54 protein-coding genes (2 of these 54 running past the window's edge) are annotated in these 57,247 nt (G+C 61.2%); 27 read left to right on the forward strand and 27 right to left on the reverse strand.

Annotated elements, in window-relative coordinates:
• From ACO08A_RS09790 to ACO08A_RS09815, 6 genes are all read right to left on the reverse strand, one after another.
• A protein-coding gene (locus ACO08A_RS09790; protein ID WP_422040908.1) for a dihydropteroate synthase crosses the window boundary here: on the reverse strand, positions 1–471 show its 5' portion. The gene continues 414 nt to the left of window position 1, outside the view; only the first 471 of its 885 coding nucleotides appear in the window; it begins with the start codon at positions 469–471; its stop codon lies off the left edge, out of view.
• An 80-nt stretch (positions 472–551) separates the two neighbouring features.
• Complete coding sequence (locus ACO08A_RS09795; RefSeq protein WP_421980644.1) at positions 552–953, reverse strand: dihydroneopterin aldolase; 402 nt, start codon at positions 951–953, stop codon at positions 552–554.
• A 97-nt stretch (positions 954–1,050) separates the two neighbouring features.
• Entirely contained in the window at positions 1,051–2,217 is a 1,167-nt protein-coding gene (gene uxuA / locus ACO08A_RS09800) for a mannonate dehydratase (protein WP_422040909.1), read from the reverse strand.
• A gap of 28 nt (positions 2,218–2,245) precedes the next feature.
• Positions 2,246–2,986 carry an FCD domain-containing protein gene (locus tag ACO08A_RS09805; RefSeq protein ID WP_422040910.1) on the reverse strand — a complete coding sequence of 247 codons (741 nt, stop codon included), beginning with the start codon at positions 2,984–2,986 and terminating at the stop codon, positions 2,246–2,248.
• On the reverse strand, positions 2,983–4,800 hold the full coding sequence (locus tag ACO08A_RS09810; RefSeq protein ID WP_422040911.1) for a glycoside hydrolase family 2 protein: 1,818 nt from the start codon (positions 4,798–4,800) through the stop codon (positions 2,983–2,985). The genes ACO08A_RS09805 and ACO08A_RS09810 overlap by 4 nt, the downstream gene beginning before the upstream one ends.
• Positions 4,801–4,827: 27 nt before the next feature.
• A complete protein-coding gene (locus tag ACO08A_RS09815; protein ID WP_422040912.1) occupies positions 4,828–5,811 on the reverse strand; it encodes a TRAP transporter substrate-binding protein in 984 nt (327 codons plus the stop codon).
• A gap of 234 nt (positions 5,812–6,045) precedes the next feature.
• On the opposite strand from ACO08A_RS09815, the gene ACO08A_RS09820 reads away from it, so the two are divergent.
• The 14 genes from ACO08A_RS09820 (at position 6,046) to ACO08A_RS09885 (ending at position 23,097) form a co-directional block, all read left to right on the forward strand.
• Complete coding sequence (locus ACO08A_RS09820) at positions 6,046–6,570, forward strand: TRAP transporter small permease (RefSeq protein ID WP_422040913.1); 525 nt, start codon at positions 6,046–6,048, stop codon at positions 6,568–6,570.
• Positions 6,571–6,595: 25 nt separating this feature from the next.
• Positions 6,596–7,897, forward strand: a complete 1,302-nt coding sequence (locus ACO08A_RS09825) for a TRAP transporter large permease (RefSeq protein ID WP_422040914.1) — start codon at positions 6,596–6,598, stop codon at positions 7,895–7,897.
• 3 nt (positions 7,898–7,900) lie between these two features.
• Positions 7,901–10,288 carry a TIM-barrel domain-containing protein gene (locus ACO08A_RS09830; protein ID WP_422040915.1) on the forward strand — a complete coding sequence of 796 codons (2,388 nt, stop codon included), beginning with the start codon at positions 7,901–7,903 and terminating at the stop codon, positions 10,286–10,288.
• A gap of 3 nt (positions 10,289–10,291) precedes the next feature.
• Positions 10,292–11,734, forward strand: a complete 1,443-nt coding sequence (locus ACO08A_RS09835; protein ID WP_422040916.1) for a mannitol dehydrogenase family protein — start codon at positions 10,292–10,294, stop codon at positions 11,732–11,734.
• Positions 11,735–11,750: 16 nt separating this feature from the next.
• Complete coding sequence (gene uxaC, locus ACO08A_RS09840; RefSeq protein WP_422040917.1) at positions 11,751–13,157, forward strand: glucuronate isomerase; 1,407 nt, start codon at positions 11,751–11,753, stop codon at positions 13,155–13,157.
• Between the two features lie 138 nt (positions 13,158–13,295).
• Positions 13,296–14,546, forward strand: a complete 1,251-nt coding sequence (locus tag ACO08A_RS09845) for an MHYT domain-containing protein (RefSeq protein WP_422040918.1) — start codon at positions 13,296–13,298, stop codon at positions 14,544–14,546.
• A gap of 707 nt (positions 14,547–15,253) precedes the next feature.
• Positions 15,254–16,120, forward strand: coding sequence for an FAD binding domain-containing protein (locus ACO08A_RS09850; protein ID WP_421980633.1), 867 nt, complete (start codon positions 15,254–15,256; stop codon positions 16,118–16,120).
• A 22-nt stretch (positions 16,121–16,142) separates the two neighbouring features.
• The gene (locus ACO08A_RS09855) at positions 16,143–16,652 is read left to right on the forward strand and encodes a (2Fe-2S)-binding protein (protein ID WP_422040919.1); all 510 of its coding nucleotides are present in this window, start codon (positions 16,143–16,145) and stop codon (positions 16,650–16,652) included.
• On the forward strand, positions 16,649–19,069 hold the full coding sequence (locus tag ACO08A_RS09860; protein WP_422040920.1) for an aerobic carbon-monoxide dehydrogenase large subunit: 2,421 nt from the start codon (positions 16,649–16,651) through the stop codon (positions 19,067–19,069). The genes ACO08A_RS09855 and ACO08A_RS09860 overlap by 4 nt, the downstream gene beginning before the upstream one ends.
• Before the next feature lie 208 nt (positions 19,070–19,277).
• Positions 19,278–20,159: an AAA family ATPase gene (locus ACO08A_RS09865; RefSeq protein WP_422040921.1), complete on the forward strand. Its 882-nt coding sequence runs from the start codon at positions 19,278–19,280 to the stop codon at positions 20,157–20,159.
• Positions 20,160–20,163: 4 nt separating this feature from the next.
• Positions 20,164–21,363, forward strand: a complete 1,200-nt coding sequence (locus ACO08A_RS09870) for a vWA domain-containing protein (RefSeq protein ID WP_422040922.1) — start codon at positions 20,164–20,166, stop codon at positions 21,361–21,363.
• 19 nt (positions 21,364–21,382) lie between these two features.
• The gene (locus ACO08A_RS09875) at positions 21,383–22,258 is read left to right on the forward strand and encodes an XdhC family protein (RefSeq protein WP_422040923.1); all 876 of its coding nucleotides are present in this window, start codon (positions 21,383–21,385) and stop codon (positions 22,256–22,258) included.
• A gap of 22 nt (positions 22,259–22,280) precedes the next feature.
• On the forward strand, positions 22,281–22,850 hold the full coding sequence (locus tag ACO08A_RS09880) for an SRPBCC family protein (protein WP_422040924.1): 570 nt from the start codon (positions 22,281–22,283) through the stop codon (positions 22,848–22,850).
• A gap of 58 nt (positions 22,851–22,908) precedes the next feature.
• Positions 22,909–23,097, forward strand: a complete 189-nt coding sequence (locus tag ACO08A_RS09885; RefSeq protein ID WP_422040925.1) for a hypothetical protein — start codon at positions 22,909–22,911, stop codon at positions 23,095–23,097.
• A 219-nt stretch (positions 23,098–23,316) separates the two neighbouring features.
• Here ACO08A_RS09885 and ACO08A_RS09890 read toward each other — a convergent pair whose 3' ends face one another.
• The 7 genes from ACO08A_RS09890 to ACO08A_RS09920 all read right to left on the reverse strand — a co-directional run bounded on the left by ACO08A_RS09890 (position 23,317) and on the right by ACO08A_RS09920 (position 29,763).
• Positions 23,317–23,967, reverse strand: a complete 651-nt coding sequence (locus ACO08A_RS09890; RefSeq protein ID WP_422040926.1) for a peroxiredoxin — start codon at positions 23,965–23,967, stop codon at positions 23,317–23,319.
• Between the two features lie 197 nt (positions 23,968–24,164).
• Entirely contained in the window at positions 24,165–25,190 is a 1,026-nt protein-coding gene (locus ACO08A_RS09895; protein WP_422040927.1) for a trans-3-hydroxy-L-proline dehydratase, read from the reverse strand.
• A 10-nt stretch (positions 25,191–25,200) separates the two neighbouring features.
• Entirely contained in the window at positions 25,201–26,304 is a 1,104-nt protein-coding gene (locus ACO08A_RS09900; RefSeq protein WP_422040928.1) for a cis-3-hydroxy-L-proline dehydratase, read from the reverse strand.
• 11 nt (positions 26,305–26,315) lie between these two features.
• Positions 26,316–27,563: an NAD(P)/FAD-dependent oxidoreductase gene (locus ACO08A_RS09905; RefSeq protein ID WP_422040929.1), complete on the reverse strand. Its 1,248-nt coding sequence runs from the start codon at positions 27,561–27,563 to the stop codon at positions 26,316–26,318.
• A gap of 39 nt (positions 27,564–27,602) precedes the next feature.
• Complete coding sequence (locus tag ACO08A_RS09910) at positions 27,603–28,535, reverse strand: proline racemase family protein (RefSeq protein WP_422040930.1); 933 nt, start codon at positions 28,533–28,535, stop codon at positions 27,603–27,605.
• On the reverse strand, positions 28,526–29,485 hold the full coding sequence (locus ACO08A_RS09915; RefSeq protein WP_422040931.1) for a dihydrodipicolinate synthase family protein: 960 nt from the start codon (positions 29,483–29,485) through the stop codon (positions 28,526–28,528). Before ACO08A_RS09915 ends, ACO08A_RS09910 begins: the two co-directional genes overlap by 10 nt.
• Before the next feature lie 59 nt (positions 29,486–29,544).
• Positions 29,545–29,763, reverse strand: coding sequence for a hypothetical protein (locus ACO08A_RS09920; RefSeq protein ID WP_422040932.1), 219 nt, complete (start codon positions 29,761–29,763; stop codon positions 29,545–29,547).
• Here ACO08A_RS09920 and ACO08A_RS09925 point away from each other — a divergent pair.
• From ACO08A_RS09925 to ACO08A_RS09940, 4 genes are all read left to right on the forward strand, one after another.
• The gene (locus ACO08A_RS09925) at positions 29,741–30,400 is read left to right on the forward strand and encodes a GntR family transcriptional regulator (protein ID WP_422040933.1); all 660 of its coding nucleotides are present in this window, start codon (positions 29,741–29,743) and stop codon (positions 30,398–30,400) included. The genes ACO08A_RS09920 and ACO08A_RS09925 overlap by 23 nt on opposite strands.
• 80 nt (positions 30,401–30,480) lie before the next feature.
• On the forward strand, positions 30,481–30,807 hold the full coding sequence (locus ACO08A_RS09930; RefSeq protein WP_422040934.1) for an ArsR/SmtB family transcription factor: 327 nt from the start codon (positions 30,481–30,483) through the stop codon (positions 30,805–30,807).
• Positions 30,804–31,262 carry an SRPBCC family protein gene (locus ACO08A_RS09935; protein ID WP_422040935.1) on the forward strand — a complete coding sequence of 153 codons (459 nt, stop codon included), beginning with the start codon at positions 30,804–30,806 and terminating at the stop codon, positions 31,260–31,262. Before ACO08A_RS09930 ends, ACO08A_RS09935 begins: the two co-directional genes overlap by 4 nt.
• Complete coding sequence (locus tag ACO08A_RS09940; RefSeq protein ID WP_422040936.1) at positions 31,259–31,837, forward strand: dihydrofolate reductase family protein; 579 nt, start codon at positions 31,259–31,261, stop codon at positions 31,835–31,837. Before ACO08A_RS09935 ends, ACO08A_RS09940 begins: the two co-directional genes overlap by 4 nt.
• Here the strand turns inward: ACO08A_RS09940 and ACO08A_RS09945 are convergent.
• Both ACO08A_RS09945 and ACO08A_RS09950 read right to left on the reverse strand, forming a co-directional pair.
• On the reverse strand, positions 31,830–33,035 hold the full coding sequence (locus ACO08A_RS09945; RefSeq protein WP_422040937.1) for an oxidoreductase: 1,206 nt from the start codon (positions 33,033–33,035) through the stop codon (positions 31,830–31,832). The genes ACO08A_RS09940 and ACO08A_RS09945 overlap by 8 nt on opposite strands.
• Before the next feature lie 71 nt (positions 33,036–33,106).
• Positions 33,107–33,415 carry an ArsR/SmtB family transcription factor gene (locus ACO08A_RS09950; protein WP_422040938.1) on the reverse strand — a complete coding sequence of 103 codons (309 nt, stop codon included), beginning with the start codon at positions 33,413–33,415 and terminating at the stop codon, positions 33,107–33,109.
• Positions 33,416–33,653: 238 nt separating this feature from the next.
• On the opposite strand from ACO08A_RS09950, the gene ACO08A_RS09955 reads away from it, so the two are divergent.
• The gene (locus tag ACO08A_RS09955; RefSeq protein WP_422040939.1) at positions 33,654–35,609 is read left to right on the forward strand and encodes an adenylate/guanylate cyclase domain-containing protein; all 1,956 of its coding nucleotides are present in this window, start codon (positions 33,654–33,656) and stop codon (positions 35,607–35,609) included.
• 5 nt (positions 35,610–35,614) lie between these two features.
• On the opposite strand, the gene ACO08A_RS09960 is transcribed toward ACO08A_RS09955, so the two are convergent.
• Both ACO08A_RS09960 and ACO08A_RS09965 read right to left on the reverse strand, forming a co-directional pair.
• Positions 35,615–36,388 (reverse strand): substrate-binding periplasmic protein, encoded by a 774-nt coding sequence (locus ACO08A_RS09960; RefSeq protein ID WP_422040940.1) that lies wholly within the window; start codon positions 36,386–36,388, stop codon positions 35,615–35,617.
• A gap of 284 nt (positions 36,389–36,672) precedes the next feature.
• Positions 36,673–37,539, reverse strand: a complete 867-nt coding sequence (locus ACO08A_RS09965) for a LysR family transcriptional regulator (protein WP_422040941.1) — start codon at positions 37,537–37,539, stop codon at positions 36,673–36,675.
• Positions 37,540–37,651: 112 nt separating this feature from the next.
• Between ACO08A_RS09965 and ACO08A_RS09970 the strand changes: the two genes are divergently transcribed.
• The 3 genes from ACO08A_RS09970 (at position 37,652) to ACO08A_RS09980 (ending at position 39,688) form a co-directional block, all read left to right on the forward strand.
• A complete protein-coding gene (locus ACO08A_RS09970) occupies positions 37,652–38,017 on the forward strand; it encodes a DoxX family protein (RefSeq protein WP_422040942.1) in 366 nt (121 codons plus the stop codon).
• A gap of 110 nt (positions 38,018–38,127) precedes the next feature.
• Complete coding sequence (maiA, locus tag ACO08A_RS09975; RefSeq protein ID WP_422040943.1) at positions 38,128–38,775, forward strand: maleylacetoacetate isomerase; 648 nt, start codon at positions 38,128–38,130, stop codon at positions 38,773–38,775.
• Positions 38,776–38,896: 121 nt separating this feature from the next.
• Positions 38,897–39,688 (forward strand): 3-keto-5-aminohexanoate cleavage protein, encoded by a 792-nt coding sequence (locus ACO08A_RS09980; RefSeq protein WP_422040944.1) that lies wholly within the window; start codon positions 38,897–38,899, stop codon positions 39,686–39,688.
• A gap of 24 nt (positions 39,689–39,712) precedes the next feature.
• Here ACO08A_RS09980 and ACO08A_RS09985 read toward each other — a convergent pair whose 3' ends face one another.
• The 9 genes from ACO08A_RS09985 to ACO08A_RS10025 form a co-directional block, all read right to left on the reverse strand.
• Complete coding sequence (locus ACO08A_RS09985) at positions 39,713–40,351, reverse strand: glutathione S-transferase family protein (RefSeq protein ID WP_422041737.1); 639 nt, start codon at positions 40,349–40,351, stop codon at positions 39,713–39,715.
• Positions 40,352–40,465: 114 nt separating this feature from the next.
• Positions 40,466–41,098, reverse strand: a complete 633-nt coding sequence (locus ACO08A_RS09990; protein ID WP_422040945.1) for a glutathione S-transferase family protein — start codon at positions 41,096–41,098, stop codon at positions 40,466–40,468.
• Between the two features lie 186 nt (positions 41,099–41,284).
• Positions 41,285–42,025 carry an SDR family oxidoreductase gene (locus ACO08A_RS09995; protein ID WP_422040946.1) on the reverse strand — a complete coding sequence of 247 codons (741 nt, stop codon included), beginning with the start codon at positions 42,023–42,025 and terminating at the stop codon, positions 41,285–41,287.
• A 42-nt stretch (positions 42,026–42,067) separates the two neighbouring features.
• Positions 42,068–43,522, reverse strand: coding sequence for an aldehyde dehydrogenase family protein (locus ACO08A_RS10000; RefSeq protein ID WP_422040947.1), 1,455 nt, complete (start codon positions 43,520–43,522; stop codon positions 42,068–42,070).
• Between the two features lie 10 nt (positions 43,523–43,532).
• Positions 43,533–45,122: an ABC transporter ATP-binding protein gene (locus ACO08A_RS10005; RefSeq protein ID WP_422040948.1), complete on the reverse strand. Its 1,590-nt coding sequence runs from the start codon at positions 45,120–45,122 to the stop codon at positions 43,533–43,535.
• On the reverse strand, positions 45,119–45,949 hold the full coding sequence (locus ACO08A_RS10010; RefSeq protein ID WP_422040949.1) for an ABC transporter permease: 831 nt from the start codon (positions 45,947–45,949) through the stop codon (positions 45,119–45,121). The genes ACO08A_RS10005 and ACO08A_RS10010 overlap by 4 nt, the downstream gene beginning before the upstream one ends.
• Entirely contained in the window at positions 45,946–46,893 is a 948-nt protein-coding gene (locus ACO08A_RS10015; protein ID WP_422040950.1) for an ABC transporter permease, read from the reverse strand. The genes ACO08A_RS10010 and ACO08A_RS10015 overlap by 4 nt, the downstream gene beginning before the upstream one ends.
• 99 nt (positions 46,894–46,992) lie before the next feature.
• Positions 46,993–48,477, reverse strand: a complete 1,485-nt coding sequence (locus ACO08A_RS10020; protein WP_422040951.1) for an ABC transporter substrate-binding protein — start codon at positions 48,475–48,477, stop codon at positions 46,993–46,995.
• On the reverse strand, positions 48,467–48,721 hold the full coding sequence (locus ACO08A_RS10025; RefSeq protein ID WP_422040952.1) for a hypothetical protein: 255 nt from the start codon (positions 48,719–48,721) through the stop codon (positions 48,467–48,469). Before ACO08A_RS10025 ends, ACO08A_RS10020 begins: the two co-directional genes overlap by 11 nt.
• A gap of 447 nt (positions 48,722–49,168) precedes the next feature.
• On the opposite strand from ACO08A_RS10025, the gene ACO08A_RS10030 reads away from it, so the two are divergent.
• The 3 genes from ACO08A_RS10030 to ACO08A_RS10040 are packed head-to-tail and all read left to right on the forward strand — an operon-like array spanning position 49,169 to position 53,947.
• On the forward strand, positions 49,169–51,103 hold the full coding sequence (locus ACO08A_RS10030; RefSeq protein ID WP_422040953.1) for a PrkA family serine protein kinase: 1,935 nt from the start codon (positions 49,169–49,171) through the stop codon (positions 51,101–51,103).
• A 20-nt stretch (positions 51,104–51,123) separates the two neighbouring features.
• Complete coding sequence (locus ACO08A_RS10035; RefSeq protein ID WP_422040954.1) at positions 51,124–52,446, forward strand: YeaH/YhbH family protein; 1,323 nt, start codon at positions 51,124–51,126, stop codon at positions 52,444–52,446.
• Positions 52,439–53,947 (forward strand): SpoVR family protein, encoded by a 1,509-nt coding sequence (locus ACO08A_RS10040; protein ID WP_422040955.1) that lies wholly within the window; start codon positions 52,439–52,441, stop codon positions 53,945–53,947. The genes ACO08A_RS10035 and ACO08A_RS10040 overlap by 8 nt, the downstream gene beginning before the upstream one ends.
• Positions 53,948–53,958: 11 nt before the next feature.
• Here the strand turns inward: ACO08A_RS10040 and ACO08A_RS10045 are convergent, their stop codons facing one another.
• Positions 53,959–54,903, reverse strand: a complete 945-nt coding sequence (locus ACO08A_RS10045; protein ID WP_422040956.1) for a LysR family transcriptional regulator — start codon at positions 54,901–54,903, stop codon at positions 53,959–53,961.
• A 79-nt stretch (positions 54,904–54,982) separates the two neighbouring features.
• Between ACO08A_RS10045 and tcuA the strand changes: the two genes are divergently transcribed.
• Together tcuA and tcuB are read left to right on the forward strand one after the other, a co-directional pair.
• The gene (gene tcuA / locus ACO08A_RS10050; RefSeq protein ID WP_422040957.1) at positions 54,983–56,368 is read left to right on the forward strand and encodes an FAD-dependent tricarballylate dehydrogenase TcuA; all 1,386 of its coding nucleotides are present in this window, start codon (positions 54,983–54,985) and stop codon (positions 56,366–56,368) included.
• On the forward strand, positions 56,358–57,247 hold the 5' portion of the coding sequence (gene tcuB, locus ACO08A_RS10055; RefSeq protein ID WP_422040958.1) for a tricarballylate utilization 4Fe-4S protein TcuB. The gene runs 178 nt beyond the window's last position; the window shows 890 of its 1,068 coding nt (coding positions 1–890); the start codon lies at positions 56,358–56,360; its stop codon lies off the right edge, out of view. The genes tcuA and tcuB overlap by 11 nt, the downstream gene beginning before the upstream one ends.

The raw sequence follows: 57,247 nt of genomic DNA on the forward strand, positions 1-57,247 counted from the left end.
GCCGGCCTGATGCGATGCGATGGCCTCGTAAAAGGCGCTGTCATCGACACGCCCGGTCAGGTTGATCACGCCGGCACCGGCTTCCAGCAGCGCGACGCCGACTTCCGGGTGATAGGTCTCGACCGAGACCAGGATGTTTTCCTCCGCGAGCGCTTTGACAACCGGCCGCATGCGGTCGATCTGGCGCTCGATGGAGACGATGTCCGCCGTGTCTCCGGTCGATTCCGCGCCGATATCGACCATGGCCGCCCCTTCGAGCGTCATCCGCCTGCCGCGGTAAAGCGCGGCCTCGAACGTGTGGCAGACGGTTTCCCTGTAGGTGCTGTCCGGTGACAGGTTGAGGACGCCCATCTGGTAGGTCCTGTCCTCGAAGCTGCGGCCGAACTTCGGAAATGCGAATGTCCTGACCGGGGTCTCAAGGGCCTCCCTGTATTTCAGCCACAGCGGCAGGATGCGATCAGCGGAAATCATTGGACGGGCTCCGGGTCTTCGGGGAATTGAGAATAAAGACTGTGCGCGGCCGCATGCGGGCGGCCGGAGAATGTGGGGGTTCAGGCACGCTTGCGCGTGATGCGGATGCCGACGGCGCCGGCCTCGTCAAAGATGTCGGGTTTCGTCACCTTCACCGTAACCCGGGACGCGAGCGGATTGGTCAGGACGAACTCAGCGATCGCCTCCGCCCAGTCTTCGACGAGATCGACGTGACCGCCGGCGCTCGCCTTTTCCTGAATGAAGAAGACGGTGTCCGCATAGGACACGAAGGTGCCGGTTTTTCGGACCGTTTCGCGATATCCGGGCACCGTTTCGATCTCGACGCTGAAACAGACGGACTGGCGCCGTCCCTTCTCGCTGTCGAGGATGCCGATTTCGGCCGGCAGCAGCAGATTTTCGATCAGGATCGTGTCAGGGCCGTCTTCTACCAGAGTGCGCGCAGCGTCCGTCGTTTCGCTCATCAAACATTTCGCTCTTCAGATTCTGTTTCAGGACATGGATGTAGCCGGAAGCCGCAAGAGGTCAAGAGAGGAGACGGCTCTGAAGCAGCGGGGGCACTCAGGCGCCTTCGAAATAGTCGACGGCCTTGAGCACGCCGCGCAGTTCCGAAAGACCCCTCAGGCGTCCGATGGCCGGATATCCGGGCGTGGACGTACCGGTCAGATCGTTGAGGATGCGGTGCCCGTGATCGGGGCGCATCGGGATCTGTTTTCCCGAGCCGGTTTCCATGCGGTGCAATTCCCGGACAATCGACACGATGTCGATGTCGCCGGCCAGGTGGGCGTCTTCAAAAAAGCTTCGCGGGTCATCCTCGCGCCGAGTGGCCCGCAGATGGGCAAAATGGATACGGTCGCCAAGCGCGCGCGCGATGGCAGGCAGATCATTGTCCGGATGCACGCCGAGCGATCCTGTGCAAAGCGTGAAACCATTCGCACGGGAGGCGTTCATGGCAGCGATCTGCTCCAGATCCGCCAGCGTGCTCGCGATCCGCGGCAACCCGAACAGGGACCGGGGCGGATCGTCCGGATGGATCGCCAGGACCGCGCCTGCTTCCTCGACCACCGGGAGAACGATATCAAGGAAATTGCGGAGGTTCTGAAACAGTTCCTGGCGGCCGACATCACGATAGGCCGCAAGCCGCTCCCGAAACGTCTCGAGCGTGTAGCTTTCCTCCGAGCCCGGCAAGCCCGCGATGATGTTGGCCGTCAGCCGGTCGCGATCCTGTTTCGACGCGGCGGCGAGAAACGCCTCCGCTGCCGCGATATCACCCGCGCTGTAGTCGGCCTCCGCGCCCTCCCTTTCAAGAATGAAGAGGTCGAAGGCTGCGTAGGCGGCGAATTCAAACCGGAGCGCAGTCGCGCCGTCCGGAAGTTCAAAGTCCAGATCGGTCCGCGTCCAGTCCAGAACCGGCATGAAATTGTAGCAGATGGTCGTCACGCCCTGATGCGCGAGCGCACGGGCCGTCTCCGCCCAGTTCCGGGCCCACTTTTCCCAGCCGGCGGCTCCGGTCTTGATGTCCTCGTGAACGGGAATGCTTTCCGCGACGACCCAGCTCAGGCCGGCCGCCTCGATCAACTGCCGCCGCGCGGCAATCTCCTCTTCCGGCCAGAATGTCCCGTTCGGAATCTCATGGAGCGCGGTCACTATCCCGCTGGCGCCTGTCTGGCGGACATCGTTCAGCGATACCGGATCCTGCGGCCCGAACCAACGCCAGCTTTCGATCATCGCCCTGCCTTTTCTTTTGTTATCGTTCTCAAGGAGACGCCACCGCGGGCGTATAGAGGTAACCGTCGAATTCCGGGTCTCCGACATCGGAGAGTTCGAGCAGCGTCAGGCGCACATTTTCGAGATGCTGCCACATGGCGCTTCTGGCCTGCTCGGCGTTGCGGTGCCGCAGCGCCTCCAGGATCACGGCATGATCGTCAAGCCACCTGGTCCGGTAGCTGATGTCGAAAATCCGGTCGTGCAGCCGCGCCCACATGGAACTGTTTTCCCGCTTGGTCCACAAGTCGGCGACCTGGTCGACAAGAACACTGTTCTGGGTGGCTTCGGCAATGAGCAGGTGAAACTGCTTGTCGGCGAAGTAATCCTCGACGCCGTTCTCGATGGCCTTGCGCTCAAGTTCGAGGGTTTCGCGCAGCTTTATGATGTCGTGCTTGGTAATCGTCGATGCCGCAAAACCCGCGATGCTGCTTTCCAGGAGCTGGCGGGCCTGCAGCAGTTCAAACGGACCGAAATCCGGCTTGTGCACGTTGAGGGAAATCTTCTCGCCGGACGCCACGTAGCTGCCGGATCCCTTGCGGACATCCAGGTAGCCCTCGATTTCCAGCACGATGAAGGCCTCGCGCACGAGCGACCTGCTGATCCCCAACTCGAGTGAAATCTGGCGCTCGGTCGGAAACTTGTCTCCCGGCCGATAGCCCTCATCGGTGATCCTTCGTGCGAGCAGCTCGGCTATTTCCTGGTAGCGACGTTTTCCACCCTCGCCGGTCATGAAGCCATCCCTGCGTTCTTCTCTGCGGCGGCGATCTCCCGATAGTAGTCCGCCAGAATATGGAACGCTTTTTTCTTGGTTTTCTTGTCTGCGGCAATCAGCCCCTTATGGTTATAGCCATTCTGGAAGATGTTTTGCCGGCGTTCAACGCGAAAATCATAAAGGATCCACGGGGACATGCCCTTCACGTAGTCCAGTTCCCGCAAAACCGCGATCTGACGGCGATAGACCTCGGCCATGTAGTCTTCGCTGAAGAGCCCATGCGGCGGCCCGTTTTCGCCGATGACGCCATCGGCGCCGGTCTCCGAGATGACAACCGGCTTGCCCGGGTCGGAGTTCCGGCCGATTGCGGCCAGATCGTCGAAATTCTCCTCGTACCAGCCGTAATACTCGTTCAGACCGATGATATCGATGTGGTCCGCGAGCCTGTCCTCGATCCGGTTGGCGGCATGGTTGACGAGACAGGCGGCGGAGGTCAGCCGGGTCGGATCGAGTTTCCTGGCGGTCTCGGCAAGTCCGCGCATGAATTCGAGCCTTGCGTCCGTGTCCGGATTTTCGTTGCCGACGGACCAGATGATCACACTAGCCCGGTTCCGGTCGCGCTTGATCAGCTCGGCAAGCTGGTTCTCCGCGTCGAGGTAAGTGGCCGGATTGGCAAAGTCGATCGCCCAGTAGACCGGAATTTCCTCCCAAAGGAGAAAACCCAGCTCATCGGCCAGGCGCGCCGCCAGATCATCATGGGGGTAGTGCGCCAAGCGCAGATAATTGCAGCCGAGGTCGCGCGCATGTTCAAACCGGCGCCGCAGGTCGGCTTCGTTCGTTACCTTGCCCAGTTCGGCATCATCCTCGTGAACCGAAATCCCGCGCAGGAACAAAGGTTCGCCGTTGAGCACGATATCCGTGCCGGCGCGCTCGATCTGGCGGAAGCCGACCCGGTCCGAGACACGGTCCGCGCCGAAGGCAAGCTCCACATCGTAAAGGACGGGGTTGTCCGGGCTCCAAAGCTCCGGCTGCACCGATAGCGTCACCCGGCCCTTGCCGTTGCTGACGGGTATGCTCACTTCGACCGAGAGGCCCGGAATGGACAACGTTGCCTCACCCGACGAGGCTCCGCAGATTTCGATCTCCGCGCAGATTTGAGAGAAGGTGCCGTCGGGAAGAAGATAAAGAAAGACATCCTTGATCAGGGCGCGCGGGGTCTCGAAGAGGCTTACATCGCGGTAGAGGCCGCCATAGTTGAACCAGTCGGTGTTACGCATCGGGACCCGATCGCGGGTGCGGGTGTTGTTGACACAGGCCATGAGCCAGTTCCGGCCCGGTTGCAAAAGACCGGTCAGTTCCACGCAAAACGGCGTCGATGCGCCATAGTGGTTGCCGAGAAACTGCCCATTCAGAAAAATCTTGCAGTCATAGCCGGCGGCGCCGAAATGCAAGAACCGGCGCTTTTCGTCATCAACGTTGCCGACATCGAGCGGCCGCGTGTACCAGGCACTGCCTTCAAAAAAATACCACTTTTCCTTCAGCATCGCCCAGTTCGACGGGACCGGAACCGTCTCGCCCATGTAGGGATCGTAGTCCCAGGGCTCCTTGCGGTCCTCCGGTGCCTCCGGCAGCAGGGCGAACCATTTCTGCCGGAGACCGGTGTCCAGGAGATCGACACAGAAGTTCCAGTCGCCGTTGAGACTTTCAGATGCCCGCCCGCCCATGAAAATCAGGCCATTGTGGTTCAGGGACTGCGTGTTGAACGGACGATCATAGTCTTCGTCATGCAGCGCCTGAAGCGCATTTTCGGCGAGTTTCGAGCGTTCGAGCATCTTTACGGTCTCCGGTCGGGCCTTGGCTTACTGCGGAGCGATCGCCTTGATGCGGCCGATCAGGTCGGCGACGACCGGCGATTTTTCAGCCGCTTCCTCGTGCATCGGCAGGACCGCCTCGATGAACGGGCCCTTCTCGACCTCGATGAACTTGACACCGAGTTCGCTCTTGGCCGTTTCGACGGCTGCCGCGCTCATGGCATCCCACTGCTCGCGATGGAAGTCCATCGATTCGCGCGCCGCCCTGGTCAGGGCGGCCTTGTGGTCGTCCGAAAGTTCGTTCCAGCTCTTGGAGGAGATCATGACCACGGACGGGATCATGGTGTGACCGTCATCGGAATAGACCTTGGAAACCTCGCCGTGGCGCGCGGATGTCAGGGCCATCGGATTGTTCTCCGCGCCATCGACGACGCCCTGCTGCAGGGCGCTGTAGAGTTCACCCCAGGCGATCGGAGTGGGGTTGCCGCCGAGCAGTTCCACCATGCGGATCGCGGACGGGCTCGGCTGCACGCGGATTTTCATGCCTTCCAGGTCGGCGGGAGAGCGGATTTCCTTGTTGGCATAGAACGAACGCGCGCCTTCGATATAGAATGCAAGCCCGATGAAGCCCTTGTCTTCGGACGCGGCGAGAATGTCCGAGCCGATGTCGCCGCTCAGAACGTCATAATAATGGTCGGCATCGACAAAGATGTAAGGCAGGTTGAGCGCACCGTAGGATTCCTCGAAGGCTTCGAGTTCGGACGCGTTCGAGCGGGCCATGTCCAGGGAGCCGTTCTGCATCAGCTCCATGGATTCGCGCTGTGTGCCCAGCTGCGCATTGGCATAGATGCGGATCTTCAGATCGCCGCCCGTCGCCTCTTCAAGACGCTCGGCCATGAACTCCATGGACTTGTGCAGCGGGTGGTCTTCCGGGTTGTTGTGATTGAGACGAAGGGTCTTTGCATTGGCGGCGGTTCCAATTGCAACAACGCCTGCGGCCAGCACGGCCGCGAGCTTCGCGAACTTCTTCATGATTTCCTCCCAAATGCAGGCCGTGCGAAAAAATCCCTCAACGAGGGCCGCGCCGGCCGCGGTTTCGCAGCACGGATCGCTGCGGATGGCGAATTGTTCGTCCAATTTTCAAAATCAGTCAACCTTTTTTGCAAAATTGGTTGACCAATTTAGATTCTTGACGCATGTCTTACATGGGCACGCGCCGCTGATGTTGCGTGAAAACGCAGCACGGACCGGTCTGGGAGGACAATCGTGACACGCATTACAAGAGGTGTGGACCTTGTCCTGCGCCTCGTCATCATCCTGGCATTCGCCGTTCTTGTTGCCTGCGTCATCTGGCAGGTGTTCTCGCGCTACGTGCTGGAAAGCCCAAGTACGGTCACCGACGAGATGGCGCGGTTCCTGTTCATCTGGGTCGCGCTTCTGGGTGGCGCCTATACGCTCGGGCAGCGCCGGCACCTGGCCATCGACCTGCTGCCGCAGATCACGCATGGCAACCTCAGGCTCATGGTCAATGCGGGTATCATCATCGCCATCGCGACCTTCGCGGCGCTGGTCATGATTTATGGCGGCCTGGACCTGGTGAACCGGACGCTGGCAACCGGACAGGTCTCGCCGGCACTCAGACTGCCCATGGGCCTTGTCTATGTCGCGATCCCCTTTTCCGGGATCTGCATCTTCTACTACTGCCTGACCTTCCTGGCCGATCTTTTCCAGACGGGCAGGGGACCGAACGATCAGGACGGCGCGCCCAGGGCGGGCGGTCCGCTCGACTGACCGACGCAGGATATTGAGGAATTAAATGGATATTCAGTCTGTCCTCGTCCTGTTCGGGACGTTTGCACTGCTCATGATACTCGGTGTGCCGATCGCCTTCTCGATCGGTCTTGCGGCCTTTGCCACCTTCCTGCTGTTCATGTCGTTCGACCAGTCGGTCTATATCGTCGCGCAGCAAGTGGCGTCGGGACTCGACAGCTTCACGCTGCTGGCCATTCCGTTCTTCATCCTGGCCGGAAACATCATGAACCGCGGCGGCATCGCGATGCGCCTGATCGAGTTCGCAAAAGTGCTGGGCGGCCGTCTGCCCGGGGCCCTTGCCCATTGCAATGTGATTGCAAACATGATGTTCGGCTCTATTTCCGGCTCCGCGGTCGCATCGGCCGCCGCTGTCGGCGGCGTCATGGCGCCCTTGCAGAAGAAGGAAGGCTACGACCCGGCCTATAGCGCCGCGGTCAACATCGCATCCTGCCCGACAGGCCTGCTGATTCCGCCGAGTTCAACCTTCATCGTCTATTCGCTGATCACGAACGGCACCTCGGTCGCAGCCCTTTTCGTTGCCGGGTACATTCCGGGGATTCTCATGGGTCTCAGCCTCATGGTTGTCGCAGGGATCATCGCGAAACGGCGCGGCTACCCCGTCGCAGACCGTCCGAGCGGGTCGGAGGTCGTGAGGAAGGCGGCCGACGCCATGCTGCCGCTCGGCCTGATCGTCATTGTCATGGGCGGCATCATCGGCGGCATCTTCACCGCCACGGAAGCCTCCGCCGTCGCGGTCGTCTACACGCTTTTCCTTGCCGTGATCTGGTACCGCGAAATCACCCTGAAGGAACTGCCGGGGATCATTCTGGAAAGTGCGGTGACCACTTCCATCGTGCTCCTGATGATCGGCTGCTCCATCGCCATGTCCAAGGCGATGGCATTTGCAGACATTCCCTATTCGATCTCGGACGCGCTGCTGGCCCTGTCCGAAAACCCGATCGTGCTTCTGCTCATCATCAACATCGCGCTTCTCGTCGTCGGCACGTTCATGGACATGACGCCGGCGCTGCTGATCTTCACGCCGATCTTCCTGCCCGTGGTTGAAGACCTGGGCATGGACCCGGTGCATTTCGGTGTCGTCATGACGTTCAACCTGTGTATCGGCATCTGCACACCACCGGTCGGGTCGGCGCTATTCGTCGGCTGCTCGGTGGGCGGGGTCAAGATCGGCCAGGTCATCAAGCCGATGCTCGGATTTTACGCGGTCCTGGTATCACTGCTATTGGTGATAACCTATTTCCCCGCGCTCAGCCTGTTCCTGCCGCGCCTCCTTCTTGGGTACTAGACCATGAAAGCACTCAATGCCTGGCAATTCCTGGCGCGCACCGAAAACGGCGTACGTCTGATCGTCGAAGGCCGGCACCACTTCAACATTTCGATCCTGGAGGATGACCTTGTCCGGATTTCACTTCTGAAGGACGGCAACCACCGTCTCAACAGGACATGGGCGATCGCTCCGGCAGGAGATGTTCCGTTTGAAGGCAGGAAACGGGAGGATACGACCGGATTTTCCTGCCCCGATTTCCACCTAGACGAGAACGACGAGGGCCTGACACTCGAAACCGGGACGCTTCGTCTCAAAATTGGTCAACCACTTGCGTTGACCTGGGAAGCGCGCACGAAACCGGCCGGTTCCTGGCAGGAGGTAGCCCGGGACAGGCCCCTGAACGCCTATATGCTCGGGCGCAAGGATCACCGGAACCAGCACCATCTTCTCAGGCACCCGGACGAGACATTTTACGGTCTCGGCGAGAAGTCCGGAGCGCTGGACCGGTCCGGCCGGCGGTTTGAAATGCGCAATCTCGATGCGCTCGGTTATGACGCCAGAACCACGGACCCGCTCTACAAGCACATCCCGTTCACGATCACGGACAAGGGCGATCTCGGCGCCTGCGGTCTCTTTTACGACACGCTGTCTTCCTGCTGGTTCGACCTCGGCAACGAGAAGGACAATTACCATCCGCCCTTCCGCGCCTTCCGGGCCGAAGACGGCGACCTGGACTACTATTTCAGCTGGGCGCCCTCGGTGCTGGAGATCGTCAAGCGCCACCACTGGCTGACCGGCGGCACGGCCTTCATGCCGCGATGGGGGCTGGGCTATTCCGGTTCCACGATGTCCTACACGGATTCGGAAAATGCACAGGAGCGCCTGCAAGAGTTTCTTGCAAAGCTCGAAGCGGAAGACATGCCGTGCGACAGTTTCCAGCTCTCGTCCGGCTATACCGCGATCGAAGGCAGGCGCTACGTTTTCAACTGGAACACCGACCGCTTTCCGGACGTGGAAGCGCTGACGTCCTCCTATGCAGCGGCCGGCATAAACCTGATCGCCAACATCAAGCCCGTCCTGCTCGATGATCACCCGCTCTATGAACAGGCTGTCGATGCAGGTCTCTTCATCCGCGACAGCGAAAGCGGCGAACCGGAGCAGTCGCCCTTCTGGGACGGTACCGGATCCCACCTCGATTTCACCAATCCGGCAACCATCCGCTGGTGGCAGGACAATGTGACCGCCAAACTCCTCGACCGGGGCATCAAGAGCACATGGAACGACAACAACGAATATGAGGTCTGGGACGATGATGCGCGCTGCGCAGGTTTCGGCGAGCCGATCCCGATCAGCCTGATCCGGCCGCTCCACAGCCAGCTGATGACACGCGCTTCCTTTGAAGCCCAGCAACAGGACCAGCCGGACAGACGGCCCTACCTGATCTCCCGCTGCGCTTCACCCGGAACGCAGCGCTACGCCCAGACCTGGACCGGCGACAATCATACGAGTTGGGATACCCTGCGGTGGAATATCCCCATGGGGCTGGGACTGAGCCTCTCCGGCTTTTACAATATCGGCCACGATGTCGGCGGCTTTGCCGGACCGAGACCGGACCCCGAGCTGTTTCTGCGCTGGGTGCAGAACGGCATCTTTCATCCCCGTTTCACCATCCATTCCTGGAACGATGACGGAACGGCCAACGAAGCCTGGATGTATCCCGAGATCACCCCGCTTGTCCGCGACGCGCTGAAACTCCGGGCGAGGCTCCTCCCGTATCTCTATACCCTGCTCTACCAGGCGGTTACCGATGGTGAACCCATGCTGCGGCCGCTGTTCCTGGATCATCCCGATGACCCGAACTGCAGAACAGCGGAGTTCGATTTCCTTCTCGGAAAGGACTTGCTGGTGGCAACGATTGTCGAACCGGGTGCCCGAACGCGGCGTGTGACACTGCCTCAAAACGCGGATGGCTGGTGGACTTTTGACGGCAGCACGTGGCATCCGGGCGGCGATGTGCTGGAGGTTCCCGTGACCGACGCGACAATTCCGCTGTTTGTTCGCGGCGGCACCGTGCTGCCTATGGCTGCGCCCAATCTGCGCTCCGATGCGGCCTTCGACATGGAGCGGACCTGGTGTATCTACCCGCAACCTGCGACCCGTCCGCCGCGCACATCCCACACCTATGACGACGACGGTGTTTCACGCGATGCGCTGACAGACGGCCATTGTCTCACGACGCTGAAGCTTTCTCATGAGACGGGCGCACTGCGGCTTGACTGGTCCAGATCCGGCACCTGGGAACCCGCCTATACCGACGCCCGGATCTGGCTTGCGGGTCAAACCGGTCTTATCGTGAATGATCGCGCCCACTCGGCGGGCGACACACTCAGTCTCAATCCGGCCCGGTAAAACATGTCCGATCCAACTTCTGCCATTCAAGAAAGCCCCTATGACCGCAGCGCCCTGCGGCCCAGGATATTGCATCTGGGCTTCGGCGCATTTGCCAAGGCGCATGTCATGGCATTCCACGACGACATGCTGCGGCGGACGTCCGGAGACTGGGGCGTCATCGCCGTCCGGCTTCATTCCGGTGCGGATGAACTGACGCAGCTGGACGAGGCGGGTGGTGTGTTCACGGTCGGCGAGATGTCGGGTGCCGGGCTGCACTTGCGGGAAATCGGCTGCGTCACCGGAACACTGCATGCCAGACGGGACGGGCTGCCGGCGCTGCTTTCCAGGATCGCCGATCCCGGGCTTGGCGTGATCACGCTGACGATTACCGAAAAAGGCTACTGTCTTTCGGGCAGTGCTCTCGATCTTGCCCATGACGGCATCCGGGAGGACCTGGCCAACCCCGAAGCACCCCGGACCGCGATCGGCATCCTTGCACAAGGGCTTGCGATGCGGATGGCAACCGGCGCGCCCGGTGTCACGATCCTTTCCTGCGACAATCTTCCGGCCAACGGGCATCTTTGCCGCCGGGCGCTGCTCGACTATGCCGGACAGCTAGATCCGAAGCTGACGGAATGGATCGAGACCGTCTGCCGCTTCCCGTGTTCCATGGTCGACCGGATTACGCCCGCCATGACGCAGGCATCGCGCCAGAAGCTCGAAGCGGCCCTTGGACGCCCGGACCCCAACGGCATCTTGTGCGAACCCTTTCGCCAGTGGGTCATTGAAGACAGTTTCGCGGGCGAGCGTCCGCAATGGGACCTTGCCGGAGCGCAATTCGTTGCAGATGTTGCGCCCTTTGAAGAGATGAAGCTGCGCCTTTTGAACGGGTCGCACTCCTTTCTTGCCTATCTGGGCGCGCTGGCGGACAAGGAAACCATATCGGACTGCATGAACGAGCCCGTCCTGAAGTCGGCCGCGCAAAAGCTCATGCTGGACGAGCAGGCGCCAACCCTTGAGGTTCCCGGCGGGGTCGACATCCCAGGCTATGCGGCCGATCTCATCGAGCGTTTCTCAAACCCGGCGCTTCAGCACAAGACAACGCAAATCGCGTCGGACGGCAGTCAGAAACTGCCGCAAAGACTGCTTGCGCCGATCCGGCACCATCTCGGCACCGGCCGCCCCTGGCCTTTGTCCGCTCTGGCGGTTGCCGGCTGGATGCATTATTGCCGCGGTGCATCGGAAACGTCCGCGGCCCTTCCGCTCAACGATCCGCTTGCCGAGCGCATCCGGTCGATCGCCGGGCAGTCCGATGGCACCGGCTACGTCGACACCCTTCTGTCGCTAACGCCGGTTTTCGGTGACGAGCTTCCGGCATCGCAGGACTTTGCGGACAAGATCCGGTCCGCTTACGATGACATCGGCTCCCGAGGCGTGATCAACTCGATCGCCGCATCGCTTTGACAACAGGACGCATTTCATGACCGCACCATTTCTCGGGCCGGATTACTTTCTCGACACGGCCACGAGCCGCCGCCTCTACCACGAGGTTGCCGCACCGCTGCCGCTTGTTGATTTTCACAATCACCTGGACCCGGCCGCGATTGCCGACGACAAGCACTGGTCTTCCATCGGCGAAATCTGGCTGGAAGGCGATCACTACAAATGGCGGGCAATGCGCTGGAACGGTGTACCGGAAGACCTGGTGACCGGTGCCACCGGTTTCCGGGAGAAATTCGACGCGTTCGCGGAGACGATACCGCACTGTGTCGGCAATCCGCTCTACCATTGGACGCACCTGGAGCTGCGCCGCTATTTCGGCTGGGACGGCGTTTTCGGTCCGGATACGGCTGCGGAGGTCTGGGAGGTTGCAAACGAAACACTTTCAAAGCCGAGCCACGGCGCGCGTGGCCTGCTTCACCAGATGAATGTCAGTTACGTCGGCACCACGGACGATCCGGCCGACGACCTCGCGCATCATGCGAGGGCCCAAGCCGATCCGGAGCTGGGTTTCAAAATCGCGCCGAGTTTCCGCCCCGACAAGGCGCTGTCGCCGTCAGCACCCGGGTTCGCGGATTATTGCCGCACGCTCGAACAGGCGTCGGGCGTCACGATCACGCGCTTCGACGATCTCATCGAAGCGCTGCTCAAGCGGCTGGACCATTTCATCGCCTTCGGCTGCAAGGCAAGCGACCACGCTCTGAACGAACTTCGCGCTTTCGAAAAACGCTCCGCAAGCGACCTCGACGGCATTCTTGCGCTCGGTGCCAACGGCGCGCAGGTTTCCCCCCGGGACGAGGCCGATTTCAAGGCGGCCGTCCTGACGGAACTCGGGCAGGCCTATCGCGATCGCAATATGGCGATGCAATTCCATATCGGCGCCCAGCGCAACAACAACAGCAGGCTTTTCGGCCGTCTCGGCCCCGATACGGGCGGCGATTCCATGTCCGATCAATCGGTTGCGGGTCCGCTGAACCAGCTGCTCGACCGGATCGACAGGCGCAAGGGTCTGCCCCGCACCATCCTCTACTGCCTCAATCCGGCGCTGAACGAAGTGATGGTGACAACGGCGGGCAATTTCCAGGACGGCTCGGAGCCGGGCAAGATCCAGTCCGGGCCGGCGTGGTGGTTCAACGATCAGCTGGAAGGCATGGAACGGCATCTCAATCAGGTCGCCCAGATGGGACTGCTTTCACGGTTCATCGGGATGCTTACCGATTCGCGCTCGTTTCTCTCCTTCCCCCGCCACGAATATTACCGGCGCCTGGTCTGCAGGATGGTCGGACGATGGGTTGAAGACGGAAGCATGCCAGATGACAGGGACTTGACCGACGGTCTCATCCGCAGGATTTGCCACGAAAATGCCCACGACTGGTTTGTTGAGTAAAAGCAGCGCGATAGGCTGACCGCGCACGCCTGTCTGCGTCAAAGGTCATCGTTGCTGGCATTCTCCCTTTACCCTATCATGCGGTCCGGAGACCCGGTCTGGAGGCGGATCCGGGTAACGAGGGAGGAGAGCCTCGGCATGACAGTGACGCACGAGCCCTGGCTCGTTGCGCTTTCCCTGGTAATGGCCTTTCAGGGAAGCTTTGTTGGTTTGAGTCTGGCTGTCCAGGTCAGAAACGCGGTTGAACCGAGACGGCGGCTGCTCCTTGCCGGAGCCGCGCTGACACTTGCTCTCGCGATCTGGTCGATGCATTTCGTCGGCATGCTCGCCGTGAAGTTTCCGCTCGGCGTCGATTTCCTCGTTCTGCCGACGCTTTTGTCTTTCCTCGTGTGCGTGCTTGTCGTCGGCGTTGCCGTCTTCACCGCCAGCAATCGAAGGCTCACGTCCATCAGGCTCGGGCTCGCGGCATTCGTCATGGGTACCGGCATTTGCACGATGCACTATCTGGGCATGTACTCCCTGCACACGTCTTTGCAGATGACCCACAACCCGACCTATGTCCTTGCGAGCTTTCTGATCGCCTTCAATGCCGCCGGCCTGGCGCTCTGGCTGCTGTTCGGCCTCGGCAAACGGCCTCCCCTGGTGATTTCGGCGGCCGTGATGGCGCTTGCCATATCGGCGATGCATTACACCGCGATGACCGGACTGACCTACGAACTGACGCAGAGCCCCGACCAGTTGTCCGCTCCTTCGCTCGCGCCGGGAACGCTCGCCATTTTCGTATCCTGTGTCGCATTCCTTGTATCCGGTCTGTTCCTCCTGGCTCTGGTTCCAAGCGAGGCGGCAGCGCCGGCACCGGCCCGCAGTGTCGAGGAGACGCCGGCCACCGAACCGGTACAGGCTGCCGAGGCCGAGGAGGCGGACACCGCGCAAGCGGCGGAAGATCCCTCGCGCCGGCCTGCAGCCGGTCTTCAGGCCGTTGCGTCAAAGCCACGGGTGTCGGCGCCCGCTTCCCGGCGGACATTGCCGATCGAGCGCGACGGGCAGAAAACGCAGATCAGCGTGGCCGACATCTCCGCCATTCACGCGGATGCCCACTACACCAAGCTTTACGACGGCGAACGGGAACATTTCTGTCCGCTTTCGATCAGCGAGGCCGAACAGCAGCTGGATTCCAAGGTGTTCAAGCGGGTCCACCGCAGTCATATCGTGAACCTTTCCCGGGTCACCAGTTTCAAACGCTCCGGCGATGGCGGCGTGCTGGTGCTCGAGGGCAGCGACGCGCAGACGGTTCCCGTCAGCCGGTCCAGATGGAGCCGCATTCGCGAGAGACTGACGGCCCTTTCAGACACGACCGACCAACCGGATCAGGCCGCCCCCGCGCAGTAAGCCGATCGGGATTGCATCTGCCGGCCTTAGGTGATGGACCCATAAATGAGGCGGAAATGGTTTGAGGCGGATTGCTTCTCCTCAAGGCGCGGAAGCGCAGGAAATGTGGTTCATTTTCAAGCCTTTCGCGACGCCGGGGAGGCGCAATCCGGTCAAATCCGAAGGACATGGAAATGGCTTCCCCCCGTGGCGTCAGCGTGCTTGACCGGGCAGGAAGCCCGCTCCGCACACCCTTTCTGGCGGGATATCGCCATTTCGCATGCCATTTCAGTCTCATTTATGGGTCCATCACCTAGTGTGTGCGGTGCAAAAATATCGATTTTTTGTCGCCATTCGTGCTAATTGCACGAAATACGTCACTTTCGGCGTCAGACAGGCCACCGTCGCAAAAGCGCGAACTAAGCGCTGATCTTTCAGAGACTTTCGCCGATTTTCTCCGTTCCTGGCTACCTGCAACTCGTGAAATACGTCAGGCTTTCTGACGCATTTCGTGTCCGGGACAGCCGCCGTCGATGTATTGCACGCGGTGTTCCGTGAATGCTGTCTTGAGTGTGCAGTGCACCCCTTATCACCCTTGGAGCATGTGACATTCCCCCGCCCACGCGTGGCGGTGTGTGTTTGCCGATTGACTGTCACTGGACGCGACAGACAGCAAGCGGCGCCCGATTCCGGAGCCATCCGGGACGGCCAATGGGAGGAGAAAGAACGTGATCCCCGGTGAATTCACCTATCACAGGCCATCGTCGGTGGCCGAAGCCGTTGCCATCCTGGCAAGTCACGGCGATGAAGCGCGGCCCCTGTCCGGCGGCCACAGCCTGATCCCCATGATGAAACTGCGCATGGCGGCCCCTGAGCATCTTGTCGATCTCGGCGGCATTGCCGATCTGAAGGGCATCAGCGAAGACGGTGGCACGATCACCATCGGCTGCATGACGACCCAGCACGAGCTGATCGACTCCGACCTTCTGTCCGCCAAGCTGCCGATCATCCGGGAAACGAGCCTGCTGATCGCCGATCCGCAGATCCGCTACATGGGAACGCTCGGCGGCAACGTCGCCAACGGTGACCCGGGCAACGACATGCCGGGTCTGATGCAATGCCTCGGGGCCACCTATGTCCTGACCGGGCCGGATGGCGACAGGGAGGTTGCAGCGCGCGACTTCTACGAAGCAGCCTATTTCACGGCGCTGGCACCGGAAGAAATCCTCACCGCCGTCAAGATCCCGGTTCCGCCGGCCGGTCACGGCTATGCCTATGAAAAGCTCAAGCGCAAGGTCGGCGATTACGCCACGGCCGCGGCCGCCGTGGTCCTCACCATGAATGGCGGCACGGTTGCCAGTTGCTCGGTCGCGCTGACCAATGTGGCGGACACGCCGCTTCATGCAGCGGACGCCAGCGCGATCCTGACCGGATCGACACTGGACGAGGGCACCGTGGCGAAGGCTGTCGCTGCCGCGGAAGCGATCACCGATCCGGCATCGGACGGACGCGGCCCGGCGGAATACCGCACCAAGATGGCCGGCATCATGATGCAGCGCGCGCTTGCCCGCGCCGCCGAACGCGCCGGCGCCTGAGACCCTGACCGAGGAAAACCCAATGAGTGATATCGAACAGATCCCGGTCACGGTGACCGTAAATGGCAAGAAGGTGCAGCGCTTCGTCGAACCGCGCACCCTGCTGATCCACTTCCTGCGCGAGGAACTGAACCTGACCGGCCCGCATATCGGCTGCGAGACCTCGCATTGCGGTGCTTGCACCGTAGAGATGAACGGCATGTCGGTGAAATCCTGCACGCTTTTCGCCGCCCAGGCGAACAATGCGGAGCTGACCACGATCGAAGGAATGGCTAATCCCGATGGCACGCTGTCGGCCCTGCAGGAAGGTTTCCGCCAGATGCACGGTCTCCAGTGCGGCTATTGTACGCCCGGAATGATCACGCGCGCGCATACGCTCCTGAAGGAAAACCCGAACCCCACGGAAGACGAAATCCGCATGGGGATTGCCGGGAATTTGTGCCGCTGCACCGGCTACCAGAACATCGTCAAGGCCATCCAGTATGCCGCCGACCAGCTCAACCAGCCTGAAACCCAGGAGGCTGCAGAATGAATGACATGACCCCGACACGGGAACAGCGCGAAGCCGCCCTCGAAGGCATGGGCTGCAAGCGCAAGCGCGTGGAAGATGTCCGCTTCACGCAGGGCAAGGGCCAGTATGTGGATGACCTGAAACTGCCGGGCATGGTGTTCGGCGATTTTGTCCGCTCGCCCTATCCCCACGCGAAAATCACCAAGATCGACGCCACGGAAGCCCTCAAGATCCCGGGCGTGATCGCGGTCCTGACCGCCGAGGATCTCAAGGGTGTGAACCTTGCTTGGATGCCGACACTGGCCGGCGACGTGCAGATGGTCCTGGCCGACGGCAAGGTTCTCTACCAGAACCAGGAAGTCGCCTTCGTCGTGGCGGAAGACCGCTACATCGCGGACGACGCCATTCAGCTGGTGGAAGTGGAATACGAAGAACTGCCGGTTCTGGTCGATCCCTTCAAGTCCATGGAACCGGATGCCCCGGTTCTGCGTCCGGACCTCGAAGGCAAGACGGAAGGCGCGCACGGTCCGCGCAAGCACCACAATCACATCTTCAACTGGGAAGTCGGCGACAAGGACGAAACCGCAAAGGCCTTTGCCGAAGCGGACGTGACCATCAACGAGATGATCTCCTACCACCGCACGCACCCGTCGCCGCTGGAAACCTGCCAGTGCGTCGCGTCCATGGACAAGGTGAAGGGTGAACTGACCGTCTGGGGCACGTTCCAGGCTCCGCATGTCATCCGCACGGTTGCCTCGCTGCTGTCGACGATCCCGGAGCACAAGATCCACGTGATCGCGCCTGATATCGGCGGCGGCTTCGGCAACAAGGTGGGCGCCTATCCGGGCTACATCTGCTCGATCGTGGCCTCCATCGTTACGGGAGTTCCCGTGAAATGGGTCGAAGACCGGATGGAGAACCTCTCCACGACGTCCTTTGCCCGCGACTACCACATGACCACGGAGATCGCCGCAAAGAGCGATGGCACCGTGACCGGTCTGAAAGTGCACGTGCTCGCCGACCACGGCGGCTTCGATGCCTGTGCCGACCCATCCAAATGGCCGGCAGGCTTCTTCAACATCGTCACCGGGTCCTATGACTTCCCGGCTGCTCACCTGTCGGTGGACGGGGTCTACACCAACAAGGCTCCGGGCGGCGTGGCTTACCGCTGCTCGTTCCGGGTGACGGAAGCCGCCTACTGCATCGAGCGGGCGATGGACATTCTGGCGCAGAAACTGGACATGGATCCGGCCGATCTGCGCATGAAGAACTTCGTCAAGGCGGATCAGTTCCCGTATCAGTCGGCGCTCGGCTGGGAGTATGACAGCGGCGACTATCACACCGCCATGCAGAAGGCGATGGACACCATCGGCTATCGCGAACTGCGCGCCGAACAGAAGGCCAAGCAGGAAGCCTTCAAGCGGGGCGAAACGCGCGAGGTCATGGGCATCGGCGTGTCGTTCTTCACCGAGATCGTCGGCGCCGGCCCGTCCAAGAACTGCGACATTCTCGGTGTCGCCATGTTCGACAGTGCGGAAATCCGGGTGCACCCGACCGGGTCGGTGATCTCGCGCATGGGCACGAAGTCCCAGGGCCAGGGTCACGAAACCACCTGGGCCCAGATCATCGCAACGGAAATCGGCATCCCGGCTGCGGATATCATGGTCGAGGAAGGCAATACCGACACGGCGCCCTACGGTCTTGGCACCTACGGCTCCCGGTCGACGCCTGTCGCCGGTGCCGCCATTGCGCTTGCCGCCCGCAAGATCCGCAACAAGGCGCAGATGATCGCGGCGCACATGCTGGAAGTGTCCGAATATGACCTTGAGTGGGACATTGACGGGTTCCAGGTGAAGGGCAATCCGGAAGCGCGCAAGTCGATGAAGGAAATCGCCTGGGCGGCCTATCATGCACCGCCGCCCAACATGGAACCAGGTCTGGAAGCCGTCAGCTACTATGACCCGCCCAACATGACCTATCCGTTCGGGGCCTATTTCTGCGTCATGGATATCGACGTCGATACCGGCGTCGCCACGACACGCCGCTTCTACGCGCTGGACGACTGCGGCACGCGGATCAATCCGATGATCATCGAGGGCCAGGTCCATGGCGGCCTGACGGAAGCCTTCGCCATCGCGATGGGTCAGGAAATCCGCTACGACGAGACGGGTAACGTACTCGGAGCGTCCTTCATGGACTTCTTCATCCCGACCGCCGTCGAGACCCCGCACTGGGAGACCGACCATACGGTGACACCGAGCCCGCATCATCCGATCGGTGCGAAGGGTGTCGGTGAAAGCCCGAATGTCGGGGGTGTTCCGGCATTCTCGAACGCGGTCAATGATGCATTCCAGTTCCTAGGCAGTACCCACATCCAGATGCCCCACGATGCGTGGCGGATCTGGCAGGCTGCCAAGGACCTCGGCGCACACGGCTGAGTGAACAGGGCATCGCGGGGCGGCACCCCCCTCACCACGCCGACACCCGCGATGCCCTTTTTCGTCATTCCACGGTTCAACCGTGGAATCCGGACCGATGCGGTCCCGTCGCAAAAGCCCTCGCAAAGTTGCGCGGGAACGGGCTGGATTGCCGGATCAAGTCCGGCAATGACCGGACAGTATTTTTCAGGTGGCCAAGACAAGTCGGATGACCAAGACAAGGGAACAATTGGCGAAAGCGCTTTCGGAAACCGGCTACGTCGCGGATGACGGGCTGGCGACGGCGTTGCTGTTGACGGACATGCTGAACCGGCCGCTTCTTCTGGAAGGCGAAGCGGGTGTGGGCAAGACGGAGGTCGCCAAGGCTCTTTCGCGGCTGGAGGAGACCGACCTCATCCGCCTGCAGTGCTACGAAGGACTCGATCGCTCCGACGCGATCTACGAGTGGAACTACCAGCGGCAGCTTCTCGCCATCAAGGCGCGCGAGGGGACCGGCGAAGCGGCGGAGCAGGTGGAAGAGGCCGTCTTTTCGGAAAAATATCTTCTCGAACGCCCGCTCCTTGCCGCCATCCGCCAGGAAAAACCGCCGGTTCTGCTGATCGATGAGGTCGACCGGGCGGACGAGGAATTCGAAGCGTTCCTGCTGGAAATCCTGTCGGATTACCAGGTTTCTATCCCGGAGCTCGGCACTGTCGAGGCGACCAGCATTCCGCGTGTCGTGCTGACATCGAACGGCACGCGGGAGCTCTCCGACGCACTGCGCCGGCGCTGCCTCTATCATTATGTCGACTATCCGACGCCGGACCGCGAGGCACGCATCCTGCTTTCGCGCGTCGACGGTCTCGATGCGGCGCTCGCGCTGCAGATCGCCGAGCTGATGGGCAAGCTGCGCAAGGAAGACCTGACAAAGGTCCCGGGCGTTGCGGAAACAATCGACTGGGCCGCGGCGTTGCTCGGATTGGGAACGAAGAACCTCCATGAAAGCCGGGAACTCGTTTTCGAGACGCTTGCCTGCGTCCTGAAAACCCGCGAGGACCAGTCGCGCGTCACGCAGGAAGTCACGGACCGCCTGCTGGGCAAAGTGGCATGATGCAATGACTGCAGCGCTGACCTTGTCGAGTGAAGAGATCGGAGCGGCCCTTCGGCAACGCCTTGCCGGATTCGTGCGCTCACTCAGGGACAGCGGCTTCAAGGTCGGCCTCGCGGAAACACGGGATGCGCTGTTGCTCCTGCAGAGCCCGGCGGTGCGCAAGGCGCACACGCTCAAGCGGGCGTTCCGGTCCCTGTTTTGCGGCAGGCTGTCGGACTGGAAGGTGTTTGACGAGCTTTTCGATGCCTACTGGGCCGGGAAAGGTGTCAAGTCAGGCGTGAAGGTGTCGGGGACCAGCACGAAAAAGAGCATGAAGACAATCCGGGAACTGATGGATGCCCAGGGCACACGTCAGGACACGATTGCCGGTGATGTCGAACGGCAACCGGGCGAGGAAGACGAAGACACGGATGACAGCCCGTCCGGACGACGGGAAGGTGCGAGCATTGCGGACAATCTCGGCCAGGTCGATTTCCGCAAGATGCAGGACCCGGAAGCAACGGCAAAGGCACATGAGCTGGCGGAGCGTCTGGCCCGATCGATGCGCGTGCGTCTGACGCGCCGCGACAAGCAGAAGCGAAAGGGACCGCGCCTCGACCTTCGCAAGACGATACGGCACTCGATCGCTCATGGCGGCACGCCGATCGAACTGATCCGCAAGGGACCGCGCCAACGGCAATTGCGGCTGGTGATCCTGCTGGACGCCTCCGGCTCGATGAACAATTACACGGCCGTTTTCACCCGCTTCGTGCATGGCATGCTGGACAACTTCCGCGAAGCCGAAGCCTTCCTGTTTCACACCCGCCTGGTGCATGTTTCCTCCGCGCTGTCCGAGCGCGACGCGGCGCGGGCGCTCGACCGTATGGGCCTGATGGCCCAGGGGGTCGGCGGCGGCACCAAAATCGGTGAAGCGCTCGCCGAGTTCAATCGCTGGCACGCGGCCCGGGTCATCCATTCACGCACCTGCGTGCTAATCCTGTCCGATGGCTACGACACCGGAGCGCCGGACGCCCTTGGCGAGGAAATGGCGAAGCTGAGACGGCGCTGCAAGCGCATCGTCTGGCTCAATCCGTTGATCGGCTGGCAGGGGTATGAACCGACGGCGGGGGGCATGCAGGCCGCCCTGCCGCATATCGATCTGTTCGCGCCCGCGCACAATCTCGACAGTCTCGCAGCGCTCGAACCCTACCTGGCGAAGTTGTGATCCCATGGGAGATGAAGACATGAAACACACCTCCATCCCGGGCCCGCACGAGGGCGCGGCTCCCGAGCTGACCAATGATCTCCAGCCGCTGATGAGCCGCCTGCAGGACGCCAGCGAACCCTTTGCGCTGGCGACCGTCGTCAGAACAATATCGGTGACGGCCGCAAAAGCAGGCGCAAAGGCCGTGATCGCCAGGGACGGCAGCATTGCCGGCGGCTGGATCGGCGGCGGCTGTGCCCGTGCCGCCGTCGTCAAGGCGGCCAGGGCGTCACTGGAAGACGGCGAAACGAGGTTGATCTCGCTCCAGCCGGAAGACCTGCTGTCGGATCTCGGCGTGGAAGCCGGTGAGGAGCGGGAAGGCGTCCAGTTCGCGAAGAACATGTGCCCAAGCCAGGGCACGATGGACATCTTCGTCGAACCGGTCCTGCCACGGCCAAGCCTTGTCATCTGCGGCGCGAGCCCGGTCGCCTTCGCGCTTTCCAGGCAGGCACCGACCATCGGTTTCGACGTCACGGTCTGCGCGCCGCCAGAAGATCACGCGTCCTTCCCCGGCGCCAACCGGCGGATCGAAGGTCTCGGCCCGGATGCGATCGGAAACGCGGACACCTATGTCATCGTCTCCACCCAGGGGCGCGGTGACCTTGCGGCGCTGGAAGGCGCCCTGTCCGTGCCCGTCCGCCACGTGGGCTTTGTCGGCAGCCGCCGCAAGATCAGTGCGCTGAAGGAAAAGCTGCGGGAAAAAGGCTTTGGCGACCCGGAGCTGGAACGGATCGAAGGGCCTGCCGGGCTCGATCTCGGTGCGATCACGCCCGAAGAAATCGCCCTGTCGATCCTCGCGGAACTGCTCGTGATCCGGCGCAGAGGCCAGCGCCAGACCAATATCCAATATATCTGACATTTCAATCGGAGTACCCCACATGCAAATGAACGACAGCCAGCGGATCGAAGCCCCGATACAGAAGGTCTGGGAGGCGCTCAACGATCCGGACGTGCTGAAAGCGTCGATCCCCGGCTGCGAGGAGCTGACCAAGCATTCCGACACCGAGATGGAGGCAAAGGTCAAACTCAAGGTCGGCCCCGTAAAGGCGACCTTCGGTGGCAAGGTCACGCTGAACGACCTCGATCCGCCCAACGGCTACACGATCGAGGGTGAGGGCTCCGGCGGTGTCGCGGGTTTCGCGCGTGGAGGCGCCAAGGTCCGGCTCGAGGAAGACGGACCGGACGCGACCATCCTGCACTACGACGTCGATGCCAAGGTCGGCGGCAAGCTCGCCCAGCTCGGTGCACGGCTGATCGATTCAACCGCAAAGCGGCTGGCCGGCGAGTTTTTCACGGCCTTCGCCGAACAGGTTGCGCCGAGCGCGCCCCAGGAAGAGGCTGCTGCGGAAGACGGCACGGCAGAGGCCCCCGAGCAGAAGAAGGGATGGCTCGGCGGTCTTTTCGGCGGCAAGAAAACGGAAGCACAAGCGGAAGAAACCGCTACCTGATCATCCTGGCGCCCGGGTTCACATTGGCCGGGGCGCCGCGTGTCCGAGGGAGGAATACATGCAAAACCAGCAACCCAGAAACACCGCTGCATTGCGCGAGATCCGGCAGGACCCGTCGCTCATGCTCGCGCTGGCGACAGGAACAGTCCTGACCGCGTTCCTGGTGACCGTTCATGCATGCTGCATCGGTCTCGCCACACCCGACCATCTGGCCGCCCTGCTGCAGATCTGCTCGCCGCTAGGGTGAATATCCAGCGAATTGACGGTCACCCCGGACAAGCGAAGCGCCGATCCGGGGCGTACTCATATCACCACTTGTCAAATCGCAACGCAATCGCCTGAACCGCGCCCAAAAATGGCCTGTCACTCTGCAAACGAGTGGGCCCCGGCTCTCGCTTCGCTCGGCCGGGGTGACGGTTTTAGAAAAGCCGCAGGCGGCCAGTCAAACGGGACCCGCGTCGCCTGATCAGGCCGGGGCCTTGATCTTGCGCAGGTAGGGCAGGACCGCGTCGAAGTCACCGAACTTGGCCCGGGCATCGTCATCGTTGACGCTCGGCGGAATGATGACGTCTTCGCCGACATTCCAGTTCGCCGGTGTTGCAACGCCTTTTGACGACATCTGCAGCGCGTCGAGAGCCCGGATAACCTCGGCAAAGTTCCGGCCGACCGTCATCGGATAGGTCATGGACAGCTTCAGCTGCTTGTCCGGCCCGATGATGAAGACAGAACGGACGGTCGCGCTGTGCGCCGGTGTGCGGCCGTCGGGCAGGTAGGCTTCGGCCGGCAGCATGTCGAACAGCTTGGACACCTGCAGTTCGTCGTCCGCGATGATCGGGAAACCGGGCGTCGCGCCCGAGACCTTCTCGATGTCCAGCTTCCACTTGCGATGGTCTTCCGCATTGTCTACCGAAACGCCGATGACCTTCGTGCCGCGTTTTTCCCATTCGTCCTTCAATTGCCCGACAACGCCGAACTCGGTCGTGCAAACAGGTGTGAAGTCCTTCGGATGGCTGAACAGGATTGCCCAGCTGTCTCCGATCCAGTCGTGAAAACTGATCTGGCCCTGATCGGTCTCGGCCGTGAAATCCGGCACGGTGTCATTGATGCGAAGCGACATGGAAAGTTTCCTTTCGGATATTTGCGAAAGCGACAGACAGCCTCCCGCTGAATGCGATGCTTTACCTAAGTCTTCCGCGCCCGATGAGCAATGGTCTCACCGATGATTATCTCTTTCCTGACGCGTCAGACCCGTGAGTGAGCTTACCACTCCGGTGAAAAATGGAAATGTTTCCCGGATCGCAGAAGAAGACGGCGCTATGCGCCCCAGGTGTCACTCAGCTTGTAGCCTTCCGGCCAGGGATCATGCGGGTCGAGCATGTGCTGATGGATCCCGGTGATCCAGCCGCGCCCGCTGATCTGTGGAATGATGCCGGGCACGCCTCCGATGGTCGCGGTATCCAGGATCTTGCCGGTGAAGGTTGATCCGATGATCGAAAGCGCTTCAAACTCCTGTCCGAGGCTCATCTGGCCCCTGGCCGCCATCAGCGCCATGCGAGCGGAAACCGCCGTTCCGCAGGGCGAGCGGTCTACCTTGCCCGGCTGGATCGCAATCGCGGAACGCCCGGTATAGCCTTTTCCGGTTTCGGTCAGGGGGCCGCAGAACGCGCAGAAGGAGATGTGATTCCAGTCCGAGTTCTCGGGATGCGAAAACCCGAGCTGGTCATTTGCCGCATTGGTGATGCGCACGCCGAGCCTTGCGATGTCCGCCGCTTCGCTTTCGTTCATCGCGAAGCCGAGGCTTGCTGCGTCCACGACCACGAAACTGTCGCCGCCGAAAGCGGTATCGACCGTCAGGGTTCCCAGACCTTCGACCTCAAGCGAGACATCCATCTTGTCCGCAAAGCTGGCGACATTCCGGACGTGGATCTTTTCCGCCTTGCCGTCCCGGCAATCGGCGGTCAGACGCACCAGCCCACCCGGCGCTTCAAGAACCAGTTCCGTGACAGGTTCGGTCATCGGAAGAATGCCGCTGTCCAGCAGTACGGTCGACACGCAAATCGAGTTCGATCCGGACATCGGCGGTGTGTCTTCCGGCTCCATGATGATGAAAGCCGCATCGGCGTCCGGATGTTTCGGCGGCACAAGCAGATTGACATGCCGGAACACGCCGCCGCGCGGTTCGTTCAGCACAAAATTCCGCAAGGTCTTGTCATTGGCAATGAAGCTGCGCTGATCCCAAAGCGTGTCGCCCGGGAGCGGTGCGACCCCACCTACGATCACATCGCCGACTTCGCCTTCCGCATGGCACGAAATCACATGAATGGTCTTGCTGCTGCGCATGACGGAGCCTTTACGAATAGCGGGCGGCGGGTTCGCCGAGCGCGTCGAAAATCGGGGTGATGCCAAGTCCGGGACGATCTGCTGCCGTCATCCGGCCGTTGACACGCTTCGGCGCGCCTTCCGCAATGTCCACGGTTCCATAGCTGTTGAAGTCGGTCGCGGAAAACGTAAAGTCCGCCGGTGTCGACCTCGCAAGATGCGCAATGGCCGCCGTGGTGATGTCGCCGCCCCAGGTGTCTTCGATCGTCATCGGAATGCCATGCGCGACGCACAGATCCCGCATCAGCTTTGCCCTCGTGAGACCGCCGACCTTGGAGATCTTCAGGTTGATGCAGTCCATCGCATCCTCCGCAAGGCTGCGCACAAGAATTTCCGGGCCGTCGATCACCTCGTCCAGGACAAACGGAAGTCCGGTCCGCCTGCGGATCGACAGGCATTCCTCGTAGGTCATGCAGGGTTGCTCGATGTAGACGTCAAGCGAGGAAACCGCACCAACCACCCGGGCCGCCTCGTGGCGCGTCCAGCCGGTGTTGGCATCGGCAACGAGCAGATCCGAAGGTTTTAGCACGGCGCGCGTCGCCTGAATGCGCTGAATATCCTCATTGGCATCGCCGCCGACCTTCAGCTGGAACTTGGTGTAGCCTTCGGCGGCATAGCCCTCGATCTTCCGCGCCATGACGTCGGGCGCTTCCTGGCTGATCGCCCGGTAGAGCACGACATCGTCCTGCGCCGAGCCGCCGAGCAGCGTATAGACGGGCTGATCCGTCGCCTTTCCGAGAAGATCCCAGCACGCAATGTCGACCGGCGCCTTGGCATAGGGATGCCCGCGCAGTGCGGCATCCATGGTACTGTTGATCGCGCCGATATTCAGAGGATCCTGTCCCAGGAGGTGCGGCGCAAGTTCATCCAGACCTGCCCGGACGCCGCGCGCGAAGCTCGGCAGATAGGCCGATCCAAGAGGGCAGCATTCTGCATAGCCCTTCAGCCCCTCGTCGGTCACAAGCTCGACAACCGTGCTGTCGAATACCTCGACAAAGTTCCCGTTCGACCAACTGTAGCGCCCCTCCTTCAGCGGCAAGTCGACCTGGAAGACATTGATCGCAGAAATTTTCATCGGGGTCTCCTTCAGAAGCGGTGCGCGGCAAACGGTTTCAAGTCGATGGGCGGAGCCGTGTCATCGACGAGGTGGGTCACCAATTCGGCCGTCCCTGCCGATTGTGTCAATCCCAGGTGGCCATGTCCGAACGCATAGATCACCCGGCGGTCCTGCGGCGATCGATCGATGACCGGAAGACTGTCCGGCAAGGACGGACGATAGCCCATCCATTGATGCCCGTCCTCGCCGGACAAACCGGGAAGAAACTGTCTGGCCTTTTTCAGAAGCGTCCCGGCCCGCCGGTAGTCCGGCGGCAAGGACAAGCCGCCAAGTTCGACGGCACCGCCCACCCGGATGCTGTCAGCTATCCTTGTCACCACAAAGCCGTGCCCCGGGAAGGTCAGATGGGTTCTCAGATCGAAGGCTCCTGCGCCAAGCGTCGTGTTGTAGCCCCGCTCGGTTTCCAGCGGGTAACGGTCCCCGATCATTCCGGCAAGATGATGTGACCATGCACCCGCGCAAATGATGACCTGACCGGCTCGCCACTCGCTGCCAGACCCGGAGAGCGCGACGGCCGTTTCTTCCAGGTTGATGGCTTTGACCTCGCCGGTCTCGACGTACCCGCCCCGCGCAATGAAAGCATCGGTCAGGTGTTTCAGCCAAAGCGCGGGATCGACGGAATTCATCCAGCCCGGGGTGAAGCCGGCATGGGTAAACCGTCTATCCAGTCCCGGCTGAAACGCGGCAATCGCGTCCGGCGTTTCCAGCAGTTCGAAGTCGATGCCGTGCGCGCGGCGCAGATCCCAGGAAGGAAGACTGGCGCGGTACTCCGCCTCGCCTTCGTAAAGCTGCAGCTGGCCTTCCCGGCGGACGAGGTGTTCGCCGGCCGTTTCCCGAACGATTTCCTCCAGCACGCCGTGCGCCGTTGCCATCAGATCCGCCTGAGCTTTCACGGCAGCGCGGTAACGGTCCGGGCGGCTCGCGCGCCAGAAACGAAGCAGCCAGGGTGCAATCTGCATTGCGTAGCGAGGCGGGACGGACAGGGGGCCGAGCGGGTCCAGCAACCATTTTGGCGCCTTGCGCATGATCCCGGGCGTGGCCAGCGGCTCGATATCGGTGAAGGCGAATGCACCCGCATTCATCTCCGACGCTTTCTGCTTGCCGTCATTGCGGTCCAGCACACGGACGGACCGCCCGCTCGACTGCAGCCGGAGCGCCGCCGAGATGCCGATGATGCCGGCCCCGACAACAATGATATCCTGCGTTTCGTCTCTCATCCGCGTGTCCACGAAACCCGCCTGAACCCGGTTCAAAACCTAAAAGCGTATCCCTGAGCGATAGGGATCCGCCGGATCGAAGTTGAGGGTGGCATCGGAGGTGACAAATGCCTGTCCCGTGACCGTCGGAATGACCCTTGAACCCGTCCCTTCCCGGTAGCTGATCCGGTAGGTGCTGCCGATGACACTTTCCTGAACCCACTCCTGACCGGGCGCGAGCAGACCGTCTTCGGCAAGGCAGGCGAGCTTGGCCGAACACCCGGTCCCGCAGGGCGACCGATCATAGGCACCGCCCGGGCACAGGACGAAGTTGCGGCTGTCGGCGTGCGGGCTGACCGGGGGACCGAAAAGCTCGATATGATCGATCCAGGCGCCGTCCCGGCCGGTGATCCCGTTGTCCTCGAGGGCCTTGCGGATGTTCATGGTCAGATCGGTGAGCGGACGGATGTTCTGCGGGACGAGGTCCAGCGGGCTTTCCTTGACAAGGAAAAACCAGTTGCCTCCCCAGGCGACATCACCGGTAACGGCCCCGATCCCGTCGACCTCAACGGTGACATCCTTCAGGTGACGATAGCTTTCAACATTGGTGACAGCGACCGTGTTGGCGTCGTGGAGCAAAATTTCCACCACGCCGACCGGCGTCTCAAGCTTGTGGGGGCCGGGGCTGATCCGATCCAGATAGGCAAGGGTCGCGCCCAGGCCGATCGAGGCGTGGCCGCACATGCCGAGGTTCTGCAGATTGTTGAAAAAGATGACCGACGCGGTGCAGTCGTCCCTGGACGGGGGCAGCAACAGCGCTCCGATGATCGCATCGTGACCGCGCGGCTCCAGAACGACGGATGCGCAGAACTCAAGGTGATCCGTCTCCAGGCGCGCGGCGCGTTCACTCAAGGACCCCGTTCCGAGATCGGGTCCACCCTCGATCACCACGCGGGTCGGTTCGCCGGCCGTATGGCTGTCAATCACGCGCATTCGGCTATCACTCCACCCTGCCGGGACCAGTCGGCATACCAGGCCCTGAAGAGCGCATATTGCGCCTCGACGTAATTGCGCTGCGCATCGGTCAGCGCGTCCGTCTCGTTGAAATGCAGACGGTAAGCGTCTTCGCCGTTCAGAACCATCAGGTGCTTGTAGTAGAGAACCAGGTCCGGACCCTCGTCAAAGCTGGAAAGAACCGCCATGGCGTCCTCCAGTTCCTGCGCGCGCTGCCGCGCTTCAACATGGCCTTCGGCGGCTTTTTCGCACAGGCGGACGAGATGCAGCACTTCTTTCGGGATCGCATTGCCGATGCCGGTGATCGCGCCGGTCGCCCCGCAATTGACATAGCCGTGCAGGACGGCCGTATCCACGCCGACCATCAGGGTAACGCCCTCATCCTTCGAGGTGATGTTCTCTGCCGCGTAGCGCAGATCGGTCTTGCCGCCGAATTCCTTGAAGCCGACGAGGTTCGGGAACTCTTCGCGAAGCTCGAAGAAGAGATCGGCGCGCGTTGCGAAACCATAATACGGGCTGTTGTAGATGACTGCGGGTAACGAACTGGCAGCAGAGAGGATCGCGCTGAAGTGGCTGCGCTGCGCGGCCGCCGAACTGCCGCGCGACAGCACTCTCGGAATGACCATCAACCCATGCGCCCCGACATCCGCGCCGTGCCGGGCGTGGGCAACGGCGGAAGCCGTGTTGATCGCACCGGTGCCGACGACGACGGGAACGCCCGCCTTCACAAGCCGCTCGACGCCTTCCATGCGCTGCGCATCCGTAAGCAGCGGCCAGTCGCCCATCGAGCCGCAATAAACGACCGCGGACATGCCGGCGGCGATCAATTCCTGGCCCTTGGCAACAAGCGCGTCATAATCCGGCGTGCGATCCGGCAGACAAGGGGTCATGAGGGCCGGCATCAATCCGGAAAAGACGTTCGAGGGCATCGATCACTCCTTGCTGCAGATCTTCCGCATTCCATTGGCATCCACCGCGTGCATGCACATCATCGCACTGTTGAAACCTTGCCAGCGCCAGCCATACCGGGCGTTTCCCGATTGATATCGCCGAATTGCTGTCTGCTGGAAAAGACGGCTTGAGGGATTGATAAATCAGATTGGATCCAATATTCAATATCAAATATCCGAAAAATGACATCGTCCGCGAAACGCAAGCCGGCGATGCCGGTGAGGGACACGGCCTTGAAACTGACATCAATGGACATTTCCGCGACGGCTTCCGCTTCATCGATCGTTTTCGAGGCGCTGCGCAAGGCCATCATTCAGGGACAACTTGAAGAAGGCGAACCGCTGCGCCAGGACGAAATTGCCCGGCTGTTCAACACGAGCCGCATTCCGGTCCGCGAGGCCATTTCCCGCCTGGAAGAGCAGGGGCTGGTCAAGACCTGGCGCTACAAGGGCGCGTACGTCGCGCAACTCTCGCCCAAGGAGACGGAAGAAATCTTCAATCTGCGCGCGCTCCTGGAACCGGAGATCATCCGGAATGCGGTTCCGCGGATGACACCGGCGCAACTGCAAGAGGCGCGCAAAAAATGCGCGGCGTTTTCATCGTCGCCGGACCCGATGGAATGGGGCGATCTCAATCGGGACTTCCATGAAACGCTCTACAGTGCGAGCGACCTGACGTTCTTCAAGGAAATTGCACACAACGCCATCGACCGGGTCGAACGCCAGATCCGCGCACAACTGGTCATGTCCAACGGCATGGACCGCGCCGACCGGGAGCACACCGAGATCATCGACGCCTGCGAAGCGGGAGACGCGAACCTTGCTGCCGACCTGACCCGCCGCCACATCGAAGGCGCAAAGGCGTTCCTCCTGGAACACTTGACCGAAGCCTGAACGCCGATCTCAGTCGGAGACTTGACTGAAAACGGCTCAACCAATTATATAGCCAAATGGCTATACATTATCAGAACACGATGGATCGCGCGTTTCACGCGCTTGGCGACGGGACGCGGCGCCAGATCATTTCCATGCTCGCCAGAAACGGTGCGCAATCTGCAAATCAGTTGCGCGCGCCCTTCAACGTCGCCCAACCGACGATCTCCAAACATCTGAAGGTGCTCGAAACGGCCGGTCTCGTCCGCCGTGAGGTCACCGGGCGGGTGCATCTGTTCCATCTGGAAACCGACCCGCTGCTGCAGGCCGAAGACTGGATCGCCAGCCATCGCAATTTCTGGGAAGGCACACTGCACCGCCTCGACCAGTTCGTCAGCACGGCGGATCAGGAAGACGGCCAGACATGACGGAGCCGCAAGTCCCGCTGATCGTCCGCAGGATCATCAACGCGCCGCGCACGCGCTTGTTCGACGCGTTCGGCGACGCCCAGACGCTGACGCAATGGTTCACTCCCGCCCCGGGCATCACGGTGGATGCGCTGGAATTCGCATTTGAAAAAGGCGGACGTTTTCGCTTGCGATACCGGATGCCCGATGGCCGGACACCCTGTGTTGCCGGTGTGTTCCTGGAAATCGAGCCGTCCCGGTTCATCAGCATGACCTGGGAGTGGCAGGCTCCCGATCCCCTCGAGAATGTTCCGATGACAGTGAGCTTCCGGTTCCTGGATGTTTCCGGCGGCACGGAAGTCGTCGTCGTGCACGAGGGCATTCCGTCCGACCAGGCCTGCACCATCCATGCCGAGGGTTGGGAGGCCACGCTGAAGATCCTCGAAAGCTATCTTACCCGGGAGACCCGATCATGAGAGACCTTGCCGCCCTGACCTTCGTCACGCTGGACGGTGTGATGCAGGCTCCCAGCATGCCGGACGAGGACCGCAGCGGCGGCTTCGGACAGGGAGGATGGGCCGCCCCCTACTGGGAGGGTGTCATGGAGCAGGTGGAGGAGGTGGCAATGGCCGAACCTTACGACATGCTGTTCGGCCGCAAGACCTTCGATCTTTTCGCCGGGCATTGGCCGGATGTCGACGACAACCCGGTCGCGGACATCATGAACGCTGCCCGGAAACATGTCGTGACCTCTTCCAAAACCCCGCTCGCCTGGACCAATGCAGAGCCGGTATCCGGGGAGATCGAAACAGAGATATCAAAGCTGAAGACGCGCGAAGGCCCGCTGCTGCAGGTTCACGGAAGCTGGCAGCTGCTCCAGTTCCTGATCAGCCGGAACCTTGTCGACGAGTTCCGGCTCTGGACGTTTCCGGTCGTTGCGGGCGCGGGCAAACGCCTGTTCGAGCCCGGAACGGCACGGCAGGACCTGAAACTCATCAGATCGGCCACCTGCTCCAACGGCGCGATCATGAGCATTTACAGACTCAGCTGAAATGCGACCGCCAGTTCTCGCAGCGCTCCGCATCGCGCGTCTCGTAGAGCTTCAACGCCTCCCGGGCGGTCATGTTGAAAGCTGTCTCGCACTCGTCGCCAAGCGCGGTCAGGCGCATCGTGTACCAGGCCGTCACCGCACCTTCGGCCGGCGCGTCAAAGACCGGGAAGGCCGGATCTCCGCCTGTTCCGGTTAGCCAGCTCTTCGGTAGCCCGGGCTCCAGAACCATTGCACGCGCCAGACCGACCGCATCGGCAGCGCCGGTTGCAATCACCGCCGCGGCCTCGGCCCTCGTCTTGATGCCGCCCGTCAGCATGACCGGAATGTCCGTCACTGATTTGACCCGGCGCGCGAAACCCGCGAAATAGGGGCCGCTTGCCGAGACACCGTCGGAGCTTGCGGGCGCGCCGGGGAAATAGGTGCCGCCGCTGATGTCAATGAGATCCACGGATGTCCGGTCCAGCAGGCGCGCCGCTTCGAGCGCCTCTTCCTCGGTGAGGCCGCCTTCGAGTTTGTCGGTGCAATTGATCTTGATGCCAACCGGAACACCCGGTCCGACCGCCTTTCGGACCGCATCGATGACCTCGCCGATCACACGGAACCGGTTTTCGACCGATCCGCCATAGGCATCGGTTCGCCGGTTGAACAGCGGGGACAGGAACTGGCTGAACAGGAAGCCGTGGCCCGCGTGAATCTGAACGCCGCCAAAGCCGGCCTGGCGTGCGATCGACGCGGCCGCTGCATAGATTTCCGGCAAGGCCCGGATGTCCTCCAGCGTCATGCCCTCGCACCTGAGCCCCGCCACATCCAGGGGCGACGGCCCCTTGGGACTGCTGATGGGCGGATGGGCCAGCGCGCCGGCGTGCCCGAGCTGCGGCCAGATCTGCGCGCCATGGACCGATCCCTGCTCGGCAAGACGTTGCAAGCCTGCCCTGTCGCTCAAGGGACCAAGCACGAGATTGCCCGGTTTTTCCGGGAAAGACGGCGTCGTCTGCACCTCGCCGATCAGCGACAGGGCGGCCCCGCCCCCGGCCCAGCGCTCATAGAGCCGGATCTGCCGGTCTGTCGGATTGCCCCGGCCGTCGCCGAGCGAATCGGACATGGCGGCCTTGACCAGTCGGTTTTTCAGCACAATGCCGCAGGGAAGGCGAAGAGGACTGTCCAGCCTGGAATTCGGCGGATTGCTTCGACGCTCCATACCATCTCTCCATCGAAATATTTCGATATATCTTGTTTAGTGCCGTATCTGAAAACAGCTATCCCGTCGTCTCAAGGTTTTGACAGTTCGTCCTTTACGGCCTGCAGGAAGACCTGAATGTTGGCCTCGTCACGCCGGTAGAAGGTCCATTGACCGTGCCGCTCGGCCGAGACGAGCCCGGCTTTCTTCAAGAGCCCCATGTAATTGGAAACGGTCGACTGCGAGAGCCCCGCCTTTTCCTGGATGTAGCCGACGCATACACCCTCAAGGTCCGCGTGTTCGGGCAAAGCAGGCGGAAAGTTCGACCGGTCCTTGAGCCATTCGAGGATCTTTCGCCTGATCGGGTTATTCAGGGCAGCTATCGCGTTTTCAAGGTCCATAAATCGAAATATCTCGATATTTATCTGTCTGTCAAGCCGCCCTATTCGCGCGGCCTCCAATCCCGGCGTGTCACAACGGAAGAGACACTCCAAAGAGGTCATGAACCGGCATGAACGCAATCATTTCCTTGAAAAACTACTGTGTTCGTGCCGAACTATTCCCTCAGAATGGTCTTCGCCGGCCCGAAACAAACGCCAACAGGGTCTCTGACCAGGCCCCATACTGCCGAAGGGGCACATGAAGACCCAAAGCATCAGCACTCGCTTCAATCTGACGCTCGCAATCATCGTTGCGCTCATCATGCTGTTTTTTGCGGGTGCGGCAGTTCACTTTACCGGGCAGCGAAACTCCGAAGCGCTGGACGAAAAGCTCGACAACTACATCAGCATTTCACGGGTTGGGCTCGAGGCGCCCCTGTGGAATTTCGACTATCCGATCGTCGAAGGGTACCTGGAGAGCCTCATTCTCGACAAATCCATCGTTTTCGCGAGTGTGACGTCAACGGACGGGTCCGAAATCATTCGCGAGAAGGCGAATGGTGGCGACATCGCATACAATACCGTATCCGAGGGCCGGGACTATTCGGTTCGCGAGGGAACAATCGTCCACGAGGGCAACGAGATCGGCGCTATCCGCCTGGTTGCGAGCCGAGAAGCGTTGCGCGAAGAAATTCTCACCAACACGATTGCCATCGGTGTCGTCACGCTCATCGTTCTGTTGACGATCACACTGGCATCCGTTTTGATTTCACGCCGTTACATCGTCAGACCGCTGGCCGACCTTCAGAAGTCCGCGAGCGCGATTGGCGCCGGAAATCTGGACACGAGCATCAGCCTGTCCGCAAAGGATGAAATCGGCCAGCTTGCCGGGTCCTTTTCGCTCATGCGTCAATCGATCAGGCAGTTGGTTGAGGAGCTGCGGCACGCCAACGAGACCCTTGAGGCACGTGTTGTCGAGCGCACCCGCGAAGTGACGGCAGCGCGGCAGAAACTCGTCGACGCGATCGGCAGCACGTCGGAAGGCTTTGCCTTTTTCAACGCTGACGACACCCTCATCCTGCACAACGAGCAGTATCTCAAACTGCTTTACGGAGACGCCAAGGTCGAAATCAAACCCGGCATGTCCTTCGAGGAGATCCTCCGGCTCGGGATCAAGGATGAGCTTATCGACGTGGAGACCGGCGATCCGGAAGATTTCATCAAAAGACGCTTGGAACAGCATCGCAATCCGACCTCATCGATCCTTCAGAAGCGCGGCAAGGGCAAGTGGATACAGATCAGCGAGACCAAGACCAGCGACGGCGGCACCGTGGCAGTTTTCAGTGACGTTTCGGAGCTCAAACTTCGGGAAACCGAATTGACCGAAAAAACCGTGATGCTCGAAAACCTGTCGAGCCAACTCGCGAAATATCTCTCGCCGCAGATCTATGCTTCGATCTTTGAAGGAACCAACGAAGTCAAGCTGGCTGCAAACCGGAAAAAGCTCACCGTGTTCTTCTCCGATATCGAAGGCTTCACGGCGACGGCCGAGCGCATGGAGTCAGAGGAACTGACGGGCCTCCTGAACAACTATCTCACGGAAATGTCCAAGATCGCGATCGAACATGGCGCGACGATCGACAAGTATGTCGGTGACGCCATCGTGATTTTCTTCGGCGACCCGGAAAGCAGGGGCATCAGGGAAGACGCGCTTGCCTGCGCGCGCATGGCAATTGCCATGTCCGAACGGATGACGGAATTGCAGGATCAGTGGAAGAAGGCAGGTATCCTTGAACCGCTCAGATGCAGGATCGGCATTCACACCGATTATTGCACCGTTGGAAACTTCGGCAGCGAGAGCCGAATGGATTACACGATCATCGGCCGTGGCGTGAATACGGCTTCAAGACTGGAGTCGGCCGCCGAACCGGGCCAGATCCTCGTTTCCTATGCAACCCATGCCCACATTTGCGACGAGATCCCCTGCACGCCGCGGGGCAAGATAGAGGTCAAGGGAATTCCCTATCCGATCGAGGTGTTCGAGGTTTTGACGTCCCGGTCTTCGGCACTTCGAGCAGACACAGACGGGTCCACTCCCGAAAGGCTCACACTGGATGTGGGCGCGCTTTCAGAAACGGAACGCGAGAAATTTGCGGGATTGCTCGAAATCCTGCTTTCGGATCTCCAGAACGGCACGAAGGACAGCACGGAGTAAGCCGGTCAGTTCATGACGACGCCGGCCTCGACCCCATATTTCAGTTTCAGCTCGTTTATCGCCTCCGCTTCATCGACCAGGAACTGGTTGAACTCGGCGATAAGCTCCGGATGGTTCGTGGACGAAAGCAACCGTGCGCTTCTCACATGCGGCAACGATTGATCGAAGGCGAGGGCCGCGGGTTGCCCGACCACGTTCTTGAGGTAGTAGTTGCTTGTCGCCACATTGGAATAGGCCCCGTCGATGCGGCCTGCTATGGCCTGCTTCAGGAGGCCCGAATACGAATTGTTTTCTATCAGACTGACTTGTCCGTTCTCGATCTGATCCTGAAAGCCAATTGGGGTCCAGCCCGCGACCAGCCCCAGTTTCTTGATTGCCCCCGTCCCTGCGCCCAACTTGTCCGGCCTCACAAGCACGCCATTCACGTAGGTCACGACCGGATCGCTGTAGTGAATTTCCTTGTCTTTCTTGATATGGAGCGCCCATTTGTCGTTGTCCGGGTACTTCAGGTCACCCACGCCGTTTACGAATTCATGAAAGAGGCGCTTCACCGGAAACGCCTTGTAGACAAAGGTGTACCCGCTCCGCTCCGCAAACAGGTCGAGAAGCTCCCGATTGAAGCCGCCGTAAGTGCCGTTCTGATAAGTGGAATAGGGTGGCAGTTCCTTATAGTCCTGAACAACGACGGTGTAGGTTTTTTGATCCGCGAGCGCAGGGAACGCCATCAGAAACAGCAACGCTGCGATGATCCTGCAGTATAAGTGTCTCTTGAAATGCATCTTCTTGAACTCCTTGGTAAGCAAGGATTGTCTGAAAATTCTATTGCACCTGAGAACCCATGCAAAAAGGCATGCGCTCAACCTTCCTTATTTTTAACTATAAACAACGTATTCGATGCATGACAACGCAGGACCGGACGGATCCCGGCCTTCCGCGGCGCATCAACCGGAACGACATGTCTGTCAGCCTGATATCGCCGCACAAGACCCATTCGCGGCAAAGCAGGCAACAGTCTAACCCAATGCCGCGCAGATCTCGCGGACGTCCAACGCTGCTGACAGCCTTAACTCCGCAGGGCCTTTATCTGCGTGAGCATCTCTTGCACCTTCTCTGTTCGATGCAGATCGACATGCGTCACCAGCCAGAGCGGGACGGCCCAATCCTCGTTGCCGGGCAGAACGGCACGAACGTCGTTCCGGCCCGCAACATCCACATCGCTCAGAGCCCCAAGCCCCAGCCCGGCAAGAACAGCTTCGCGCACGACGAAAGGGTCGTTCGCGGCAACAGCCACTTTCGGCGTGCCAATCCGCTCGTGAATCCAGGACCAGATGGCAAGACGGCTTTCGTTCTCCGACGGCATCACGAACTCATGGAACGCCAAGTCCGCGACGTTGTCCGGTGTGCCTTTAAGAGAAAGATAGCGGGTATTGGCATAAAGGTTCAGCCCGACACGGCCAAAGGACTGGACGACATAGTCGGGATGCTCGGGCTTTGGTCCTGCCCGAAGCGCGATGTGCGCTTCTCCATGTTCGAGACGTTTCAGGTCTTCGGTTGATAGGATCGTAACCTGACAATTCGGGTGCGCCGACCGGAATGCCGCGATTGGTTCCATGAGCAGATTGGCAATCGGCTGAAGCGACGTGATCCTGATTTCACCCTCGATCGATCCATCGCGGCCGTTGGCGCGGTCGACGAGATCCTCCAACAATTCATCTGTCTTTTGCGCGACTTTGAGGAGGTCCTCACCGAGCTCGGTGAGCGTGTAACCCTTCGGGTGGCGGATGAATATCCGTGCTCCCAGCTCTTCCTCCAGAGCATCGATGTGGCGGTTGACGGTGGCTCTGTGTGCACCCAGGGCACGCGAGGCCGCGCTCACCGTGCCAAGTTTGGCAACATGGTAGGCCGTCCGGAGTTCGGTCCACTTCTCCATTTCATACCTGTATATTTTTCGCGCATATTCTGCGCTTTTTTGCGCATTGATTTGCAATTATGCAGCATACATTTTCGGACATGACAACTGCGAACACTATCTGGAACCGAATATGGCCTATCTTTCTCTTGGACTGCGTGCCCTCCTGACGCTCGTGTTTGTAGGCGCCGGCGGCGCCAAACTTGTTGGTGTTCCAATGATGGTTGAAGGCTTCGACGCCATCGGCTTCGGCCAGTGGTTTCGATATTTCACCGGCGTCGTCGAGGTTGGTGGCGCAACGCTTCTCTGGTGGCCGAACCGACAGGCCGTCGGCGCTTCGGTTCTTGGCGGAACCATGGTCGGCGCCGTCTTGACACACTGGTTCATTACAGGCCCGTCGGCAGTTCCGGCAATCGTGCTTGGACTGCTCTGCACCGCCGTTCTTTACCTGCATCGCGATCAGATCACCGCAATCCTGGGCGGCACGCGGGCCTCGTAGCTGGTCTCCAGTCAATCTTGCCTGGCTGGCCGCCCAATTTGCCCTGCACCATTGCACTTGTTCCGCTTGAGGGTCTATCAAGACCCGGAAGCAGAAATGGGAGGTGCAAGATGGCGCGAACGGCAATTCTATCCGATTACTGGCGATCCTCAGCCAGTTATCGCGTTCGCATCGCGCTGAACCTGCTGGACATTCCGACCACGCTCAAGCCGGTGAACCTCTTGACCGGAGAGCACCGCTCTGACCCGTATCTGGCGCAGAACCCGCAAGGGCTCTTGCCGACGCTCGAAATCGACGGCAAGGTTCTGACCCAGTCCCTGGCCATCATCGAATACCTGCATGCGGCCACTCCCGGATCTTCCCTGCTGCCGGACGATATCGACGGTCAATACCGGGTCCGCCAGCTTTCCTATGCCATTGCCATGGAGATCCACCCGGTCTGCAATCTCAGTGTCGCGCAACACGTTCTGGACCTGACCGGCGGCGGCAACGACACAAGGGCGGAGTGGATGCGCCATTTCATTCAAAAAGGCCTCGCCGCCTTCGAGGACCTGCTCCGATCCACGGACGGCCCGTTCTGTTTCGGCGCTCAGCCGACCATGGCCGACTGCTGCCTGATCCCGCAGCTCTACAACGCCGACCGCTGGGGCGCCGACGTCTCCGGCTTTTCCAGAACACGGGAGGCCGCACGTGCGGCGGAGGGTCTGAAAGCCTTTCAGGATGCACACCCGGATGCCGTCGGGGCGCCCCCTGGCTGACATCGGCAACTGCAGTCAGCCGAATTGACCGCGTCTTGTGACGACGGGCTTGCATCGCACAGGCGCGAACCGGTACATGGTGCGTCCGTCCGCAACCTCACCCACGCCACCGCAAATGATCATGACCACTCTTCCGAAGATACTTGTCGCTCCGACCGGGGCGCGCCGGGGAAAGTCCGCGCATCCCGCGCTGCCCATCACCATCGACGAGATCGTCGAGACCTGCCGCGCCTGTGCGGCGGCCGGGGCGGGCGGTGTGCATGCGCATATCCGCGCCGATGACGGATCGCACAGCCTCGACCTGGAGCGCTACAGGACACTCGTTGAACGGCTTGAACAAGAGTTCCCCGGCTGGTTCGTGCAGGTCACGAGCGAGGCCGCCGGCCGGTACGATGCCGCCGATCAGAGGACACTCATCCGCGCCCTCAAACCCAAGGCCGTCACGGCTGCGATCCGGGAACTCGTCCCGGATGCTGAGGCCGAGCCGGAGGCCAGGGCGCTTTATCACTGGGCAAGCGACAACGGCGTTGCGATCCAGCATATCTGCTTCGACCGGAAGGACATGGACAGGCTGATCGGCTTCATCGAGGATGGCACCATTCCGGGCCGGTCCCATCAGGTGCAGCTGGTGCTCGGGTCCTATGACGGCAGCAAGGTGAGCCGGCCGGAAGATATCGAACCCTTCATCCAGCCGATGCTTGCGCTCAAGGAGACCCAGGCGTTCGACTGGATGCTGTGCGCGTTCGGCCGGGAAGAAACCGATTGCCTGCTGCGTACGCTGGAACTCGGCGGCAAGGCCAGGATCGGCTTTGAGAATTCGCTATGGAACAGGGACGGACGCGTTGCCCGCGACAACGCGGAACGCGTATCCGAACTTGTCAGCCTGGCGCAGGCGTCCGGTATCGACATCTGAGGAGCGGCCTGTCCCGGTTTCTGCTTACGGCATCGGAATGTCGTTGACGTATTTCGGAACATGATAGCCGCGCTGGACAGCCGGCCGTTCCGCGATTCTCAGATACCAGTCCTTCACGTTGGGATAGGCGGCCAGATCGATTTCCTGCCATTCGAAACGGGAGACCCAGGGCCAGCAGGCCATGTCCGTGATCGAGTATTCGCCCTTGCCGTCTCCGGCAATATAGTCTCTGCCTTCCAGCTGCGTGTTGAGCACCCGGTAAAGGCGCTGGCCCTCTGTCGCGTAACGCTCCTCGGCGTAGTCCGACTTGCCCTTGTTGTATTTCACGAAGTGATGAACCTGGCCCAGCATCGGGCCCAGTCCGCCCATCTGCCACATCAGCCACTCGATGGCCTGCCACCGGGCCGGTCCTTCCGGCATGAATTTCCCGTGTTTTTCGGCCAGATAAAGCATGATGGCACCGGTTTCCATCATGGTGATACCGGTTTCCGTGTCGACAATCGCAGGGATGCGGTTGTTCGGCGCGATCTTCAGGAATTCAGGCTCGTGCTGTTCACCCTTGCCGATATCGACCGCATGGGCCGTGTATTCCACGCCGAGTTCCTCCAGGAGAATGGAGACCTTTCTCCCGTTGGGTGTTGTCCATGTATAGAATTCGATCACGTTTCCCACCTTTCCGGTCTGTTCCCGCTTGCCGCCGGGTGACCGCGTCCTTGTTGACAGCTTCATGCGCAAAGATGCCTGCGGCGCCTTTGCGCACGCACACGAACCTCGTCGTCAGGCGCCCGGGACTTTCATGCCCATGAAATCGATCATGACATAGTCGCGATAGGCCGGGCGTTCGCAAAGACGGTCGTAATAGGCGCGCAACCCGGGCAGGTCCGCCCGCTCGAAATCGAGTTCGTAGTAACGATAGAGCAGGCTGCCGATCTGGTAGTCGACGAGATTGAGCTTGTCGCCGCCCACAAAGGGTCCTTCGATCAAGTCCTGGAAGACGTTCATCGACTGCTTGAGCGCCGCGACCGCACCCGCGACACCCGCATTGTTGCGTTCGTCCGCCGGTGTCCGGATCAACTGCCAGAACAGCGTCGGGATCAACGGCGTATAGATATGCTGGCGAGACATGTCGGCCCAGCGCTCGATCTGCGCAGCGGCCATCGGGTCGGAGGGATGACCGCCGTAGCGGCGCATGATGTAGCGGAGCATTGTCACCGATTCCGACAGGACCTCACCGTCCTGTTCCATGACGGGCACCAGTCCGAGCGGGTTCATGGCCAGGTATTCCGGCGTGTCGTTGCCACCGAAGGGACCACCGACATCCAGCCGTTCATATTCGACACCCAGTTCCTCAAGGCACCAGACCACGGGCTGCACGTTTGCGGACGTAATACGGCCATGAATCTTGATCATCGTTTCGGTATCCCTTTGAAGCTGCCACCGCGCCGAACGCGGCGCTGTCGGATCATCACCATTTCAGCGCGCGCCACAAACCCTCAATTGACAAAAAGACGTGATCCTGCGGCCCAATCTGTTTGCCCTGCATACGAAGTCTCCCGGAACACCCGCGCAGACGGACAAACGAATCGCCCCGCTTCTTCAGATGCAGCGCCCGCCATCGACCTCCATGGCGACACCCGTGACCATGCCGGCTTCGTCGGAGCACAGGAAACATGCGGCGTTGCCCATGTCTTCGGGCGTGGAGAACCGGCCGATCGGTATCGTCGACAGGAATTTCTCCCGCATCTCCGGTGTGTCTTCCCCCATGAAGCTTTTCAGCAGCGGCGTTTCACCGGCGACGGGGCAGATCGCGTTCACGCGCACGCCCGACGGGGCCAGTTCCACCGCCATGGTCTTGGTCGCCGTGATCATCCAGCCCTTGGAGGCGTTGTACCAGTTGAGTTTCGGACGCGGACTGAGGCCGGCCGTGCTCGCCACATTCAGGATCGCGCCTTTTCCGGCAGCGGTCATCGCCGGAACGAAATGGCGCGCCGTCAGGTAGACCGACTTGCAGTTGACCGCGAAGACCTTGTCGAAATCCTCTTCGCTCACGTCCTGCAACGGCGTCGGCAGGTGCGTGACACCGGCATTGTTGACGAGAATGTCCACCGGTCCGAGCCCTTCGGCGGCCTGAGCTGCGAGGGCCGCCACACTTTCATTGGACGCCACATCCACCTTTGCCGCGAGAGCGCCGACCTCCCTTGCCAGGTCTTCTGCGGCGGCCAGGTTCAGATCGGCGATCAGCACCCTGGCGCCTTCGGCCACGAATTTTCGGACGATGCCGGCACCGAAGCCGGACGCGCCGCCGGTCACAATGGCCGTTTTTCCCTGCAATCTCATTTTTGTTCCCTGTTCTTCTGTCAATCACCGGATCTTCGGTCTTCACCCGTGAAAGGCGGCGACCGTCTTTACCGTGGTGAAACCGTAAAGTGCCTCGAAGCCTTTTTCGCGCCCGTGTCCGGACTTGCCGATACCGCCGAAGGGCAGTTCGACGCCGCCGCCCGCCCCGTAATTGTTGATGAAAACCTGACCGGAGCGGATTTTGCGTGCCAGCCGCATCTGCCGTGCACCGTCCCGTGACCAGATGCTGGCGACCAGTCCGTAGTCCGTGCCGTTGGCGATTGCCACGGCCTCGTCCTCGTCCCCGAACGGAATGACAACCTGCACCGGCCCGAAAATCTCGTCGCGCGCCAGCGTGTGCGCGGGCGACACGCCGGAAAACAGCGTCGGCCGCACGTAATTGCCTCCGCCGGGCACGTTCTCCAGGGGAGCCTCGGCCGCCTTGTCAAGATCGTCCCCCCGGTCCAGATAGCTTGAGACGATGGCCTGCTGCCGTCCGGAAATCAGCGGACCGACGTCAAGGTCCGACAGGGCGGGACCGACCCTGAGCGCTCCGTATCGTTCAGCCATCCGGCCGACAAGCTCATCGTGGATCGACCGGTGCACCAGGATCCGGGACGATGCCGAGCAGGTCTGTCCCGCATTCTGGATGCCCGCGTTGACGAGAAACGGCAGGGCGGCGTCGAGATCCGCGTCCGCAAAGACGAGCTGCGGAGACTTTCCGCCCAGTTCAAGCGTCACCGGAACCACGTTGCGCGCGGCGGCGGTCTGAACGCGGACACCCGTGGCGACGGAACCGGTGAAGCTGATGTGATGGACGCCCGGATGCCCCGTCAGCGCGGCACCGGCTTCCGTTCCAAGGCCCGGGACGACATTCAATGCCCCGGCGGGGAGCCCCGCCTTAATCGCGAGGTCCGCGAACGCGAGGGCGGTCAGGCAGGCGTCTTCGGCCGGCTTCAGCACGCAGGCGTTGCCGGTCGCAAGCGCGGCACCGACGGACCGTCCGATGATCTGCATCGGATAGTTCCACGGCACGATGTGAGCGGTGACCCCGTGCGGTTCGCGCAAGGTGTAGACCGTGTATCCGTCCAGATAGGGGATCGTCTCGCCATGGAGCTTGTCGGCGGCACCGCCGTAAAACTCCAGGTATCGGGCCAGGGCGACGGCATCTGCGCGCGCCTGTTTCAGCGGCTTGCCGACGTCGATTGCCTCGATGCGCGCCAGATGTTCGACGTTCTCCAGAACAAGCTCCCGCAGCTTGAAGAGCAGACGCCCGCGCTCGACCGCGGTGGTCCGGCCCCAGTCGCCCTGCCACGCGCTTCGCGCAGATACAACGGCGGCATCGATGTCGGCCGCAGAGCCTCTTGCGATCGAGCCGATCCGTTCGCCCGTCGACGGATTTTCCAGCGGAAGGCATTCGCCGCCCGTGGGCGCCACCCACTTTCCGTCTATCAGGCATCGGGAGGGATCGAACCAAAGATCGAGCTGGTCTGTCATGTGATCTCCTTCAGGCAACGTCCGCCGGCAGGACCGGTGCCGCGGCCACGAGTTGTTTGGTATAGGCATGCTGCGGCCTGTCGAAGACGTCATCCGTCGGGCCCTCCTCGACGATCCGTCCGGATTTCATGACAAGCACACGTTCGGTGATGGATCGCACGACGCTGAGATCGTGCGAGATGAAGAGGTAGGTCAGGCCGAAGCGGTCCGCGAGCCCGGCCAGAAGATCCAGAACCTGGGCGCGCACCGAGACATCAAGCGCGGAGACCGCTTCATCCAGGATGATCAGCTCGGGCTTGATGATGAGCGCGCGGGCAATCGCGATCCGCTGGCGCTGGCCGCCGCTGAATTCATGGATGTATTTGCGGCTGTCGTCGGCACTCAATCCAACGCTTTCCAGCGCCTCGACGATCGCCGTCTCACGTTCGGCGCCGGCCGGAGGGCTGTCCAGGAGGTGAAAGGGTTCGGTGATCAGACGGTCGACGCGCCAGCGCGGATTGAAGCTGCCGTAAGGATCCTGGAAAACCACCTGCATCCGACGGCGGATATCCCGGTTGATCCGGTGATGGCTGATCACGGGTGTTCCGTCCAGCAGGATGTCACCGCCCTGTGTTTCCTCAAGTCCGAGAATGGCCCGTGTCAGGGTCGACTTGCCGCAGCCGGATTCTCCGACAAGCCCGACGCTTTCACCTTTCCGGATCTCGAAGCTGACGGTGTCGACAGCCCGGACCTGGGTTGTCCGGCCCCACCAGCCATGGGTGTGGGTCTGATACTCACGGACAACATTGCTGACCTGCAGAAGGGCCGTCTCCCCGGCTGCCCCGCGCCGCTCCGGAACATGACCGGAGGCTTCCAGCAAGGCACGCGAATAGGGGTGCTGCATGTTTCGAAACAGGCCCTGCGCGGGTCCGCTCTCGACGACCTCGCCGCTGCGCATGATCACCAGATCGTCGGCGAGATCCGCGACCACCGCGAGGTCATGGCTGATCAGCATCAGACCCATGCCCTCCTCGGCAACGAGCCGTTTCAGGAGTTCGAGAATCTGGGCCTGCGTGGTGACGTCCAGCGCGGTGGTCGGTTCGTCGGCAATCAGCAGCTTCGGCCGCAACGCGATCGCCATGGCGATGACGACACGCTGACGCTGACCGCCGGAAAGCTCGTGCGGATAGCGTGTCAGCGGAAACCGTTCCGGCGGCAGCTCGGCCCGGCGCAGGGCATCCGCCGCGCGCGCAAGGGCTTCCGATTTCGCCACCTTTTCGTGGACGAGGATCGTTTCGGCAACCTGCGCACCGATCGTCTGCAGCGGATTGAGTGCCGTCATCGGCTCCTGAAACACCATGCCGGCGTCCCGGCCACGAATGCTGCAGAGTTCCTCTTCACCGGCGGTCAGAATGTCCTGTCCGGCAAGCGAGATGCGGCCTTTGCATTCCGACCCGTTCGGCAGCAGCTGCAGCACGCTGAAGGCCGTCATCGACTTGCCGGAGCCGCTCTCGCCGATCACGCCCAGGACGCGGCCCGGCTCGACCCGCATCGAGACATTTTTCAGGATCGGCTCACCGTGGATCTCAAGCGACAGGTCTTCGATCTCCAGGAGGCTCATGTGCGCGCCCTCCGAAGTTTGGGATCAAGCAGATCGCGCAGCCCGTCGCCCAGAAGGTTCAGGCCGAGCACGGTCAGCAGGATCGCCATGCCCGGGAAGATCGCCAGATGCGGTGCCAGCGAGATCATGGTCTGGCTGTCGGCCAGCATACGTCCCCAGCTGGCGGTCGGCGGCTGCGCACCGAGGCCGACATAGCTGAGACCGGCCTCGGCAAGAATGCCAAGCGAAAACTGGATCGTGCCCTGGACGATCAGGAGATTGGTCACATTGGGCAGAATGTGTTCCACCGAAATCCGGGCGGGTCCCTTTCCGGCGACCCTCGCCGCCATGACATATTCGCGGCTCCACAGGGTCAGGGCCGCGCCGCGGGTCAGGCGGGCGAAGACCGGGATGTTGAAAATGCCGATGGCGATGATGGCGTTCAGCGCCGATGCACCGAAAACGGCGGTGATCATCACGGCGATCAGAAGGCTCGGGAACGCGAACACGAGATCATTCGTGCGCATGATGATCTCGTCCGGCAGGCTGCCCTTGCGGGCGGCGGCTGCAAGTCCGAGGGGCACACCGACCAGCATGCCGATACCGACCGCGACAAGTGCGACCGCGATCGATGTGCGCGCACCGACCATGAGCATGCTCAGGATGTCACGCCCGAACTGATCCGTTCCGAACGGGTGGACGAGACTGGGCAGTTTCATCCTGTCCGGGATGTTGAGGATCGTGGTGTCATAAGGCACCCAGAACAGGCTGATGATCGCCGCGCCTGCAAAGATGAACGTCAGCAGCGCACCGGGCAGCGTCGACCGGTTGTGCAGAAGGCTCTTCATCGCCGCCTCCGCAATCTCGGATCCACCCAGGCATAGGCAAGATCGACGGCGAAATTGACCAGGATGACCGCGAAAACGAGCAACATGACCACGCTCTCGACCACGATCAGGTCGCGTGAACTGATCGCCTGGAAAACAAGGCGGCCGAGACCCGGCAGATAAAACACATTTTCGATGATGATCGCGCCCGCCAGCAGGAAGGAGAACTGCAGACCCATGATGGTCAGCACCGGGATGAGGGCATTGCGCAGCGCATGCCGCCACATCGCCTGACGCCGTGTAAGGCCCTTGGCGCGGGCGGAGCGGATGTAGTCCTCGCCGAGCGTATCGAGCAGGCTGGAGCGCATCACCCGCGTCAGAATGCTTGCCTGCGGCAGGGCGAGGGCGATCGCCGGCAGGGTCAGGGCTTTCATGCCTGCAAAAAGGCCTTCCTCCCATCCGGGAAATCCACCTGCGGAAAACCAGCGCAGATTGATGGCAAAGACCAGCACCATCAGCATCGCGAACCAGAAATTCGGGATCGCCACGCCAAGCTGGGTCACGCCCATGACACCGGAATCGACAAGGGTTCCCCGTCTCGACGCCGCCCAGATACCAGCGGGAAACGCGATCAGCGTGCTCAGCAAAAGCGCAAAAAGAGCCAGCGGCAGCGATACCCAGAGGCGTTCGCCGATCAGCTCGGCAACGGGTGTCCTGTAGGTGTAGGACGTCCCGAAATCACCGACGAGCAAGCCGCCTGCCCATGACAGGTACCGCTGCAGGATCGTGCCATTGAGGCCCAGTTGCTCGCGCAGGGCGTTAAGCGTGTCCTCCTGCGCGTTGATACCGAGCATGTAGGCCGCCGGATCGCCGGGCACGACCTCGAGCGTCAGGAAAATCAGCACGGACGCCGCGACGAGGCTCAGTGCGAGCGAGAGCAGGCGTTTCAGGAAATAGTGCAACATGAGCCCGTCACGCACCAGCCGACATGTCGTGTCCGCAAACTCCGGACCGTTTGAAACTGCGGGGCGCCCGCCAGATGCGGGCGCCAACCAGTGTTGACCTCAGTTCTCCCAGGAGACACCCGTCAGGTCGGTGGCCTGGGTCGGCTGGTTTTTCCAAAGACCCTTGATCCTGGCATCGGCGACGGTCGGAAACGCCAGCTGGAACAGGTAGCCATTCACGTAGTCTGCAGCGATGTTCTCCTGGGCGTGCTTCAGAAGCGCCGACCTCTTTTCGGGATCGTTCTCGCTGGTGATGTCCGCGAACAGCGCCTGGAACTCCGGACTGTCATACTGGAAGTAGTAGTCCGGCCGGGCATAGATACCGATATCCATAGGTTCGGTATGGCTGACGATGGTCAGGCCGTAGTCCTTGCCCTTGAAGACCTGCTCAAGCCACTGCGCCCATTCCAGGTTGGTGATCTCGGTTTCGATGCCGATCGCCCTGAGCTGCGAGGCGATGATCTCTCCGCCGCGGCGGGCATAGGACGGCGGCGGCAGCTTGAGCGTTGTCTCGAAGCCATCCGGGAAACCGGCTTCCGCCAGCAGCTTTTTCGAAAGCTCCGGATCATACTGGCTCATGCCCGTCAGATCGACATAGTCAGGATTGTGCGGAGCGAAATGCGTTCCGATCGGCGTGCCGTATCCGAACATGGCCCCGTCGATGATGGCCTGACGGTTGATCGCATGGGAGATGGCCTCGCGCACCTTCGGATTGTCGAGCGGCGGCAGCTTGTTGTTCATGGCCAGGATCGTTTCGCCCTCCGTCGATCCGACAAGAACCTGGAACCTCGGGTCCGCCTCGAATTGCGGCAGGTTTTCAGGTGCCGGAAAACCGACGAACGCGTTGACGTCCTCGGCCATCACGGACGCGAACGCGGCTGTCGGGTCGGAGATGAACTTGAAGGTGACATTGTCCAGCTGCGCCGGCGTGCCCCAGTAATCGGGATTCCTTTCCAGTTCGATCTTGTCGCCCTGGACCCAATCGGAAAACTTGAAGGCCCCGGTTCCAACCGGATTGGTCTTGATGTCGGCGATCGTTTCCGGCGCGACGATGACCGCATCGCCCCAGGCCATGTTGAACAGGAAACTGCTGTTGGCCTCCTTTAGCGTGACCTTGACGGTGAGCGGGTCGACCACCTCGACGCTGTCGATGCCGGCAAAGAGCGCTTTCTGGGCGTTTGCGCTGTCGTCAGCCCGGGCCCGGTCAAGACTGAACTTCACATCCTCGGCGGTCATGTCCGTGCCGTCGTGGAACTTCACGCCGGCATTCAGCTTGAACGTGTAGATCTTGCCGTCTTCAGATATCGTCCAGCTTTCGGCCAGCCCGGGATTGACGGTGCCGTCCGGCCCAAAGCGGGTGAGCCCCTCGAAGACGTTGGAATAAAGCACGGAATCGATCGCTCCGGCGGCGGCGCTGGTCGGGTCCAGATGCGGAGGCTCGAGCTGCATGGCGACCACGATATCGCTTTTGGCTTCCGCGATGCCGATGCTTGCGGCCAATGCCAGCGCGCTGACCAGCCCACTCCCTATCATTTTAAAACGCATAGCACTCCCCATCTGTCCATGCCGCGCCTTGCGGCTTTGCCAACAGGTCGATCCGCGAATGGCACGGGGCCATCGCGGCATCGAGCATGTCTTTCACACCTGCATATTCATCCGGTTTGTGCGCCAAATCCAGAATTCCCGGTCCACAAGCGATGCAATTTTCGTTTCTCGACGTTTCGAGGGCCGGAAAACGGGCGATCCCTTGTCGGCGCAGCGGGATCATCTCGTTATCGGCCTGCTCCACGAATCAGCTGATCGGACACCACCATGCGATGGGCTCCGGGTGACAGAATTGCCAATCAGTATGGTATGCTCGTTCCACGGTGCCAATAGCCTAGGATCACTTGACACATCGATGACCTTGAAGCCGTGCCGGCGACAGTTTCGCAAGTTCATCTCAAGTGTAATCGCGGGATAAGTCAGCAATTTTTGCAATAACTGAAAAAGTACAGCCCAATTTTCAGACAGCATGGAGAAAAAAGAGGCGAAAACTGCCATTTTTCAAGTCTTCCGCAGATGCGAACCAGATCTTTACGCCGGAATGAAGGCAGATAGACGAAAAACTCCTGCAATTTTTTTTGAGAACGAAATTTTTGCGAAAGTCGAAAGTTTAAGTTGCCAGCAAAGGGGAAAGTCCCATCTACTTTAAGTGGGGGCAGGTACTCTGGGAGCGCCTAGCTGGAAGTGGAACATGGAGATCTACACACGGTTCGCCGAGGACTACAGAAATAGAAACCTGGAAGAAATCACGATCCAGGACTACCTGCTTGGATGCAGAGACGACCCCTTGATGCGCGCGACATCAGCCGAGCGCATGATGGCCGCAATCGGAGAGCCGGAGGTCATCGACACGAGCCAGGATCAGCGGCTCGGCCGGATTTTCATGAACCGGACGATCAAACGGTACGCCCCCTTCAAGAACCTCTACGGAATGGAAGCGACGATTGAGCGCATCGTCGGCTTCTTCCGCCATGCCAGCCAGGGTCTGGAAGAACGCAAGCAGATCCTCTATCTGCTCGGCCCGGTCGGAGGCGGCAAGTCAAGTATCGCGGAAATCCTGAAGAGGCTGATGGAACAGGAGCCGATCTACGTGCTCAAGGCCGGCGATCAGATCAGCCCGGTCTACGAGTCGCCCCTCGGCCTTTTCAGTGCCAATCGTGTCGGCGACCTGCTGGAAGACAAGTACAACATTCCGCGGCGCCTTCTCACCGGACTGATTTCCCCGTGGGCGACGAAACGCCTCGACGAATATGACGGTGACATATCGAAGTTCAGCATCGTCAAGCTCTACCCGTCGAAGCTGCGGCAGATCGGCGTCACCAAGACCGAGCCGGGCGACGAAAACAACCAGGACGTCTCCGCGCTTGTCGGCAAGCTCGACATCCGCAAGCTGGAGGAATTCAGCCAGGACGATCCGGACGCCTACAGCTATTCGGGCGCACTCAATCGCACCACGCAGGGCATGATGGAATTCGTCGAGATGTTCAAGGCGCCGATCAAGGTGCTGCACCCGCTGCTGACGGCGACCCAGGAAGGGTCCTATGTCGGCACGGAGAATATCGGCGCCCTGCCGTTCCAGGGATTGATCCTGGCGCATTCGAACGAATCCGAATGGAGCCAGTTCAAGAACAACAAGAACAACGAGGCGTTCCTCGACCGCATCAGCGTGGTGAAGGTGCCCTATTGCCTGCGAGCGAGCGCAGAGGCCGATATCTACGGCAAGCTGCTCAGCCAGAGTGCCCTGGCCGAGGCCTCCTGCGCCCCGGAAACCCTGCCACTGCTGGCCCGTTTCAGCGTCCTGACACGGCTGCATGAACACGAGAACTCGACGCTCTACTCCAAGCTCCGCGTCTATGACGGGGAGATGCTGAAGGATTCGGATCCGAAGGCGAAGTCGCTCCAGGAATACCGGGATGCGGCCGGCGTCGACGAGGGCATGAACGGCATTTCGACGCGCTTTGCCTTCAAGGTTCTGTCGGAGACGTTCAATCATGACACCGAAGAGATTTCCGCCGATCCGGTCCACCTGATGTATGTCCTGGAACAGGCCATCAGGCGGGAGCAGTTCGATGGTGAGACCGAGAGCCGCTATCTCGACTTCCTCAAGACCGAACTGGCGCCGCATTATGCGGAGTTCATCGGCAACGAGATCCAGAAGGCGTATCTGGAATCCTATACGGACTACGGCCAGAACCTGTTCGACCGCTACATTGCCTATGCCGACGCCTGGATCGAGGAGCAGGACTACAAGGACCCGGACACCGGCCAGATATTCGACCGCGACGTTCTGGAAAAGGAACTGGAGAAGATCGAGCAGCCGGCAGGTGTCGCCAACTCCCGGGACTTCCGCAACGAGGTGGTGAAGTTCGTTCTGCGCGCCCGCGCGGAGAACCAGGGACAGAACCCGGACTGGCGGCGTTACGAGAAGCTGCGCCAGGTCATCGAAAAGCGCATGTTCGGCAAGGTGGAAGAGCTTCTTCCGGTCATCAGTTTCGGCGCCAAGCGGGACAAGAAGACCGACGAGAAGCACCACGAGTTCGTCGAGCGCATGACCGGTCACGGCTACACCAAACGGCAGGTCAGGCGGCTGGTCGAGTGGTACATGCGCGTCAACAAGGCCGGGTAGCGCCGGAGGCGGAGTGAAAGATGGCGCATTTCATCGACCGCAGACTGAACCCGAAAGACAAGAGCCTGAGCAACAGGCGGCGCTTCCTGAAAAGGGTCCGGACCCAGATCAAGAAAGCGGTCGAGGATGCCGTGCGCGAGCGCGGCGTCGCAGATGTCGGCCGGGCCAAGGATGTCAGCGTACCGACCGACGGGGTCAGCGAACCCTCGTTCCGCAAGGCCGCCGAAGGCGGGCGCAGGGAACGGGTCTATACCGGCAACAAGAGCTTCCAGACCGGTGACCGGATCGAAAAGCCGCCGCGCGCCGGCGGTTCCGGCGCCGGGCGCCAGGGAGCCCCGGGCGGAGACGGCGAGGACGATTTCCTGTTTGCGCTTTCCAGAGAGGAATTCCTGGACTTTTTCTTCGAGGACCTGGAGCTGCCCGACCTGGTCAAGCAGAGCCTGAAGGAAATCACCCGGACACATCCCCACCGCGCCGGCTATTCCACGTCGGGCGCACCGGCCAACATCAATATTGCCCGGACGATGCGCAATGCCCTTGGCCGCAGGATCGGCCTGAAAAGGCCGACCGACAAGGAAGCACAGGCCCTGCTGAAGGAAATTCTCAGGCTGGAGCAGGTTGCGTCACCGACGCCCGAACAACGCGTGGAACTCGCCGACCTGCGCGCCGCTTACGAGATCCTGGCGAAACGGCGCAAGATTGTCGCCTATATCGACCCGCTGGACGTGCGCTACAATCATTTCGTCCAGCAGCCGGAACCGAACGCCAATGCCGTGATGTTCTGCCTGATGGACGTGTCCGCCTCGATGGGTGAACGCGAAAAGGACCTGGCAAAGCGGTTCTTCATGCTGCTGCACCTGTTTCTCGAGCGCCGCTACGAAAAAACCGACATCGTTTTCATACGCCACACGCACGACGCGTCGGAGGTCGATGAAGACACCTTCTTCTACTCGCCGCAGACAGGCGGAACCGTTGTCAGTACCGCCCTTGTCGTCATGAAGGACATCATCCGGGACCGGTACCCGCCGTCGGAATGGAACATCTACGCGGCACAGGCTTCGGACGGTGAGAACTTCGGCGGCGATTCCCGGCGCTGCGCCGCCCTCCTTGGCGAAGACCTCATGCAGGTCTGCCAGTATTTTGCCTATGTCGAGATCGTCGGCGAGGACGAAGCGCAGCTGATCAACAGCGAGGCAACCGGCATGGAGCTCTGGGAGTCCTATGGACGCGTTGCGGAAGCCTGGCCGAACTTTGCCAGAAAACGGGTCGCGACCGCCGCCGATATCTATCCCGTTTTCCGCGAACTCTTCGCGCGCGACCCGTCGGGGCAAGGCCATGGCTAAACGCGCACCGAAACCCAAGTCCGAACTGCTGTTCGACCAGGCCGACTGGGACTTCGACACGCTGCGGCGGACGCTGGACGCCATCGAGGAGGTCGCCCGCGATGACCTCGGGCTGGACTTCTATCCGAACCAGATCGAGATCATCTCGTCCGAGCAGATGCTGGATGCCTACTCCTCGATCGGCATGCCGCTGATGTATCATCACTGGTCGTTCGGAAAACACTTTCTGGGCCACGAGCGCCTTTACCGAAAGGGCGCGCGCGGGCTCGCCTATGAGATCGTGATCAATTCCAACCCCTGCATCAGCTATTGTCTGGAAGAGAACACCATGCCGCTGCAGGCGCTGGTGATGGCGCATGCCGCCTTTGGTCACAACCACTTCTTCAAGTCCAACCACCTGTTCCGGCAATGGACGGATGCCGACGGCATTCTCGACTACCTCGAATACGCGCGCAAATTCATTGCGTGTTGCGAGGAAAAGCATGGTCTCGGCGAGGTTGAGGCAACGCTCGACGCCGCGCATTCCCTCATGCCGCACGGCGTCTTCCGGCATCGCCGTCCACGCCAGCCCTCCCTGCGCGAAGCCGAGGAGCAGCGCCGCGAACGGATCGCCGCGGCCGAACAGAATGTCCACTATCTCTGGAACACCATCCTGAACCCCGCGCGCGGTCAGGCGTCGACAGATACGGAGCTTCTCGACCGCAAGCGCGACATGCATCTGCCGGAAGAGAACCTGCTCTATTTCCTGGAACACTACAGCCCCGTACTGACCACATGGCAGCGCGAAATCCTCAGGATCGTGCGCAATATCGGGCAGTATTTCTATCCGCAGAAGCAGACGAAGGTCATGAACGAAGGCTGTGCCAGCTTCGTGCACTACTACATTTTGAACAAGCTGCACGAACAGGGACGGATCAGCGACGGCGCGATGCTGGAGATCCTTCACAGCCACACCAACGTGCTGACCCAGCCGGACTTCGACGATCCGCGCTTTTCCGGGATCAATCCCTACGCGCTCGGTTTCGCCATGATGGACGATATCAGGCGTGTGTGCCTGGACCCGACCGAGGAGGACCGGGAGTGGTTTCCGGATCTCGCCGGAAGCGGCGACTGGCGCAGTGTCTTGAGACATGCATGGGCCAACTATCGCGACGAAAGCTTCATCCAGCAGTTTCTCTCACCTGCCGTGATCCGGCGGTTCAGGATGTTCGCCCTGTCGGACGAATCATCGTCGCGCTATTGCACGGTGACCGGCATCCACAATGAGCAGGGGTACCGGCATGTGCGCGACGCCCTGGCGCGCGACCATGACCTGTCGGCACTTGAACCGGAGATCCAGGTCGCCGACGCCGATCTTCTCGGAGACAGGTGCCTGCATCTGAAAGCCATCCGGCGCAACGCCGTCCCGCTCGATCCGGACAGCAGGGCTGCAACCCTGAAACATGTCGAGCGGCTCTGGGGATACAAGGTGGACATCGTCGAGTCGGATACGCCGAACTGAACACCAGTTCGTCAGATCGTCCGCAAACCTTCCGACAAGTCCCGGAAGGCCTGCTTGAACGCATCCGTGACCGGATTTCCGGCAACCCCGTTCCGTGTCAGCATCCCGACCGGGCGCGACACGACCGGTTCGCCCAGTTTCCTGAAAGCCAGCGTTTTGCCTTGCGCGGACGTCATTGCCGATCGCGGCAGCAGTGCGGCGCCGACACCTTCACTGACAAGGTCCATTGCGGTGGTCGAGCGGCCGACTTCATACGTCCAGCGGGCCGACAGCCTGCTCCGGGCCATCGCCTCGTCGATCAGCAGACGATTGCCCGTGCCCCTTGCGGGAAGGATCAAGGGCACGTCCCGAAGGTCTGACCAGGCGACGGCACCGGCTTCGGTTTCGGCTTCGGCTTCGGCTTCGGCAAGCCGGTGGCCGCGTGGCAGCGTCAGGACGATCCTGTCCTCGAACAGCGTCTCGAACTGCGTGTTCGCTTCCAGGGAACCGATGGAACAGATGCCGAAATCGGCTTCTCCCTGCGAAACGGCTTCCGCGACTTCGTTGGCGGCCCGATCCAGCAGCCGCACCCTTGGAACAGTGCCGTTTTCCCGGAGCCGGCCGATCGCGGGTGCCAGCAGGGGGGTGACCATGGTCGGGATCATCGCGATCGTCACCAGCAATCCGCGCTGGTGAGCAAAAGCGACGCTTTCGTCCCGCATGGCCCGGGTTGTCTCCCTCGCGCCTTCCAGCATCGCCTCCGCCCGCGCCTGCAAGCGCTTGGCGGCAAGCGTCGGTCTGACCGCACGCGTGGTGCGCTCGAACAGGACGGAGCCCAGCGTTTCCTCCAGCTTCTGGATCCTGCGGGTGATCGCGGATTGCGACAGGCTCAACCGCTCGGCGGCATGGTGAAACGAGGCTGTCTCCATGACGGCCAGAAAGGCCTCGAGATCATTGAAATCAAAATTTATGCGCATAAAGCATCAATGAGGAAAAAACCGACAATTGTCAAAATAATCGGACGGCTGATACAACGCCTCCGAGAGGAAACGCATTATGAGCAGCCCATACGACATCGCCATTATCGGCGGCGGCAACGCCGCCCTGTGCGCGGCCATGACGGCCGCGGAAAAAGGGGCAAGCGTCGTCATTCTGGAAACCGCACCCAAGGCCTATCGGGGCGGCAACTCCCGCCACACCAGGAACTTCCGGTGCATGCACACGGCCCCGCTCGGCCCGCTGGTCGACGACTACAGCGAGGACGAATATTTCGACGACCTGCTGAAAGTCACCGACGGCAAGACCGACGAAACGCTCGCAAGGCTGGCCATCCGCACCTCCGAAGAATGCCTGCCATGGATGGAAGAGCACGGCGTCCGTTTTCAACCGTCCCTGTCCGGCACGCTTTCGCTGGCGCGTACCAACGCGTTTTTCATGGGCGGCGGCAAGTCGCTGGTCAACGCCTATTACCGCACCGCCGAGAAGCTCGGCGTTTCGGTCCTTTACGAGGCCAACGTCACGCATCTGGAGCTCGACGGCGACCGGATCGTGCGGATCGACTACACGCATGAAGGCGAGACAAAACAGCTGACGCCCAGCGCCGTGATTGTTGCCTCCGGCGGGTTCCAGGCAGATACCGAGTGGCTCACCCGTGCCTGGGGACCACCGGCAAAGAACTTCCTTATCCGGGGCACACCCTACAACCGCGGAGTCGTCCTGGCGGATCTCCTCGATCAGGGCGTCCAGTCGGTCGGTGACCCGACCCAGTGCCATGCGGTCGCGATCGACGGCCGGGCACCGAAATTCGACGGCGGCATCGTCACAAGGTTGGACTGCGTGCCGTTTTCCATTGTCGTCAACAAGGAAGCGGACCGCTTCTACGACGAAGGCGAGGATGTCTGGCCGAAGCGCTATGCGATCTGGGGACGTCTCGTGGCCAACCAGCCGGACCAGATCGGCTACGTCATCATCGATGCCAAGTCGCTGGAACTGTTCATGCCGTCGGTCTTCCCGCCGATCAAGGCGGACACGCTGGAAGAACTTGCCGGGAAAATGGGCCTTCCGCCCGAAAAGCTGCGCAACACGGTCGCCGCCTTCAACGCCGCCTGCGGCGACACGTCGAACTTTCATCCGACGGAACTGGATGGTGTCAAGACAACCGGGATCAACATTCCCAAAACCAACTGGGCGCGCCCCATCGACCAGCCGCCGTTCTACGGCTACAGCCTGAAGACCGGAGTCACCTTCACCTATCTCGGCCTGAAAGTGGACGAGAACGCCCAGTGCAGCACCGAAAGCGGTCCTGTCCGAAACCTCTGGGCTGCCGGGGAAACCATGGCCGGGTCCATTCTCGGACAGGGCTATCTCGCCGGTTTCGGCATGACTATCGGGACCGTGTTCGGTCGCATCGCAGGCCGGGAGGCCGCCAACCATGCAAACTGATCTGCTCCAGGAAGCCCGCCGCCAGGCGGAGATCTGCAACGCCTGCCGCTACTGCGAGGGGTACTGCTCGGTCTTTCCGGCCCTGCACCAGGAACGTTTCTTCACCGATGCCAACCTGACCCAACTGGCCAATCTCTGCCACAACTGCCGGGGCTGCTATTACGCCTGCCAGTACACGGCACCGCACGAGTTCGATCTCAACCTGCCGAAGGCGTTGGCCGAAGTCCGCCAGGACAGCTGGGAAAGTCTTGCATGGCCCGCCCCGGTCGCCCGCCATTTCCAGAAGAGCGGCGTGATGATCGCGCTCGCGACGATCCTCGGCTTTGCCCTTCTGTTCCTGGCTTTCCGCGCGCTCGGGTCTGCCGGTGGCGACGGGTTTTATGCGGTCCTGTCCCATTCGGCCATGGTGGCGATTTTCCTCCCCGCCTTCCTGTTTCCGCTTGCCAGCATCGCCGTCAGTCTCAGGCGCTACTGGCAGGAGACCGGCGGCACGACGATCACGCTGAAGGAGATCGTCGATGCCTTCGGGTCCGCGGCAAAAATGAAGAACCTCGCCGGCGGGCACGGCGACGGCTGCAATTTCGAAGACGAAGACCGGTTCAGCCAGGCCCGCCGTCACGCGCACCAAGCCGTCATGTACGGCTTCCTGCTCTGCTTTGCCTCGACCTCGGCCGGAACAATCCTCCACTACGTTTTCGACATGCCCGCGCCTTATCCGCTCTGGTCACTGCCGAAACTTCTGGGCATTCCGGGCGGTGTCCTGATGGTGATCGGAACGGTCATGCTGGCTTCCCTGAAGCTGAAAGCGGACCGGTCCCTTGGTGCACCATCCGCCTGGGGCGGCGAGATGGGTTTCATCCTGCTCCTGTTCCTGGTCGC

Origin of the sequence: Roseibium sp., from assembly GCF_965232425.1 — a bacterium.
GTDB lineage: Bacteria > Pseudomonadota > Alphaproteobacteria > Rhizobiales > Stappiaceae > Roseibium.

Coding starts and splice junctions, on each gene's coding strand:
- ACO08A_RS09795 (WP_421980644.1), bottom strand. CDS start 953: ATGAGCGAAACGACGGACGCTGCGCGCACTCTGGTAGAAGACGGCCCT.
- uxuA (WP_422040909.1), bottom strand. CDS start 2,217: ATGATCGAAAGCTGGCGTTGGTTCGGGCCGCAGGATCCGGTATCGCTG.
- ACO08A_RS09805 (WP_422040910.1), bottom strand. CDS start 2,986: ATGACCGGCGAGGGTGGAAAACGTCGCTACCAGGAAATAGCCGAGCTG.
- ACO08A_RS09810 (WP_422040911.1), bottom strand. CDS start 4,800: ATGCTCGAACGCTCGAAACTCGCCGAAAATGCGCTTCAGGCGCTGCAT.
- ACO08A_RS09815 (WP_422040912.1), bottom strand. CDS start 5,811: ATGAAGAAGTTCGCGAAGCTCGCGGCCGTGCTGGCCGCAGGCGTTGTT.
- ACO08A_RS09825 (WP_422040914.1), top strand. CDS start 6,596: ATGGATATTCAGTCTGTCCTCGTCCTGTTCGGGACGTTTGCACTGCTC.
- ACO08A_RS09830 (WP_422040915.1), top strand. CDS start 7,901: ATGAAAGCACTCAATGCCTGGCAATTCCTGGCGCGCACCGAAAACGGC.
- ACO08A_RS09835 (WP_422040916.1), top strand. CDS start 10,292: ATGTCCGATCCAACTTCTGCCATTCAAGAAAGCCCCTATGACCGCAGC.
- uxaC (WP_422040917.1), top strand. CDS start 11,751: ATGACCGCACCATTTCTCGGGCCGGATTACTTTCTCGACACGGCCACG.
- ACO08A_RS09845 (WP_422040918.1), top strand. CDS start 13,296: ATGACAGTGACGCACGAGCCCTGGCTCGTTGCGCTTTCCCTGGTAATG.
- ACO08A_RS09855 (WP_422040919.1), top strand. CDS start 16,143: ATGAGTGATATCGAACAGATCCCGGTCACGGTGACCGTAAATGGCAAG.
- ACO08A_RS09860 (WP_422040920.1), top strand. CDS start 16,649: ATGAATGACATGACCCCGACACGGGAACAGCGCGAAGCCGCCCTCGAA.
- ACO08A_RS09865 (WP_422040921.1), top strand. CDS start 19,278: ATGACCAAGACAAGGGAACAATTGGCGAAAGCGCTTTCGGAAACCGGC.
- ACO08A_RS09870 (WP_422040922.1), top strand. CDS start 20,164: ATGACTGCAGCGCTGACCTTGTCGAGTGAAGAGATCGGAGCGGCCCTT.
- ACO08A_RS09875 (WP_422040923.1), top strand. CDS start 21,383: ATGAAACACACCTCCATCCCGGGCCCGCACGAGGGCGCGGCTCCCGAG.
- ACO08A_RS09880 (WP_422040924.1), top strand. CDS start 22,281: ATGCAAATGAACGACAGCCAGCGGATCGAAGCCCCGATACAGAAGGTC.
- ACO08A_RS09885 (WP_422040925.1), top strand. CDS start 22,909: ATGCAAAACCAGCAACCCAGAAACACCGCTGCATTGCGCGAGATCCGG.
- ACO08A_RS09890 (WP_422040926.1), bottom strand. CDS start 23,967: ATGTCGCTTCGCATCAATGACACCGTGCCGGATTTCACGGCCGAGACC.
- ACO08A_RS09895 (WP_422040927.1), bottom strand. CDS start 25,190: ATGCGCAGCAGCAAGACCATTCATGTGATTTCGTGCCATGCGGAAGGC.
- ACO08A_RS09900 (WP_422040928.1), bottom strand. CDS start 26,304: ATGAAAATTTCTGCGATCAATGTCTTCCAGGTCGACTTGCCGCTGAAG.
- ACO08A_RS09905 (WP_422040929.1), bottom strand. CDS start 27,563: ATGAGAGACGAAACGCAGGATATCATTGTTGTCGGGGCCGGCATCATC.
- ACO08A_RS09910 (WP_422040930.1), bottom strand. CDS start 28,535: ATGCGCGTGATTGACAGCCATACGGCCGGCGAACCGACCCGCGTGGTG.
- ACO08A_RS09915 (WP_422040931.1), bottom strand. CDS start 29,485: ATGCCCTCGAACGTCTTTTCCGGATTGATGCCGGCCCTCATGACCCCT.
- ACO08A_RS09920 (WP_422040932.1), bottom strand. CDS start 29,763: ATGTCCATTGATGTCAGTTTCAAGGCCGTGTCCCTCACCGGCATCGCC.
- ACO08A_RS09930 (WP_422040934.1), top strand. CDS start 30,481: ATGGATCGCGCGTTTCACGCGCTTGGCGACGGGACGCGGCGCCAGATC.
- ACO08A_RS09935 (WP_422040935.1), top strand. CDS start 30,804: ATGACGGAGCCGCAAGTCCCGCTGATCGTCCGCAGGATCATCAACGCG.
- ACO08A_RS09940 (WP_422040936.1), top strand. CDS start 31,259: ATGAGAGACCTTGCCGCCCTGACCTTCGTCACGCTGGACGGTGTGATG.
- ACO08A_RS09945 (WP_422040937.1), bottom strand. CDS start 33,035: ATGGAGCGTCGAAGCAATCCGCCGAATTCCAGGCTGGACAGTCCTCTT.
- ACO08A_RS09950 (WP_422040938.1), bottom strand. CDS start 33,415: ATGGACCTTGAAAACGCGATAGCTGCCCTGAATAACCCGATCAGGCGA.
- ACO08A_RS09955 (WP_422040939.1), top strand. CDS start 33,654: ATGAAGACCCAAAGCATCAGCACTCGCTTCAATCTGACGCTCGCAATC.
- ACO08A_RS09960 (WP_422040940.1), bottom strand. CDS start 36,388: ATGCATTTCAAGAGACACTTATACTGCAGGATCATCGCAGCGTTGCTG.
- ACO08A_RS09965 (WP_422040941.1), bottom strand. CDS start 37,539: ATGGAGAAGTGGACCGAACTCCGGACGGCCTACCATGTTGCCAAACTT.
- ACO08A_RS09970 (WP_422040942.1), top strand. CDS start 37,652: ATGGCCTATCTTTCTCTTGGACTGCGTGCCCTCCTGACGCTCGTGTTT.
- maiA (WP_422040943.1), top strand. CDS start 38,128: ATGGCGCGAACGGCAATTCTATCCGATTACTGGCGATCCTCAGCCAGT.
- ACO08A_RS09980 (WP_422040944.1), top strand. CDS start 38,897: ATGACCACTCTTCCGAAGATACTTGTCGCTCCGACCGGGGCGCGCCGG.
- ACO08A_RS09990 (WP_422040945.1), bottom strand. CDS start 41,098: ATGATCAAGATTCATGGCCGTATTACGTCCGCAAACGTGCAGCCCGTG.
- ACO08A_RS09995 (WP_422040946.1), bottom strand. CDS start 42,025: ATGAGATTGCAGGGAAAAACGGCCATTGTGACCGGCGGCGCGTCCGGC.
- ACO08A_RS10000 (WP_422040947.1), bottom strand. CDS start 43,522: ATGACAGACCAGCTCGATCTTTGGTTCGATCCCTCCCGATGCCTGATA.
- ACO08A_RS10005 (WP_422040948.1), bottom strand. CDS start 45,122: ATGAGCCTCCTGGAGATCGAAGACCTGTCGCTTGAGATCCACGGTGAG.
- ACO08A_RS10010 (WP_422040949.1), bottom strand. CDS start 45,949: ATGAAGAGCCTTCTGCACAACCGGTCGACGCTGCCCGGTGCGCTGCTG.
- ACO08A_RS10015 (WP_422040950.1), bottom strand. CDS start 46,893: ATGTTGCACTATTTCCTGAAACGCCTGCTCTCGCTCGCACTGAGCCTC.
- ACO08A_RS10020 (WP_422040951.1), bottom strand. CDS start 48,477: ATGCGTTTTAAAATGATAGGGAGTGGGCTGGTCAGCGCGCTGGCATTG.
- ACO08A_RS10030 (WP_422040953.1), top strand. CDS start 49,169: ATGGAGATCTACACACGGTTCGCCGAGGACTACAGAAATAGAAACCTG.
- ACO08A_RS10035 (WP_422040954.1), top strand. CDS start 51,124: ATGGCGCATTTCATCGACCGCAGACTGAACCCGAAAGACAAGAGCCTG.
- ACO08A_RS10040 (WP_422040955.1), top strand. CDS start 52,439: ATGGCTAAACGCGCACCGAAACCCAAGTCCGAACTGCTGTTCGACCAG.
- ACO08A_RS10045 (WP_422040956.1), bottom strand. CDS start 54,903: ATGCGCATAAATTTTGATTTCAATGATCTCGAGGCCTTTCTGGCCGTC.
- tcuA (WP_422040957.1), top strand. CDS start 54,983: ATGAGCAGCCCATACGACATCGCCATTATCGGCGGCGGCAACGCCGCC.